General features: G+C 56.7%; 49 protein-coding genes and 4 pseudogenes (2 of these 53 only partly in view). 20 read left to right on the top strand and 33 right to left on the bottom strand.

Going from position 1 to position 57,671, the window contains the following annotated elements; translation table 11 throughout:
- The 15 genes and pseudogenes from iolD to benA all read right to left on the bottom strand — a co-directional run.
- Positions 1-280, bottom strand: partial view of a 3D-(3,5/4)-trihydroxycyclohexane-1,2-dione acylhydrolase (decyclizing) gene (iolD, locus tag AC3ISI_RS13240; protein WP_489337358.1) — the 5' end (the start) only. Its footprint begins 1,586 nt before the window's first position; 280 of the gene's 1,866 nt are visible here — the first part of the coding sequence; it begins with the start codon at positions 278-280; its stop codon lies off the left edge, out of view.
- A complete protein-coding gene (locus tag AC3ISI_RS13235) occupies positions 280-2,211 on the bottom strand; it encodes a bifunctional 5-dehydro-2-deoxygluconokinase/5-dehydro-2-deoxyphosphogluconate aldolase (protein ID WP_489337357.1) in 1,932 nt (643 codons plus the stop codon). The genes iolD and AC3ISI_RS13235 overlap by 1 nt, the downstream gene beginning before the upstream one ends.
- Before the next feature lie 25 nt (positions 2,212-2,236).
- Positions 2,237-3,013, bottom strand: coding sequence for an ATP-binding cassette domain-containing protein (locus AC3ISI_RS13230; protein ID WP_480420789.1), 777 nt, complete (start codon positions 3,011-3,013; stop codon positions 2,237-2,239).
- 20 nt (positions 3,014-3,033) lie between these two features.
- A complete protein-coding gene (locus AC3ISI_RS13225; protein WP_489337356.1) occupies positions 3,034-4,182 on the bottom strand; it encodes an ABC transporter permease in 1,149 nt (382 codons plus the stop codon).
- 134 nt (positions 4,183-4,316) lie between these two features.
- A complete protein-coding gene (locus tag AC3ISI_RS13220; protein ID WP_489337355.1) occupies positions 4,317-5,387 on the bottom strand; it encodes a Gfo/Idh/MocA family oxidoreductase in 1,071 nt (356 codons plus the stop codon).
- Positions 5,388-5,459: 72 nt separating this feature from the next.
- On the bottom strand, positions 5,460-6,425 hold the full coding sequence (locus AC3ISI_RS13215; RefSeq protein ID WP_489337354.1) for a rhizopine catabolism ABC transporter substrate-binding protein: 966 nt from the start codon (positions 6,423-6,425) through the stop codon (positions 5,460-5,462).
- Between the two features lie 55 nt (positions 6,426-6,480).
- Entirely contained in the window at positions 6,481-7,497 is a 1,017-nt protein-coding gene (locus AC3ISI_RS13210) for a Gfo/Idh/MocA family oxidoreductase (protein ID WP_489337353.1), read from the bottom strand.
- 9 nt (positions 7,498-7,506) lie between these two features.
- On the bottom strand, positions 7,507-8,622 hold the full coding sequence (locus tag AC3ISI_RS13205; protein ID WP_489337352.1) for a Gfo/Idh/MocA family oxidoreductase: 1,116 nt from the start codon (positions 8,620-8,622) through the stop codon (positions 7,507-7,509).
- A gap of 40 nt (positions 8,623-8,662) precedes the next feature.
- The gene (gene iolE / locus AC3ISI_RS13200) at positions 8,663-9,565 is read right to left on the bottom strand and encodes a myo-inosose-2 dehydratase (RefSeq protein WP_489337351.1); all 903 of its coding nucleotides are present in this window, start codon (positions 9,563-9,565) and stop codon (positions 8,663-8,665) included.
- A 79-nt stretch (positions 9,566-9,644) separates the two neighbouring features.
- The gene (locus AC3ISI_RS13195) at positions 9,645-10,802 is read right to left on the bottom strand and encodes an ROK family transcriptional regulator (RefSeq protein WP_489337708.1); all 1,158 of its coding nucleotides are present in this window, start codon (positions 10,800-10,802) and stop codon (positions 9,645-9,647) included.
- Positions 10,803-11,231: 429 nt separating this feature from the next.
- A pseudogene (locus AC3ISI_RS13190) lies at positions 11,232-11,405 on the bottom strand (benzoate/H(+) symporter BenE family transporter); the annotation flags it as partial.
- 148 nt (positions 11,406-11,553) lie between these two features.
- Positions 11,554-12,315, bottom strand: coding sequence for a 1,6-dihydroxycyclohexa-2,4-diene-1-carboxylate dehydrogenase (locus AC3ISI_RS13185; protein ID WP_489337350.1), 762 nt, complete (start codon positions 12,313-12,315; stop codon positions 11,554-11,556).
- 63 nt (positions 12,316-12,378) lie between these two features.
- Positions 12,379-13,392 (bottom strand): benzoate 1,2-dioxygenase electron transfer component BenC, encoded by a 1,014-nt coding sequence (gene benC, locus AC3ISI_RS13180; protein WP_489337349.1) that lies wholly within the window; start codon positions 13,390-13,392, stop codon positions 12,379-12,381.
- 67 nt (positions 13,393-13,459) lie between these two features.
- Complete coding sequence (gene benB / locus AC3ISI_RS13175; protein WP_489337348.1) at positions 13,460-13,948, bottom strand: benzoate 1,2-dioxygenase small subunit; 489 nt, start codon at positions 13,946-13,948, stop codon at positions 13,460-13,462.
- A complete protein-coding gene (benA, locus tag AC3ISI_RS13170) occupies positions 13,945-15,303 on the bottom strand; it encodes a benzoate 1,2-dioxygenase large subunit (RefSeq protein ID WP_489337347.1) in 1,359 nt (452 codons plus the stop codon). Before benA ends, benB begins: the two co-directional genes overlap by 4 nt.
- Before the next feature lie 409 nt (positions 15,304-15,712).
- On the opposite strand from benA, the gene mexE reads away from it, so the two are divergent.
- Genes mexE through AC3ISI_RS13155 form a run of 3 tightly spaced genes read left to right on the top strand, consistent with a single transcriptional unit; the run spans position 15,713 to position 21,582 of the window.
- On the top strand, positions 15,713-16,966 hold the full coding sequence (gene mexE / locus AC3ISI_RS13165; protein WP_489337346.1) for a multidrug efflux RND transporter periplasmic adaptor subunit MexE: 1,254 nt from the start codon (positions 15,713-15,715) through the stop codon (positions 16,964-16,966).
- A gap of 15 nt (positions 16,967-16,981) precedes the next feature.
- Positions 16,982-20,164, top strand: coding sequence for an efflux RND transporter permease subunit (locus AC3ISI_RS13160; RefSeq protein WP_489337345.1), 3,183 nt, complete (start codon positions 16,982-16,984; stop codon positions 20,162-20,164).
- Complete coding sequence (locus AC3ISI_RS13155; RefSeq protein WP_489337344.1) at positions 20,161-21,582, top strand: efflux transporter outer membrane subunit; 1,422 nt, start codon at positions 20,161-20,163, stop codon at positions 21,580-21,582. Before AC3ISI_RS13160 ends, AC3ISI_RS13155 begins: the two co-directional genes overlap by 4 nt.
- 159 nt (positions 21,583-21,741) lie before the next feature.
- Here the strand turns inward: AC3ISI_RS13155 and AC3ISI_RS13150 are convergent, their stop codons facing one another.
- The 3 genes from AC3ISI_RS13150 to AC3ISI_RS13140 are packed head-to-tail and all read right to left on the bottom strand — an operon-like array spanning position 21,742 to position 25,037.
- Entirely contained in the window at positions 21,742-22,707 is a 966-nt protein-coding gene (locus AC3ISI_RS13150) for an HlyD family secretion protein (protein ID WP_489337343.1), read from the bottom strand.
- 4 nt (positions 22,708-22,711) lie between these two features.
- Positions 22,712-22,912 carry a DUF1656 domain-containing protein gene (locus AC3ISI_RS13145; RefSeq protein ID WP_007949274.1) on the bottom strand — a complete coding sequence of 67 codons (201 nt, stop codon included), beginning with the start codon at positions 22,910-22,912 and terminating at the stop codon, positions 22,712-22,714.
- The gene (locus tag AC3ISI_RS13140; protein ID WP_489337342.1) at positions 22,902-25,037 is read right to left on the bottom strand and encodes an FUSC family protein; all 2,136 of its coding nucleotides are present in this window, start codon (positions 25,035-25,037) and stop codon (positions 22,902-22,904) included. Before AC3ISI_RS13140 ends, AC3ISI_RS13145 begins: the two co-directional genes overlap by 11 nt.
- Positions 25,038-25,221: 184 nt before the next feature.
- On the opposite strand from AC3ISI_RS13140, the gene AC3ISI_RS13135 reads away from it, so the two are divergent.
- From AC3ISI_RS13135 to AC3ISI_RS13125, 3 genes are all read left to right on the top strand, one after another.
- Positions 25,222-26,277, top strand: coding sequence for a HEAT repeat domain-containing protein (locus AC3ISI_RS13135; protein ID WP_489337341.1), 1,056 nt, complete (start codon positions 25,222-25,224; stop codon positions 26,275-26,277).
- A gap of 226 nt (positions 26,278-26,503) precedes the next feature.
- A complete protein-coding gene (locus AC3ISI_RS13130; RefSeq protein ID WP_489337340.1) occupies positions 26,504-28,006 on the top strand; it encodes an ATPase domain-containing protein in 1,503 nt (500 codons plus the stop codon).
- 14 nt (positions 28,007-28,020) lie between these two features.
- Positions 28,021-29,673, top strand: coding sequence for an ATP-binding protein (locus AC3ISI_RS13125; RefSeq protein ID WP_489337707.1), 1,653 nt, complete (start codon positions 28,021-28,023; stop codon positions 29,671-29,673).
- Between the two features lie 35 nt (positions 29,674-29,708).
- On the opposite strand, the gene AC3ISI_RS13120 is transcribed toward AC3ISI_RS13125, so the two are convergent.
- The 5 genes from AC3ISI_RS13120 to AC3ISI_RS13100 form a co-directional block, all read right to left on the bottom strand.
- Complete coding sequence (locus AC3ISI_RS13120; RefSeq protein WP_007949268.1) at positions 29,709-30,086, bottom strand: response regulator; 378 nt, start codon at positions 30,084-30,086, stop codon at positions 29,709-29,711.
- Between the two features lie 77 nt (positions 30,087-30,163).
- On the bottom strand, positions 30,164-31,345 hold the full coding sequence (locus tag AC3ISI_RS13115) for a hybrid sensor histidine kinase/response regulator (protein WP_489337339.1): 1,182 nt from the start codon (positions 31,343-31,345) through the stop codon (positions 30,164-30,166).
- Positions 31,339-31,932 carry a chemotaxis protein CheB gene (locus AC3ISI_RS13110; RefSeq protein ID WP_489337338.1) on the bottom strand — a complete coding sequence of 198 codons (594 nt, stop codon included), beginning with the start codon at positions 31,930-31,932 and terminating at the stop codon, positions 31,339-31,341. Before AC3ISI_RS13110 ends, AC3ISI_RS13115 begins: the two co-directional genes overlap by 7 nt.
- Positions 31,929-32,762 carry a CheR family methyltransferase gene (locus AC3ISI_RS13105; RefSeq protein ID WP_489337337.1) on the bottom strand — a complete coding sequence of 278 codons (834 nt, stop codon included), beginning with the start codon at positions 32,760-32,762 and terminating at the stop codon, positions 31,929-31,931. The genes AC3ISI_RS13110 and AC3ISI_RS13105 overlap by 4 nt, the downstream gene beginning before the upstream one ends.
- A complete protein-coding gene (locus tag AC3ISI_RS13100; protein WP_489337336.1) occupies positions 32,762-36,250 on the bottom strand; it encodes a response regulator in 3,489 nt (1,162 codons plus the stop codon). The genes AC3ISI_RS13105 and AC3ISI_RS13100 overlap by 1 nt, the downstream gene beginning before the upstream one ends.
- A gap of 259 nt (positions 36,251-36,509) precedes the next feature.
- Here AC3ISI_RS13100 and AC3ISI_RS13095 point away from each other — a divergent pair, with 259 nt between their 5' ends.
- The 5 genes from AC3ISI_RS13095 (at position 36,510) to AC3ISI_RS13075 (ending at position 41,397) form a co-directional block, all read left to right on the top strand.
- Complete coding sequence (locus AC3ISI_RS13095) at positions 36,510-36,878, top strand: response regulator (protein ID WP_489337335.1); 369 nt, start codon at positions 36,510-36,512, stop codon at positions 36,876-36,878.
- 48 nt (positions 36,879-36,926) lie between these two features.
- Positions 36,927-38,228: a glycosyltransferase gene (locus tag AC3ISI_RS13090; RefSeq protein WP_489337334.1), complete on the top strand. Its 1,302-nt coding sequence runs from the start codon at positions 36,927-36,929 to the stop codon at positions 38,226-38,228.
- A 162-nt stretch (positions 38,229-38,390) separates the two neighbouring features.
- Positions 38,391-39,287 carry a phosphatidylinositol-specific phospholipase C domain-containing protein gene (locus AC3ISI_RS13085; RefSeq protein ID WP_489337333.1) on the top strand — a complete coding sequence of 299 codons (897 nt, stop codon included), beginning with the start codon at positions 38,391-38,393 and terminating at the stop codon, positions 39,285-39,287.
- A gap of 153 nt (positions 39,288-39,440) precedes the next feature.
- Positions 39,441-40,331 carry a phosphatidylinositol-specific phospholipase C domain-containing protein gene (locus tag AC3ISI_RS13080; protein ID WP_489337706.1) on the top strand — a complete coding sequence of 297 codons (891 nt, stop codon included), beginning with the start codon at positions 39,441-39,443 and terminating at the stop codon, positions 40,329-40,331.
- A 121-nt stretch (positions 40,332-40,452) separates the two neighbouring features.
- A complete protein-coding gene (locus tag AC3ISI_RS13075) occupies positions 40,453-41,397 on the top strand; it encodes a carbohydrate kinase family protein (RefSeq protein WP_489337332.1) in 945 nt (314 codons plus the stop codon).
- 61 nt (positions 41,398-41,458) lie between these two features.
- Here AC3ISI_RS13075 and AC3ISI_RS13070 read toward each other — a convergent pair whose 3' ends face one another.
- Positions 41,459-41,755 carry a hypothetical protein gene (locus AC3ISI_RS13070; RefSeq protein WP_489337331.1) on the bottom strand — a complete coding sequence of 99 codons (297 nt, stop codon included), beginning with the start codon at positions 41,753-41,755 and terminating at the stop codon, positions 41,459-41,461.
- Positions 41,756-42,264: 509 nt separating this feature from the next.
- On the opposite strand from AC3ISI_RS13070, the gene AC3ISI_RS13065 reads away from it, so the two are divergent.
- Complete coding sequence (locus AC3ISI_RS13065) at positions 42,265-42,552, top strand: DUF2790 domain-containing protein (protein ID WP_489337330.1); 288 nt, start codon at positions 42,265-42,267, stop codon at positions 42,550-42,552.
- Positions 42,553-42,642: 90 nt separating this feature from the next.
- Positions 42,643-43,038 carry a hypothetical protein gene (locus AC3ISI_RS13060; RefSeq protein WP_489337329.1) on the top strand — a complete coding sequence of 132 codons (396 nt, stop codon included), beginning with the start codon at positions 42,643-42,645 and terminating at the stop codon, positions 43,036-43,038.
- Here AC3ISI_RS13060 and AC3ISI_RS13055 read toward each other — a convergent pair.
- The gene (locus tag AC3ISI_RS13055) at positions 43,035-43,298 is read right to left on the bottom strand and encodes a DUF1652 domain-containing protein (RefSeq protein WP_489337328.1); all 264 of its coding nucleotides are present in this window, start codon (positions 43,296-43,298) and stop codon (positions 43,035-43,037) included. The genes AC3ISI_RS13060 and AC3ISI_RS13055 overlap by 4 nt on opposite strands.
- Positions 43,299-43,568: 270 nt before the next feature.
- Here AC3ISI_RS13055 and eco point away from each other — a divergent pair, with 270 nt between their 5' ends.
- On the top strand, positions 43,569-44,051 hold the full coding sequence (gene eco / locus AC3ISI_RS13050; protein WP_489337327.1) for a serine protease inhibitor ecotin: 483 nt from the start codon (positions 43,569-43,571) through the stop codon (positions 44,049-44,051).
- 30 nt (positions 44,052-44,081) lie between these two features.
- Here eco and ilvA read toward each other — a convergent pair.
- Together ilvA and AC3ISI_RS13040 are read right to left on the bottom strand one after the other, a co-directional pair.
- Positions 44,082-45,077 (bottom strand): annotated as a pseudogene (gene ilvA, locus AC3ISI_RS13045) (threonine ammonia-lyase, biosynthetic); the annotation flags it as partial.
- 224 nt (positions 45,078-45,301) lie between these two features.
- Entirely contained in the window at positions 45,302-46,138 is an 837-nt protein-coding gene (locus tag AC3ISI_RS13040) for a magnesium transporter CorA family protein (RefSeq protein WP_489337704.1), read from the bottom strand.
- On the opposite strand from AC3ISI_RS13040, the pseudogene AC3ISI_RS13035 reads away from it, so the two are divergent.
- Positions 46,136-46,984, top strand: a pseudogene (locus AC3ISI_RS13035) (GNAT family N-acetyltransferase/peptidase C39 family protein); the annotation flags it as partial. The gene AC3ISI_RS13040 and the pseudogene AC3ISI_RS13035 sit on opposite strands and share 3 nt — an antisense overlap.
- A 45-nt stretch (positions 46,985-47,029) precedes the next feature.
- On the opposite strand, the gene AC3ISI_RS13030 reads toward AC3ISI_RS13035, so the two are convergent.
- Positions 47,030-48,181, bottom strand: coding sequence for a PQQ-dependent sugar dehydrogenase (locus tag AC3ISI_RS13030; RefSeq protein WP_489337326.1), 1,152 nt, complete (start codon positions 48,179-48,181; stop codon positions 47,030-47,032).
- A gap of 25 nt (positions 48,182-48,206) precedes the next feature.
- The gene (locus AC3ISI_RS13025; protein WP_489337325.1) at positions 48,207-48,542 is read right to left on the bottom strand and encodes a hypothetical protein; all 336 of its coding nucleotides are present in this window, start codon (positions 48,540-48,542) and stop codon (positions 48,207-48,209) included.
- A 188-nt stretch (positions 48,543-48,730) separates the two neighbouring features.
- Here AC3ISI_RS13025 and ku point away from each other — a divergent pair, with 188 nt between their 5' ends.
- Positions 48,731-49,579: a non-homologous end joining protein Ku gene (gene ku, locus AC3ISI_RS13020; RefSeq protein WP_489337324.1), complete on the top strand. Its 849-nt coding sequence runs from the start codon at positions 48,731-48,733 to the stop codon at positions 49,577-49,579.
- Positions 49,580-49,710: 131 nt separating this feature from the next.
- Here the strand turns inward: ku and lpxO are convergent.
- Positions 49,711-50,615: pseudogene (lpxO, locus tag AC3ISI_RS13015) on the bottom strand (lipid A hydroxylase LpxO).
- Between the two features lie 496 nt (positions 50,616-51,111).
- Here lpxO and AC3ISI_RS13010 point away from each other — a divergent pair.
- Positions 51,112-52,701 (top strand): ABC-F family ATPase, encoded by a 1,590-nt coding sequence (locus tag AC3ISI_RS13010; protein ID WP_080943075.1) that lies wholly within the window; start codon positions 51,112-51,114, stop codon positions 52,699-52,701.
- A 275-nt stretch (positions 52,702-52,976) separates the two neighbouring features.
- Positions 52,977-54,164: an MFS transporter gene (locus tag AC3ISI_RS13005; RefSeq protein ID WP_489337323.1), complete on the top strand. Its 1,188-nt coding sequence runs from the start codon at positions 52,977-52,979 to the stop codon at positions 54,162-54,164.
- Between the two features lie 117 nt (positions 54,165-54,281).
- Here AC3ISI_RS13005 and AC3ISI_RS13000 read toward each other — a convergent pair whose 3' ends face one another.
- Together AC3ISI_RS13000 and AC3ISI_RS12995 are read right to left on the bottom strand one after the other, a co-directional pair.
- Positions 54,282-55,319, bottom strand: a complete 1,038-nt coding sequence (locus AC3ISI_RS13000; RefSeq protein ID WP_489337322.1) for an alpha/beta hydrolase family protein — start codon at positions 55,317-55,319, stop codon at positions 54,282-54,284.
- Between the two features lie 250 nt (positions 55,320-55,569).
- Positions 55,570-56,181, bottom strand: coding sequence for an FMN-dependent NADH-azoreductase (locus tag AC3ISI_RS12995; protein WP_489337321.1), 612 nt, complete (start codon positions 56,179-56,181; stop codon positions 55,570-55,572).
- Positions 56,182-56,310: 129 nt separating this feature from the next.
- Here AC3ISI_RS12995 and AC3ISI_RS12990 point away from each other — a divergent pair, with 129 nt between their 5' ends.
- Positions 56,311-57,219 carry a LysR substrate-binding domain-containing protein gene (locus AC3ISI_RS12990; protein ID WP_489337320.1) on the top strand — a complete coding sequence of 303 codons (909 nt, stop codon included), beginning with the start codon at positions 56,311-56,313 and terminating at the stop codon, positions 57,217-57,219.
- On the top strand, positions 57,216-57,575 hold the full coding sequence (locus AC3ISI_RS12985) for an MmcQ/YjbR family DNA-binding protein (RefSeq protein ID WP_489337319.1): 360 nt from the start codon (positions 57,216-57,218) through the stop codon (positions 57,573-57,575). Before AC3ISI_RS12990 ends, AC3ISI_RS12985 begins: the two co-directional genes overlap by 4 nt.
- Here the strand turns inward: AC3ISI_RS12985 and AC3ISI_RS12980 are convergent.
- Positions 57,572-57,671: the end of a DUF1294 domain-containing protein gene (locus AC3ISI_RS12980; RefSeq protein WP_489337318.1), read on the bottom strand. The gene runs 332 nt beyond the window's last position; the window shows 100 of its 432 coding nt (coding positions 333-432); its start codon lies beyond the right edge, outside the window — the gene reads right to left on this strand; it ends in the stop codon at positions 57,572-57,574. The genes AC3ISI_RS12985 and AC3ISI_RS12980 overlap by 4 nt on opposite strands.

Raw genomic sequence — 57,671 nt, 5'->3', positions numbered from 1 at the left:
CCGGGCCAATACTGGTGGTCACCGCCATCATGCGTTTGCGAAAGTGCGCCTTGGCGTAGGCAATCGCAGCATGCGCCATACCCTGCTCATTGTGCGCACGATAGGTGGGGAAATCCTCGCGCTGTTGGTAGAGTGCTTCGCCGACACCCGCCACGTTGCCGTGGCCGAAGATGGCAAAACAGCCTGCGAATAGCGGCAGTCGATCGCCGTCGATCTCGACCCGTTGCGCGGCAAGATAACGTACCAGTGCCTGGGCCATGGTCAATCGAATAGTGGACATCAGGCAGCCCTCCCGGACTCTTCACGCCAGGCTTGAATCAGCTCCACAAAGTTGGCCGCGATTTCACGCTTGACCCCTTCATCGTCGAGTTCACCCTGGAACCATTTGCGGCTGGGTTCGTAGAAAATGGTTCGGCCAACCGTGAAACCGCGGCAGGTCTTCGAGGCGCGTGCGGCCCGGAAACCCTCACGCAGGGACTCGGCCGGTGCATTGAGCCCCAGTAGCACCACGCCACGGCAGTACGGATCGCGCGCATGAATCAACGCATCAATCTGCTGCCACATCGGCGCAGAGAGTTGCTCCAGCTTCCACCATTCGGGAGCAATACCCAGGTCGTAAAGACGCTGCAATGCGCGGTAGACAGTGTCCGGCCACTGCTGCATTTTCTTGGGAGGAATCACTTCCAGCAACAATTCGTGACCCGACACCTGAGCCGCCTGGTAGAGCGCCAGCAGCTGTGCCTCCTGTTCCAGGCGGTTTTTAAGCGTGTCATCTGGGTGGTACTGCACCAGGCACTTGATCACATGTTCCTTGGGCCAACTGAGTAGATGTGAGCCGATTGACCGTCCCCACTCGAACTGAAGCGGATTGGACAACGGCAACTCAACCGGGCGACCGATCCACCAGCCGCGACCTGTCGCATCGTTCAGGGCATCCTGGCCATAGAGGTCGTCAGCCAGAATCCCGACCTTGCCGGCCAGGCCGTATTGCTTTTCCACCTCGGCCACTGCCTCGACCAGCAGTTGCTTGAGTTTGCCGATGCTCGACTCGGGCAGACCGCCCTGCCGAGCCAATTCGAGCAGCTGGACGCGGTGATCGAAGGCCAACACAAGAAGCTCGTCCCACTGTGGGCGCGCTACCGTCACACGGTGCAAGTGATTGAGGGTCTTGTCCGCGGCCGGCCGCACCGGTTGAGTTTCGAGGAAATAACTCAGTTCCGCCTGCGTCGGCATGGCCGGCGCACAACCATGGCGGCTCACTACCAGGGCACCGCAGGCATTGGCATTCCGGCAGCAGGCCGTGTAGTCCTCGCCACGCAACCAACCTGACAGGAAGCCCGACAGGAAGGCATCACCGGCACCCAGTACATTGAGCACTTCCACCTGGACGCCCTGCTGTACACCGGCATCTTCTATTCGGGCGGGGATCGCGCCCTCGATCACCACGCACCCGAGTGCACCGAGCTTTACCACCAGCGTGGCGTCCGATACCTGTCGCACCACCCGCAGACAGGCGATCAGATCGTCCATGCCGCCGGCGATACGAAACTCCTCCTCGGTCCCGACGATCAGGTCGAACTTCGGCAGAATGGCTTGCAGATGTTGCGTGACGCTGCTGTCGGCGATAAACCGGGTTTCGCCATCACCCTTTGCAGTAAGCCCCCACAAGACCGGACGGTAGTCGATATCCAGCACCGTGCGCACGTTATTGCGACGAGCAAAGTCGAGGGCAAGGCTGGCAGCGGCGTGCACCCCCGGTTGCGAGAAGTGTGTACCGGTAATGGCCAGCGCTTTGCTGGAGGCGATGAAGGATTCATCAATATCACCGATTGAAAGCGCCATATCAGCGCAATGGTCGCGATAGAACAATAGCGGGAAGCTTTCGCGATCCTTGATACCGAGCAACACCAGGCCAGTCAGGTGTTCTGGGTCGCGCTTGAGTTGCGATACATCACAGCCTTCTGCCGCCAGTGTCTCGATCAGAAACTGCCCCATCTGATCGCTACCCACCCGGCTCAACATCGCCGACTTCAGGCCCAGCCGGGAAGTGCCGAACGCCACGTTACCCGAAGAGCCGCCCAGGTATTTGGCAAAGTGGCTGACATCTTCGAGGCGTGCACCGATGTTGGTGGCATAAAGGTCGACCAGCAAACGCCCAAGGCAAATGAGATCTAAAGGGCGATCATTTGCAAACTTCGTTAAATTTCCCATGTTCAGCCCTCGTAATCTTGATCACTCAAATCACAACGCCCGGCGTCTCCACGAGCGTGTCCAAGTCCTCGCCACCGGCCATCACACGCAAGATTTCTTCGCGAGAAATATCGGTTTTCTTATAGGTACCGTGGTTTGTGCCTCGATTGAGCAGGGTGAAGCGATCGCCAATCGGGTAGGCGTGGTTGATGTTGTGGGTAATAAACACCACGCCGATGCCGTCGTTTCTGGCCTTGGCTATATATTTCAAGACCATGCTGGCCTGATGGACACCCAGCGCTGAAGTCGGCTCATCCAGGATCAAGACTTTGGCGCCGAAATAGGTCGCTCGAGCGATGGCCAACCCTTGCCGCTCGCCACCCGACAGGGTCCCGACGGCCTGCGCCGGATCACGAATATCGATGCCGATCCGTACCATTTCTTCACGAGTCACTTGATCGGCGTACTTCGCATCAAAACGCCGCAGCAAACCTCGGCCCTTGGTCGGTTCACGCCCCAGGAAGAAGTTACGGCTGATGCTCATCAAAGGCAGCATCGCCAAGTCCTGGAACACGGTTGCGACACCGGCTTGATAGGCATCGCGCGGGCTCTTGAACAAGACATCCTTGCCGTTGATACGAATGCCGCCGGCACTGGGCTGATGCACACCAGACAACACCTTAATCAGGGTGGACTTGCCTGCACCGTTATCCCCAAGCAAGCAATGCACTTCGCCTGGACAAACATCAAATGAAACACCCTGAAGGGCAACCACGGAGCCGAAGGTTTTTCTGACATTGGCAAGTTCAATTACTGGAAGCATGTTAAATCTCCTGTAGAAATTTATCGGCTGCTGGTTGCCATCTTGCGGATGTAATCGTTAAACAACACCGCAATCAGAACCATCAGCCCCAGGAAAACCTTGAACCAATCCGTATCGATGCCGGTGTAGAACATGCCAACTTGAACAGTACCAAAAATCAAGGCACCCACCATGGAACCCACCGCGGAACCATATCCCCCCGTCAATAAAGAACCACCAATGACCGCGGCAATAATGGCTTCAAATTCTTTCTGGATACCGCGCATGGTGTCGGCAGACCCTGACTCCAAAACTTGTATGGTGGCAAACAACGTCGCCATCAATGCCGAGAACATGAACAGGTATATTTTTACTCTATCAACTGGCACGCCCATGTTGCGTGCGGCATTGGCATCCCCGCCCGTGGCGAAGATCCAGTTGCCCAGTCGAGTGCGCAGCAATACCCAGGTTGCCAGCGCCGTAACAACTACCCACCACAGGATCGACACCGGAATACCGGGCACTGACGCCAGTCCATCCGGCCGCATCGTGATCACACCGTGTTCCGCGAGGTACTGGAACAGACCGCCAAAGAGGTGCCCCGAAAAAATGGACACTACCCAGGAGTTTTCATTGAGTTCATTCACGACATAAGAAATTTGCGTTTTGCCGGTCAATAAACGCGTTATCGCTACGGCGACACCGCGCAAGATGAACATTGTCGCCAAGGTCACAATAAACGATGGCAATTTGGTGCGAACCACCAAATAACCGTTGAACGCGCCGATCATCAAACTGAATACAAACGCCATCATCACCGCGACCGGTAATGACAACCCCAACTTGGTAACGCCAACGCCGATCATTAGCCCCGAAAGTGCAATCATTGATCCGATCGACAGATCAAATTCACCCGCAATCATCAGCAAGGAAACCGAAACCGCCAAAATCCCAAGCTCGGCGGCCACTTTGAAAATATTCAGCATCCCTTCGGCGCCAAACATTCCACTGCCGTTCGCAAACAAGAGAAAGAAAACATAAACAAACAGCAGACCCGATACCGCACCCGATTCCGGGCGATGCATAACACGTGCAAAAATCGATTGTTTGGTTAACCGTTTTGAATCGCTGCCAACACCCTTCTTTGTTATCTGGATGCTTTTGGGCACTTCAACACTTGTGGCATTCATTTTCTTCTCCATTTGGTCTAGAAATTACTATTTCCAAATAAACTAGGAAGCCATTGATACAAGAATGCCTATCGAGCGCGAGCCAGTGGGCTTGATGCGCTCGACAGTGCGACCAATGAAATCCCGGATACTTATCAGTTATCGAAGTTAACGATCTTTTGTTGTTCCAACGCTTCCCGCATGGCAACGCCAATACGGGTAGCGGCTTGTGCCTCTAACAAGCGGCCTCTCAGGGTGTCGCCACTGCTGACGGCATCAATAAAGGCTTGTGCTTCCAGGACAAAGGCTTGCTCAAAGCGACCAAAGAAATCCACTACCTTATCGGAGTGGTTGGCATTGCCCTTCTGCACACTGACTTCTGAAACCGGGGTTCCACCTACGCCAAGTGTCAGTGAGGCATCAGTCCCCACCAACTGCAACGAGGTTTCATCGCCGTGATGGGAAGTGCGGGAGGCATGAAAAGTCGCGAGAATGTCGTTCTCGAATAGAACGGTGGCGGTGGCGGTATCGACGTCATTGCAGGCGGCCAGGCCGGGGTACATGGCGCGGATACCGGTAGCGGAAACCGACACGGGTTTTGCACCGTCGGTCATCCAAAGGGCCACGTCGATGTCGTGAATGCTGCAGTCCAGGAACAGACCACCGGATGTCGGCGCAAAGTCTACAAAGAAGCCATTGGTATCAATCGCATCCAGCGAAGCGCAATGCAGGCGGAACAGGCGGCCCAGATCGCCATTCTTCAATAGACGCTTGGCATCTACATAAGCCGGATCGTAGCGACGCATGAACCCAATCATGACCGTTTGGGAAGAGTACTTGTCGGCCGCCGCCAGGACCCGTTCGCACTCTGCTTCGGTGAGTGCCAATGGCTTTTCGCAAAATACATGTTTACCGGCTTCGAGTGCCGAAACAATTTGCTCGGCATGCAATGACGTCGGGGTGGCAAGCCACACGGCATCGACGTCCTTATCCGCCAGTAGCGACTCCATGTTTTCATAAAGTCGCGTGATACCCAGCTCTTTCCCGGCCCACTCACGTTCAGCAGCAACCGGACTGGAACCCGCGATCAGCTCTGCACCATGTACCCGCTGTGCCAGATTGCGCGCATGGTTTTTACCAATACGACCCAAGCCTACGATGCCGATTTTTATTGTTGTTTTCATTTCATGCCCCGTATATTTCGGCCACACAAAGAGCGAATTCATGACTTCGGAAGTCGCTGCTTTTTGCGTTTATCCCACTGCAACGCCCGTAATGTGGCCGGGTTAATGGTGAGATTAGCGGTAGCCTAGTTTACTGAGCGTCAATACTTTTTCCGCATCCACTTTGGTACTGACGAACAGCGGACCGGTGTACACATTGTTCAATGGCAGCAGACCATACTTGGCTTGCTTGGCGAGCATGACAACGGGCAAGTAGCCCATCATGTATTGTTGTGCATCCAGCGCAAAAAACACATCGCCTTTCGCCACACCGTCGAGCAACTCAGGGGACACATCAAAGCTGCCAAACTTGTACTTGGTTAACGTTCCTTTCTTGCGCAAGTCGACAATCAACACGTTCGCCACGCTGGAGCTGGTCGCCAGAATGCCGTCGACTTCCGAGTGGCTGGCCAGGTAAGCGCCCACTCGCGAGGTGATATCGGTCGGGTCCAGCGTCATGGCCACAACCGGAGCATTGCCCCCCATGCCGTCCTTGAATCCGCGGCAACGGTCATCGATAGAGACGTTACCGACTTCGTGATTCAGACAGATCGGGTTTTTCACCCCAGCCGCCTTGTAACGCTCACCGGCCATCTTCCCGGCGGAGTACTCGGCAGCGCTACCCACATAAAACTTTGCACCTACCTTTTTTACGTCGTCTTCACCCGAATCCACGACAATCACTGGAATACCGGAAGCATCAGCAGCCTTGATGGACTTTTGCAGTGCGTTGGCATCAGGCACAGACACAACAAGTCCATTGACCTTGGCAGCGACGGCGGCATCGATCATGCGCGACATGGCAATCGGGTCAAAGGATTCAGGGGCCTGGTAGGACACTTTGGCGCCAGTTTCCCTGGCTGCATCCTCCATGCCTTTCTTCAAGGCATTCCAATAAGAGTCACCCGCTTGCCCGTGTGTAACAAAGGCAATGCGCACCGGTTCGTCTGCAGCATTGGAAATTGATGGAATCATCACTGCCGATGTCAAAACAGCAGTTACAACACCGTGCAACAACGTATTCTTAATCCGCGATTTCATGGTGAATCTCCTAAAGTGGACTGTCTTCTTATGCTTATTGTTGACTTCCGAACTTTCAGTTGACTTCCCTAACAAATACCGGGCGTTGCTCCTTGAATGAAATGTCTGCTGCCAATGCAACTCTTTCGGCTTGCAGGGATTCTTTAGCGCCCACCAGCACAGGTTTATTATTCAGTACACTATGGGCAAAGGCAGCAAGTTCGCTGGCATAAGATTGCGGGTAACGATCAAGACAATTGAAATAAGGCTTGTCTGTCTTGACGCCCTCTTCCTTGAAGATTTCTACGGTGGTCGGCGTGAGGTTGTGAATTTTCGCAAGGCCCTTGGAACCCAGTACTTCAGCCAACTGGTCATGACCATATACAGCGCCCAGTGAACAATCAATCACCCCCACGCCGCCGTTGGCGAATTTCAGCGTAATGACGGTCGTGTCGACAAAACCTTCTTCATCCGCGCGCGACGGGTCAGCAATGGCCCCACCCTCCGCATAGACCCGTTCAATGGTGTCGCCCATCAGGTACTGCGCCATATCAAAGTCGTGCACGTGGATGTCGATAAAGACATTGCCTGCCGACTTCAGTGCGCCTCGCGGCGGAAGCTCGGCTTCACGCGAAGTGATTTTCACCACCTGTGGGGTGCCGATTTCACCACCACTGACGACCTGGTGCAATTGACGAAACTGCGCGTCATAGCGTCGATTGAAGCCAACCTGGAACGGCACGCCGGCTTCTTTGACGATGGCCGCAATTTCCTTGCTCTGGCGATAGTCAACATCCAGCGGCTTTTCGCAGAACATCGCCTTACCAAGCCCGGCGACGTATTTGACGATTTCCAGGTGAGCGGTGGTGGCAGAGCAGATGCACACCGCATCAACCTCCACACTCGCCAGCATTTCCTTGTAATCAGCGAATTGATTTCCGACGCCGGTGTTAGTCAGCCATTCTTTGTGCTTGCCGATCGAGGGAGAGGCCACCGCCACCAGTTCTGCGCCGTCCACGCCTTTTATCAGATTCTGAATGTGCATTTTCCCAATGACACCGGCACCGATCACTGCAATTTTCAGCTTGCGCATACTCACCTCTCACATCGAACGTGTTGCGTTATTTAGTGCGGTGCGTCCCATTGCGGACAGCAGACGTGTATCGCGCTCGGCATCTTCGAGGGTGTTGAGCGGCGTGCTCCCGATAACAATGGTTTTCCAGAAATATTTGATCTCCTCGACAAACGCTTCCTTGTAGTTGGCCCGGTGCTCGGTTTTCTGTGAGTGCTGTCCATCGGACTTCCACACGGTCAAGCGAGTGGGGAAGTGGTTCAGATAAGGCGATGGGAATTCCAGGTGGTACACGGCGTCATCAAAATACAGCGAGATGCGCTCGTGATACTCCGCCACCTGTGGAACGGTCAGGTGCATCATTTGCCACAGGCTGGTTTGCGTATTCAGCCGCACCGTGGCCTGCCCGCCGTCGCCGTTGGCAAAGAAGGTGGCCGCTTCAACGCCGACCGTGGAAACATTCATTTTTTGCAGCAGCCCATGAACAACGTTGATGTCATGTACGAGGCTTGAACAGTACGCACCAGTAAAACCACGGAAGCTGTTTTCATCGGGCTGCCCGCCTAGTGCCTGGACCACTTGCTCACGCTGCCGGGTCTTGAACTCGTCTCTGAGCGCTTGGGGAATATCATTGGCGAATACCAGTTCGCCCTGATGCTCACGGAACGGCCAGGAGTCCGGATCGCACACTTCCACACTGACCATGCGCAGTTTTGCGCCGTCTTCGGGCAACATGTCGCGCAGCAGCTGGTAAGAAGGATCAAAGCGCTTCATGTAGCCAACCTGCAGAACCCGACCATTGGCATCACGTGCCTGTTTGATACGGGCGACGTCCTCCAGGCTGTAGCAGATGGGTTTTTCAGTGAAGACATGGCAGCCGGCATTAAGTGCATCGATCACCATGTCTGCGTGGTAGCAATCCGGCGAACATACAAAGATCGCTTCCGGCTCGCCCTGGCTCAGCAATTGTTGATGCGATTCATACACGGGCAAATGTTTGTCGTGGAAGAATTGGCGTACGGTCGCCGAGGCATCCGCGATACCGACCAGTTCAAACAGCCCGCTCAACTTCAGGATATTCGGAATATGTTCGAGTTGAGCAATTAACCCAGCCCCTAAGACACCAACACGCAATTTCTTTTGCATAGACGTATCTCTTTCCTAATGATGAAATCGATTTGGAAATTCAGGATTTAACAGTGAAGCCTGCACGTTCTGCCAACTGCTTGGTATTCTTGTAACCCATCGTTGCATACACCAGCGGATTCGCTTTATTCGGATCCTGCTCGGCTTCGACAACCAGCCAGCCGCTGTAATTATTTTCCGCCAGGACTTTCAAAATGTCCGCGTAATCAATCACACCGTCGCCCGTCACCGTGAAAATGCCATTCATCACCGCGCCCATGAAGCTCAAGTCTTCTTTCAAGGCTTTATCCAGCTCGGCCTTTCGAACATCCTTCAAATGAACATGGTTGATACGTTTGGCATGACGGCGAACCAGTGCGTAAGGATCACCCCCGGCATACAAACAATGCCCCGTATCAAAGAGCAAGCCTACCGCCTCACCAGTGTGTTGCATCAGCTGATCTATCTCATAATCGGTTTGAACGACGGTCCCCATATGGTGGTGGTAGCCCATCTTCACGCCAAAATCAGCCATCTTTTCCGCCAGCTGGGTCACCTTCTTGCCGTAGCTGATCCAGTCGCCATCCGGTAACTCAGGACGAATGGAAGCCGGGTCATGGATAGCGCCGTGGCGGCCATAACTGGTGTCTGCATAGACAACTACTTTGCTGCCCATTTCCTTGAGCAATGTCAGGTGCGGCAAAATAGCGTCGAACTCTTCATCCACCTCGTTCTCTGCAATTCTTCCGTCATACCAGCCTGAAATAATATCCAGCCCGTGCGCCTTAACAATAGGGCGAAGCACTTCCGCTTGACGCGGAAACTTTCCTCCTAATTCCGAACCCGCATAGCCTGCCAACTTTGTTTCACTCAGACAGACTTCCAGCGGCGTATCGCCCCCTAATTCCGGAACATCGTCATTTGTCCAAGTAATCGGGTTAATACCAATTCGTACCGTTGTCATGTTATCTCTCATGTTTGCGGGAGGAATGTCGGCTCACAGACAAGCCGGTTAATGCACTTCTTTTTATTATTAAAACTCTCTACGGGATAGCGGTTCTACTTAGGTACAACTCATTGTCTTGCAGGTGATTCGGAAGTTGCGGGGAAAAGTACCGGCCATTAACTTCTTGCAGTGCAATTGCTATGGCCCCGAGTAGGCCGGCTTTTTTGCCTAAGGCACAGGCTTCCAGCGGCAGCGGATCGTCCATCATTTCCGCCAGCCAATAGCGAACCCGTTCCAGCATTTCGGGGCGCCCGCCAACGCTGCCGCCTAACAGACAGAGTTGCGGATCCAGTACGGTGGCGGTTGCCCCAATCGCCTTGGCGCAGCCTCGCGCTACTTGGTCGATAACCTGTTGGGCAACCTCATCACCTGCGGCGGCGCGGTCAAATACCTCAGGTACTTCGTCAACGCGATGGCCACTGAGCTCTCGGTAAAAACGCAAGATTGCTTGACCACTCGACACCGTTTCCAGTGGGCCGTGCCGCTTCACCTCAGGATCAACATCTTCGTTCAGCACAGGCATGTAGCCAATTTCACCTGCGCCGCCGCGGGCACCACGCCACAGTTTGCCGTCTAGGATGACCCCCATCCCGATGCCGGTTCCCATCGCGACAAAGATGAAACTATCGCTGGCCTGCCCACGGCCACGCCACAATTCCCCAACGGCGGCCAGATTGACTTCGTTTTCCAGCAACACCGGCACACCTAAGGCACGGTAAAGTGCAACTTCAAGGTCTGCCCCTGGCAATGCCGGTAAATTCGGAGAGTGATGCACTCGCCGGGTTTTGCGATCAACGACTCCTGGCACCCCGACGACAACCTGCAGCAATTTGTTGCCTTCGATAGTGTGCTTTTTCAACAAGTTGCTAATGCCTTGCGCCAGCTGCTCTTCCACCTGAGCACCACCGTCCTTCAGCGGCGAACGGGTTTCTTCGATCAGGTGCCCTGAAACATCTGCAATCCCCAGCTTCAAATGGGTTCCACCCAGATCACAGACGGCGACATAGCCTGCTTTGGGATTCAGTTCGTAGGTAATCGCAGTGCGACCCAACTTGCCCTGAACGCTGCCCACTTCGCGTACCCAGCCTGACTCCTCAAGCATTGAAACCAATTCCGATACGGTCTGTTTGGACAGACCCGTCAATTTGGCGACCTGGGCGCGGGACGTCGGACCTTGGCGGACGATGCACTCCATCACAGTCTGGTAATTCACCCGACGCCCAAGTGCCGACTCAGCCAATACCCCATTCATCTGGAATTCCCCTTCCTAGAAAACCTTGTGGTCTCACTGCAGCCCTATTTAGTTCGGGCTGCGAACGAATTAATGCATGCCGCAAAAATAATGTAAAGGGGAATTTTTTGCTTAAGGATTTCATGAGACTCGGCGTGTGGACGGCGCTGGTTACCAGCCTGAAGATTGTTCCCGCCGCGACCCAGCTCGCGACCGTACTGAGTACGCTGCCTTCAAGCTGTTGCTGGTATTTGTGGTCGATACGCTGAACAGTTGGAGGCGTCAACGCCGGGGCAAAGCCTCAATGCATTCGTAGAGTGGATATACCTGCAGACGCCCAATGGCCCTCTAAACGCCATGGCATATGTTTGGTTCTCAACGTCTGGTCGGGCGGATGGCACTGCCGATGGAGATCGCCCATACCCACGATGAAAGCATTTGCGCAGACATCGTGGCGCTTGGGGCGGCATGAAAAATCAGCACCACTGGGCCCGCATAGGAGATCAGCGTAGCGATCATCCCCGCCACCAAGGCGGAAAACCAACAATCTTTGAACACCTTACTCATGTCGGCTCTTGTCCAAGGACAGGGGCGACGACTCAGACGCGGGTGCCTCATACCGCGGACTTCTGAAAGTGGGCAGCGCCATTACCAGCGCTGCAAGGAAGCCGGTGAGGCGAGGACTATAAAGTCCAGTTGCAATGCAAGCTTGGCGTCAGCCGAGGTCGCCGCCCCCCACCGGCAAGGTTATTCCGGTGATATAGGAAGCGTCATCGGAGGCCAGGAACAGGATGGCCCCGACCTGCTCGTCGATCGTCCCATAGCGCTTCATCAAACTACTTTCGACCGTCTGATCGACAATCTCCTGGTACCAGGTCTGCTCCTGCGCTGTCTGTTCTTGCGAATTACGTGGAATGCGTCGAGGCGGCGCTTCGGTGCCACCCGGTGCAGTGGCGTTGATCCGAACGCCACGTGTGGCATTTTCAAAGGCAAGGCAAGCGGTCAGCGCATTTACTCCGCCCTTCGCCGCGCCATAGGGAACGCGGTTGACACCCCGGGTGGCGATCGAAGACACATTGACGATGGCGCCGTGCCCTTGCTCAAGCATGTAGGGCAACGCCGCATGACAGCACCACAATGTCGGAAACAGCGATCGACGCACTTCTGCTTCGATCTGCTCAGCACTGTAATGTTCGAACGGCTTGGCCCAGATGGTGCCGCCAACGTTATTGACCAGCACATCCAGACGGCCAAAAACTTCGACCGCCGCAGCCATCACCCGCGCGCAATCGTCGTGTCTTTCCAGGTCGGCAGTGAGGGTCAGCACGCCCTCACCTTGCAGTTCGTGAACCAGCTCGGAACGATCAACGGCAACCAACCGCGCGCCTTCTTCCAGCAGTCGCTCGCACACCCGACGACCAATGCCTTGTGCCGCGCCGGTGACCAGCGCGACCTTATTGTCGAATCTGTTGTTCATGACAACCTCGGATAAGGAGGGGGAAAGTTGCCTGCACACTGCGTTCCCCCGCGAAAAACAGGATCAAGCGGCAGCGGCAGCGAACTTCTCGTAGTAGAAATTCGCTGGCGTGATGCCCTGCTCGCGGATGTAGTGACTGACCGCCTCAACCATGGGTGGCGGCCCGCACAAGTACACATCGACATCACCTTCATTCAGGTGACGCGGTTCGATGTGTTGAGTAACGTATCCCTTAAGTGGGTACTGACTTTCAGGGTTGGCCACGCAGGCGCTGAAACTGAAATTCGCAATGCTGGCCGCCAAAGCGTCCAGACGTTCAATCTCAACCAGGTCGAAATCATTGGTCACCCCGTAGATGAGGTGCACAGGGTGCGCACTGCCATCTTGAGCGATTTTTTCAAGCATGGCGGTGAAGGGTGCCAGGCCCGTACCACCCGCCAACAGCAGCAATGGCCGATTGATCGTTCGCAGGTAGAAACTGCCCAAAGGACCTGCCAGGTTCATGCTGTCGCCCGCCTTGGCCAGCCCCGTGAGAAAGCTGCTCATCAGGCCACCGGGCACGTTACGGATCAGGAAGCTGACCTCGCCATCCTTTTGCAACGAGCTGAAGGAATAGGCACGCGTCTGTTCGCTGCCCGGCACCTGCAGGTTGACGTACTGGCCCGGCAGAAACGCCAGTTTGCTCAGAGAGTCCCCCTTGATGGACAACGCGATAGTGCTCTCGGACAATTGGCGCACATCACTGATGGTCGCTTCATAGCTCGCCTGCTCGGTCTTACACACTTGCGAAGACGCAGGCACTCGTAAAACGCAGTCGCTCTCGGCGCGCATTTGACAGGTCAGGACGTAGCCCAAGGCGTGTTCTTCTTCACTCAGCGCGTCCTCGATGAAGTTGTCGCCCATGTCGTAATGACCCGCCTCGGCGAAGCATTTGCACGTACCGCAGGCACCGTCGCGACAGTCCAGCGGTAGGTTGATGCCTTGACGATACGCCGCATCGGCGACGGTTTCGTGGCCAGCAGCCTCGATGAAACGGGTCACCCCGTCTTCAAAGTTGAGGGCGATATGGAAGCTCATGATGCACCTCGCTCGCAGTACCGAGTCCGGTGTGCCCATAGGCCCCCGTGACTCGTCACCGCATGGATCAGATATGGTAGATGTCGATGACTTGACGGACGTAATCGTTCTTCAGAACCACTTTCTTGGCTTTGATGAGCGGCTGCTCGCCGCGCATGTCCAGGGTGTAGAAGCTGGTACCGAAGTAACTGTCGGTGGTTTTGTAACGGAAGCTCAGGGTGTGCCAGTTAAAGCGCACGCGGCATAGCCCCTCACCTTCTTCGACGATTTCGATGTTGTTGAGGTTGTGCGAGGTCCGCGTGTCTGGAATCGTCGCGCTGGAGCGCTCGGTTTTGATGCGGAACACGCGATCTTCCAGGCCACCGCGACTGCCATACCAGATCAGCGAAATTTCACTCTGTGGGTCTTCAGTCAGCGTGTCATTGTCGTCCCAGGACGGCATCCAGAAACTCGCGTCGCCAGCGTACAGTTCAAGCCATTGATCCCATTGGCCGTCATCCAGATAACGAGCCTCGCGATAGAGGAAGTCGCGCACGATGTCGTAAGTGCTGCTCATTGCACGGCCTCCACTGGAATAAGTTGCGCCTCGGCCTCGGCAGCCTTGAGCATGGTTTCCTGCCAGTACTTGTGCTGCAGCACGAACAGGCCTTCATCTTCGGTGCGCACCCCGGAGAGCAAGGGTTTGAGGTCAATTTCCTGGGCGGCCGTGTCAGCGCCCTCCACCCAATGGGCAGCGCCTCGGGACATGTCATTCCAGCCGCGGCCGGCACCGTAACCGGTCTGGCAGGAGCGGAACTCTTCAAGGTCATCAGGCGTGGCCATGCCACTGACGTTGAAGAAATCCTCGTACTGACGAATGCGTTTGGTGCGCGCCTCGGCGCTCTCACCTTTAGGTGCGATGCAGTAGATGGTGATCTCGGTTTTGTCGACGGAAATCGGCCGGGCTATACGAATCTGCGAACTGAACTGGTCCATCAGGTACACGTTGGGGTAAAGGCACAGGTTGCGCGAATTTTCGATCATCCAGTCGGCGCGAGCCTGACCAAAATCACGGGCCAACTCGTCACGGCGTTCGTAAGCTGGTCGATCCTCAGGATTCGCCCAACGGGTCCAGAGCAGCAGATGTCCATGATCGAAAGAGTAAAAACCGCCCCCCTTCTTGGCCCAGCTTCCGGCGCTCATGGTTTTGATCTCTTCCCCGGCGTCACGTTGGGTACGCTGGCTCTGAGTGGCGGCGTAGTTCCAGTGCACCGAACTGACGTGGTAACCATCGGCGCCGTTTTCGGCAGTAAGCTTCCAATTGCCCTCGTAGATGTAAGAGCTTGAGCCGCGCAGTACTTCCAGACCGTCTGCGGACTGATCGACGATCATATCGATAATTTTGGCCGACTCACCCAAGTGATCAGCCAGCGACTTCACGTCGGGATTCAGGCTGCCGAACAGGAAGCCGCGATAGGACTCGAAACGCGCGACTTTGGTCAAGTCATGCGAACCTTCGCAGTTGAAGCCTTCTGGATAGCCGGCCTCGCTCGGGTCTTTGACCTTGAGCAACTTGCCAGAGTTGTTGAACGTCCAGCCGTGGAATGGGCAGGTATAGGAACTTTTGTTGCCGGATTTGTGCCGGCACAGCATGGCGCCGCGATGGCTGCAGGCGTTGACGAATGCGTTCAGCACACCGTCCTTGTTGCGCGCGATGAAGATCGGCTGGCGCCCCATGGTGGTGGTCAGGAAATCATTTTTGTTCGGAATCTGGCTTTCGTGGGCCAGGTACAGCCAGTTGCCTTCGAAGATGTGTTCCATCTCAAGATCAAACAGCTGCGGATCGGTGAACATCTCGCGCTTGCAGCGGTAGATGCCCTGCTCTGGATTTTCTTCAAGCAGGGAATGAAGGTATTCGGGTCGCAGGGACATGACTGCCGTCTCCATTGTTTTTGTTCGGGCAGATCAATGCTAGAGCGGGCGGTCAGGTCGTGATATCCGCTCACTGCAGAGCTTTATCCGTTTCCTGCAAAGTGAGTGAATTGACTAACAGGACGCCAGCGCTGGCGAAATGACCCACACTGGATCTGAGGTGTTCCCCCTGTGGGAGCGTGGCTTGCGCGATGGCCTCGACTCGCTTTCATGCCCGACCTTTGCGGTCTCAGCAACACTGAATTGCTATCAATTCAATTGATCACTGATCAGCCAAAGGTGCATGCTAGAGAGCTTGCCCGGTCTTCATATCATTCCGAATGATAGTTACCTTCGCTTCATTCGATTCGTGACATACCCCCTCGCCGCTCATCATCCGTCCATTCTCAATACATTGGCGGATGCATCCATGGAACAATCACTCAAACATTTGCGCTTCCCGTTGGCCCTGCTGGCCGTGCTGGTGATGAGCGCATGCGGCAAGGCTCCGGAGTCTGCCGCGACGATGCCTGCGGCCAAAGTCAGCGTCGCCAAGGTGTTGGAACAACCGATCAACGAGTGGGACGAATTCACCGGGCGCCTGGAAGCGCCGGAAACGGTAGAAATTCGTCCGCGGGTCTCCGGGCAAATTGATGAAGTGGCATTCACTGAAGGCGCACTGGTCAAGAAAGGCGATTTGCTGTTCCAGATCGACCCGCGTCCATTCCAGGCAGAGGTCCGCCGCCTCGAAGCCCTGGTTGCCCAGTCCCGCGCCAACGCAATCCGTAGTGAAAACGAAGCTCAGCGCGGTGAACGCCTGCGTACCAGCAACGCGATCTCCGCCGAACTGGCCGACTCGCGTACCAGTGCGGCTCAAGAAGCCCGCGCCGCCGTAGGTGCCCTTCAGGCGCAACTGGACCTGGCCAAGCTGAACCTGAGCTTTACCCGCGTCACCGCCCCCATCAGCGGTCGCGTCAGCCGTGCGCAAATCACCGCCGGCAACCTGGTGACCGCCGATACCACGCCACTGACCAGCGTCGTGTCCACCGATAAGGTCTACGCCTACTTCGATGCTGACGAACGCGTATTCCTCAAGTACACCCAGCTCGCTCGCCAGGGTAAACGCGGCGCCACCACCCCGGTTTACATGGGTCTGTCCGACGAAGACGGCAATCCGCACCAGGGCGTGATGAACTTCATCGACAACCAGGTCAACCCGAAAACCGGCACCATCCGTGGTCGTGCGGTCTTCGACAACGCGGACGGCAGCTACACCCCTGGCCTTTATGCACGTCTGAAACTGGTGGGCAGCGGCACCTATTCCGCCGTGCTGATCAATGACGAAGCGGTCGGCACTGATCTGGGTAAAAAATTCGTGCTGGTCATGGATGCCGACAACAAAACAGCGTACCGCGCCGTCGAGTTGGGGCCGAAGATTGAAGGTTTGCGCATCGTGCGTAACGGCCTGAACAAGGATGACACCGTCATCGTCAAGGGGCTGCAACGGGTACGCCCTGGCTCTCCGGTCACACCTGAAGTGATCCCCATGGCCAGCGAACAAACCCTCGCGGCTCTGGCCCAACAACGACAAGCGCTGGAAGCCAGCAATCTGCCCCAAGTCGCACCTGCCAAGGTTGCGCCGGGAACGGTTGTGAAACTGGCTGACGCGACTCCACGCGGTTAAGGGATAACGACTCCGATGAATTTTTCCCAATTCTTCATTTCACGGCCGATCTTTGCCGCGGTGCTGTCGCTGCTGATCCTGATCGCCGGCGCCATCTCGCTGTTCCAGTTGCCGATCAGCGAATACCCGGAAGTCGTGCCGCCGACCGTTGTCGTCCGTGCCAACTTCCCGGGTGCCAACCCTAAAGTCATTGGCGAAACCGTGGCAGCTCCTTTGGAGCAAGCCATCACCGGCGTCGAGAACATGCTGTACATGTCCTCGCAGTCCACCGCTGACGGCAAGATCACCCTGACCATCACCTTCGCGCTGGGCACCGACCTGGACAACGCACAGGTGCAGGTACAGAACCGAGTGACTCGTACCGAGCCCAAACTTCCAGAAGAAGTGACGCGCATCGGTATCACCGTCGACAAGGCTTCGCCCGACCTGACCATGGTTGTGCACTTGACCTCGCCGGACAAGCGCTACGACATGCTCTACCTGTCCAACTACGCCCTGCTCAACATCAAGGATGAGCTGGCGCGTCTGGGCGGTGTCGGTGACGTGCAATTGTTCGGCATGGGCGATTACTCGCTGCGGGTCTGGCTTGATCCGAACAAGACCGCTTCACGCAACCTGACCGCCACCGATGTGGTGGGCGCGATTCGTGAACAGAACCGTCAGGTGGCTGCCGGTGCACTGGGCGCGCCGCCTGCGCCGAATGCCACCGCGTTCCAGCTGTCGGTCAACACCCAGGGTCGTCTGGTTTCCGAAGAAGAGTTCGAGAACATCATCATTCGCTCCGGCGATAACGGTGAAATCACGCGCCTGAAAGACATTGCCCGCGTCGAACTGGGTTCCAGCCAATACGCCCTGCGCTCTTTGCTCAACAACCAACCGGCGGTGGCGATCCCGATCTTCCAGCGTCCGGGCTCCAACGCCATCGAAATCTCCAACGAAGTGCGCGGCAAGATGGCCGAGCTGAAGAAGAACTTCCCGGAAGGCATGGATTTCAGCATCGTTTATGACCCGACGATTTTCGTGCGCGGTTCCATCGAGGCGGTGGTTCACACCCTCTTTGAAGCGCTGATTCTCGTGGTTCTGGTAGTGATCCTGTTCCTGCAAACCTGGCGTGCCTCGATCATTCCATTGGTGGCGGTACCGGTTTCGCTGATCGGTACGTTTGCCGTGATGCACTTGTTCGGTTTCTCGCTGAACGCCTTGTCGCTATTTGGTCTGGTACTCGCCATCGGTATCGTGGTGGATGACGCCATCGTGGTGGTGGAGAACGTCGAGCGAAACATTGGACTGGGGCTGACGCCAGTCGAAGCGACCAAGCGTGCCATGCGTGAAGTGACCGGCCCAATTATCGCCACCGCGCTGGTGCTGTGTGCGGTGTTTATCCCGGCGGCGTTCATTTCCGGTCTCACGGGGCAGTTCTACAAGCAGTTCGCGTTGACCATTGCAATTTCGACGGTGATCTCGGCCTTCAATTCGCTGACCCTGTCGCCCGCACTGGCTGCCGTATTGCTGAAAAGCCATGACGCGCCGAAAGACCGTTTCTCCAAAGTCCTCGACAAGATTTTCGGTGGCTGGTTGTTCCGTCCGTTCAACCGCTTCTTTGACAAGGCCAGTCACGGTTACGTCGGCACCGTGGGCCGGGTTATCCGCAGCAGCGGGATCGCCTTGCTCCTGTACGCCGGTTTGATGGTGCTGACCTTCTTCGGTTTCGCCAACACCCCGACCGGTTTTGTTCCCGGCCAGGACAAGCAATACCTGGTGGCCTTCGCTCAACTGCCGGATGCGGCGAGCCTGGACCGTACCGAAGACGTGATCAAACGTATGTCCGACCTGGCCCTGAAACAGCCAGGCGTGGAAAGTGCGGTGGCCTTCCCCGGCCTGTCGATCAACGGCTTCACCAATAGCCCTAACGCCGGCATCGTGTTCGTGACGTTGAAACCGTTCGACGAACGCAAAGACCCGAGCATGTCTGCCGGTGCGATTGCCGGAGCCTTGAACGGTCAGTTCGCCGGGATTCAAGAAGCCTACATGGCGATCTTCCCGCCGCCGCCGGTACAGGGCCTGGGCACCATTGGTGGTTTCCGCCTGCAAATCGAAGACCGGGGCAACCTGGGCTACGACGAGCTGTACAAAGAAACCATGAACATCATCAACAAAAGCCATAGCGTGCCGGAACTGGCAGGCCTGTTTACCAGCTACACCGTGAACGTGCCGCAGGTCGATGCCGCCATCGACCGGGAAAAAGCCAAGACCCACGGCGTGGCCGTCAGTGACATTTTCGACACCCTGCAGATCTACCTGGGTTCGCTGTATGCCAACGACTTCAACCGCTTCGGTCGTACCTACCAGGTCAACGTTCAGGCTGAACAACAGTTCCGTCTTGAACCGGACCAGATCGGTCAGCTGAAAGTGCGCAACAACAAAGGCGAGATGATCCCGCTGGCGACCTTCATCAAGGTCAGCGACACCTCGGGGCCGGACCGCGTGATGCACTACAACGGCTTCATCACCGCTGAAATCAACGGTGCAGCAGCCCCGGGCTACAGTTCTGGCCAGGCCGAAAAAGCCATCGAGAAACTGCTCAAGGCTGAACTGCCGAACGGCATGACCTACGAGTGGACCGACCTGACTTACCAGCAGATTCTGTCTGGCAACACCGCACTGTTCGTGTTCCCGCTCTGCGTGCTGCTGGCGTTCCTGGTACTTGCGGCTCAGTACGAAAGCTGGAGCCTGCCATTGGCGGTGATCCTGATCGTACCGATGACCCTGCTGTCAGCTATTACCGGTGTGATTGCTTCGGGCGGTGACAACAACATCTTCACCCAGATCGGCTTGATCGTACTCGTGGGACTGGCCTGTAAGAACGCGATTTTGATCGTCGAGTTTGCCAAGGACAAACAGCAGGACGAAGGCATGAGCCCGCTGGCTGCTGTGCTTGAAGCTTGCCGCCTGCGTCTGCGTCCGATCCTGATGACATCCTTCGCGTTCATCATGGGTGTCGTGCCACTGGTGTTCTCCAGCGGTGCCGGTGCCGAGATGCGTCACGCCATGGGTGTGGCGGTGTTCTCCGGGATGCTCGGGGTGACCTTCTTCGGTCTGTTGCTGACACCGGTGTTCTACGTATTGATTCGCAACTTTGTCGAGCGCGGTGAAAAGCGCAAAACGGCCAAGGCCCTGAAACTGGAGTCGCAACAATGAGTTTGAAAGCGTTCCTGCCGAGCCTGCTGGTACTGGCCCTGAGTGCCTGTACCGTCGGCCCGGACTTCAAAACCCCAGCGACTGCACCGGCCAAGATCACCACAGCTACCGATGGCGCGGCCGGTCAGAAAAACTTCGACCGCTCGCATTTCGAAGGCATCTGGTGGCAGCAATTCGAGGACCCGACCCTCAACCAGTTGGTGACTCAATCGCTACAAGGCAACCGTGATTTGCGCGTGGCCTTCGCGCGCTGGAAAGCCGCTCGGGCGATTCGTGATGACATCAGCAATGACGCCATGCCGACCATCACCAGCCGGGCCAGTAGTGATCTGGGCAAGGCGCAAATCCCGAGTGAGTCCACAAAACGGGTCAACATCGAACGCTACGACCTGGGCCTGGACATGGCGTGGGAGATCGACCTGTTTGGCCGCATCCAGCGCAACCTGGAATCGGCCAACGCCGAACAGCAAGCCGTCGAAGCCGATCTGTACCAACTGCAAGTCACGATGATTGCCGAATTGGTGGATTCCTACGGTCAACTGCGCGGCGCGCAACTACGGGAGAAAATCGCGCTGGCGAACCTGCAAAACCAACAGGAATCGCGCAAGATCACCATCAGCCTGCGCGATGCCGGCGTCGGCGATCAGCTGGATGTGGAGCGTGCCGATGCACGTCTGGCGTCCGTCGAAGCCAGCGTGCCGCAATTACAGGCTGAACAGGTACGACAGAAAAACCGCATCGCCACCCTATTGGGTCAGCGCCCGGAAAAGCTGACCGTCGATCTGAGTCCCAAGAGCTTGCCGGCAATCGCTAAAGCGTTGCCGATTGGCGATCCGGGTGAACTGCTGCAACGTCGCCCAGACATCCTCAGCGCTGAACGCAAACTGGCTTCTGCCACCGCCCGTATCGGCGTGGCCACGGCAGATTTGTTCCCTCGCGTCAGCCTCAGCGGTTTCCTGGGTTTCACCGCCGGTCGCGGCTCGCAAATCGGTTCTTCGGCGGCCAGCGCTTGGGCACTGGGCCCAAGCATCACCTGGCCTGCGTTTGACCTGGGCAGCGTCAAGGCCCGTATCCGCGCTGCCGATGCGGATGCCGAAGGCGCACTGGCGACTTACGAGCAGCAGGTGCTGTTAGCGCTGGAAGAGTCGGAAAACGCATTTAGCGATTACGGCAAACGGCAGCAACGGTTGATCTCACTGATTCGTCAGAGTGAATCAAGCCGCGCCGCCGCCGACCTGGCCGAAATTCGCTACCGCGAAGGCACGGCGGACTTCCTCGTCCTGCTGGACGCTCAACGCGAGCGACTGGCGGCCGAAGATACCCAGGCTCAGGCCGAAACCGATCTGTATAGCGGCATTGTCGCGATTTACAAAGCCTTGGGCGGTGGCTGGCAACCCGAGACGATCGCCAGCAAGTAAGCTTTTTAAAGCGCTCCTTTGGTTGGCCGCAACCAACCAAAATTTTTTAGCCCTGCGCCTCATTCGGTCGCGGGGCTTTTTTGGTCTGCTGATTCTCCAAACCCACTGCAATCCCCTGTAGGAGTGAGCCTGCTCCGGGCGGCTCACTCCTACAGGGGGTTAGCGGTGATCCTGGGTGTTGTGGTTTTCGAGGACAGTTACGGTGGCCGTTGTCCCGGCGCGCAGGAGGTTTTTGTCGACATAGTCGGCGTCAATCTGAATCCGTACCGGCACCCGTTGTGCGAGTTTGACCCAAGTGTAGCTGGGGTTGATGCTGGCCAGCATGCGCCCACCGGGCAGGTTTTCGCGGTCGGCGATAGCGAAGGCGATGCTTTGCACGGTGCCGCCGAAGGCTTCACCGCTCATCAATTCAATGTTGACCCGGTCGCCCTCTGCGATTCGCGGCAACTTGGTCTCTTCAAAGTATCCGCTGACATAAAACGACTGGCTGTCCACCAGTGCCAACAGTGGGCCTCCGACAGTGGCATAGTCGCCCTGACGGGTCAGCAGGTTGGTGACAAAACCGGTGACGGGCGATTCGACCCGCGTACGCTGCAAGTTCAGTTCGGACTGGCTCAATGCAGCGATGGCCAGTTGCACATTGGCCTGGGCCAAAATCAGATTGGCCTGGTTACGCAGTAGATCGGCCTCAGCCACGGTCACCTCCGTGTTGGCTTTTTCCCACTCTTCACCAGAAATCGCCGAGCGTTCCTTCAGCGTACGCCGCCGATGCTCTTCGCTCTGTCGTTGCCTGAGCAGCGATTCGCTGGCGGTAATCGCCGCTTGCGACTGCCCCAGCGAACCTTTCGCCACTTCTACTGAGCGCTTGGAGTGTTCGACTGCCAGGGTGTAACGAGCCGGGTCGATTTCCAGCAGCAACTGGCCTTTATCAACATGCTGGTTGTCTTGAACCGCCAGCCTGACGATGCGCCCCGAGACATCGGCAGACAACGTCACCACATCAGCGCGCACCCGTGCATCCCGGGTCCAGGGGGCTCTGGTGTAATGCTCCCAGGCGAACCAGCCAAGAATGAAGGCCAGCACTACGACGCCACATGTTGCGAGTCGTGGAAGGATGTTCTTCAAGGCATCAGGCTCCCATTACCAGAATCAGCGTTGCGCACACGCAGGCATACAACGCGCCCTCGAACAAAGCTTCATGCCAGACGAAACGCAGCACGCCGAGACGACGCAAGCCCCAGTCCAGCGCAAGAAAAATCGGCAGCGCCAATAGCAACGCTTGAGCGATTGGCGGCAAGTACACGCCACCGAGTTCAAAATCAATGGGCAAGGGCCGGCACTCCCGCTTCGTCTACAGGTTGAAAGTACTCGCGGTATCGCTGTATGAACGACTCCACGATCAGCAGCGCCACGCGCATCCGGAACACCGACCACAGGTGCTCGTGAACCTCCAGATGCAGATCGTCCAACTCGTCACCCAGGGTGTGCAAATCCCCCAGCAGCCGGTTGACATCTACCCCGGGGCGCCCGGCAACCCATCTCCCGCAGTCCCGGACAGCCGCCAACAACCGGCGCTGTTGCTCTGAACTCAACAGCGTGTTGCCCTGCCCCTGCTGCCTGAGCTGATTCAACGCAACGCCCAGCGCCATGCACCCGAGGCTGACCTGAAAAAACTCGCCAGAAGACTTGTCGCTGGTCGCCGGTAACAATCCCAACATCATGGTCAGGCGATCGACCATGCGGCTTTCAAAGGCAAATTGATGTTCATCGGTGGCCGGCACCTTTATCAAAGCGTAGACCTGCTCAGTGTTTTCCTTGAATAGCCGGCGAATCCGCAAAACCGGCCTGAACGGGAAAATCAAGGCGAAGACACTCAATGCCAGGACCGTTGCGCTGATGTACGCGGCAGCGAACTCGAACCACTGAATCGCACTGTTCTGGCCGATACCAACGTTTTGCGGCCCCAACAACAGAAAGGTTGACAACCCAAGACCGATGCCCGTCCCGGTGGTCGCCGGCGTGGCGAGCCCTACTGCGACCGCGTACAGCAACGGCGCCAACAGCAATGCCAAAAGCTCGAAATTACTGATCATTGGCACCAGCATGAATTGGTAAAGCGCCGACACCAACAACGCCAGGCCCAGGCCCCTTGCATAGCTTTGCGCAGCCAGTAGCGGTCGGGGGAACGTTGCCATGAGCGAACACAGAATCCCAACCAGAACCATACCGCCGCGCGCACCATCCCAGCCCGTCTCGATCCAGATCAGTCCGGCGACCACAAATGCGGTAAAGGCCCGAATGCCGTTCATCGCGGCCAGGGTCAAATCCAGATGCAGCGGATTCTCTTGTCCCCGAAACATGCTGCTGGCTTGGCGTCCTTCCTGAATGGCATCACTCAACTCCAGAATCTGCTCCAGTTGCTGCAATAACCGCGCTTGCTCCCAGCGCAGGGCCCAGGCTAGCGAACGTAGCGTGGCCGGCATGGTTTCGGTCAGTTGTTCAGCCTTGTAAGCCTGATCATCGAAACGCTGCTGCAATGCCGAAAAATGCTGGCGTGCAGCGGCCGATAGCGAGCGGCCTTTTTGGGCCAGCTCATCGAGAAATGCCAGTTCTTCAGCGCGCAAACGCTGTATTTCCAGAGGTAAATCGCCTTTCCAGCGCTCGGTCAGCAGCTCACGCTGATGGCGCAGCGCCATCAGCCGTGATGTCAGCAACACCAATTGGTTTCCCAGCAACTGCACCAGACTGTTGGCATTGCGCAACCGTGGCGCATCGAAGTACAGATGCCGGCGTAGTCCTTCCAGGGCGCTGATTTCGCCCAACAGTTGCATTTGCCTGCGTTGAAAATCGGCGTCGCTTTCTTCGGTTCGAATCACGGCAGCGGCGTGCGTCGCCAGTAACTTGATCACGTGATCAATTTTGGTGAAGTAGCTACGGGCCACGGCTTCTGGACGCGCAGTCAGCACGCTGACCACGCAGACACATGCCACCGCCAGAAGCGTCTCGGTCACGCGCGTAACGGCCAGCAGGAAAGTGCCGTCCTGATCAGGTATGGCCAACAACGCCACCACCACCGCCGTGTAGCCGCTCAGCACAAAAGCCTGGGAACTGGTGTAGCGCAACAAGGTGCCACCGGCGGTGCACAGCGCCAGCCACAGTGCCAGGGTGACAATGAACGGCAGCGGCGCCTGGGGGAAGATCGCCATGATCAACACCGCCGCGGCAGCCCCGAGGGTGGTGCCGATGACCTGGCCGAAACTGCGGGCCAGTGCCATCCCGGCCAGTGGCTGGCTGACGATGACCACCGCCATGATCGACCATTTGGGTTGATCGAGGTCGAACAGGAACGCCAGGTACAGCGTCAGTAGCCCCGCCACAATGGTTCTCAAGGCAAACAGCAACACCCCTTGGCCGGGATTGAGTATCACCTTGAAGTATTGAAGCAGCGGTTGCATGGGAGCACTCTTCGAGTCATCTCTAGCAAGCGTAGTCACTGCTTCACGGCCTCGACAGATTTCAATGTCGACGGGACCTGTAGGCAAAATCGTCGATATAGTGGCACGTCAGGGTTTGACTCACAGCCCGGCCTGACCGAAGCTGACCGCCTTTGCAAAAGCTTGCCAGCTCCTGGATTCCTGCATGCCCCAGTCCCGCCGCTACTTGCTCATCAGCCTCTGTGTGCTGTTTGCCATCGCTATTGCCTGGTTATTGCTGCGCAGCACAACGCCTGAGGTGCCCGAAGCAATCAAACGTGGTTACAGCGAAGCGTTGACTCAGGCCCGTACCGGTCAACCGGGGGCTGCGCGGGTGCTTTACCAGCAATTGAGCCGCCCTGATCTGTCGGCCAAGCGTCGCATCTGGCTGCATGCTGAACTGCCCAACTACCCAAGCCCGCAGGCCCTGAAACTGGCGGACGCGGACCTGCAACATCCCAATGAAGACGTGCGGATCGCCGCGATCAAAAGCATTAGTGGTCTGGTCTCCGCCGGGCAACGCAGCCTATTGATTGGCCCGATGCTCGATGACGACGAAGAAAACGTGCGATTTGCAGCCGTCAACGCTCTGCTGGGGTTGTCGCCGGATGATCTGGGATTGTATTTCGGACCGTTGGAGCAAGCGATCGATGCCTGGGAACTGGCCCTTGACAGTCAACCGCCCAGTGCTCAAAACCAATACCAGTTAGCGCGCCTGCACCTGCACAACGCCCAATTGAAAGAGGCGCAGGAAGCGCTGGAACGCACATTACAGCTGGACCCAGGTAATCTGCCGGCCTTGGTGATGCAGATTGATGTGCTCGACCGGCAAGGCCAGAGCGATGCCGCACGCCAGTTGCTGGCGAAACAATTGAAAGCGCAGCCCGACTCGGCCTACCTGCAACATGCCCTGGGGCTTTGGTTGCTGCACCACGGGCAAAGTGAGTTTGCCTTGCTCGGCCTTTCCAAAGCCGTGGAGCTGGAGCCCGACAACAAAGACTATCGCTACGACCTGGCGACCACCTTGCACCTTGAGCAAGAGCTGGAAGCTGCGCAAAAGCAACTACAGGAGATCGTCCAGCGCCACCCTTCCGACCGCAAAGCGCGTGTGCTGCTGATCAACTACTGGAAGGAAAGCGGGCAGTTGCAGAACGTGCAGATTCTGCTGGCGCAACTGGAACAGCTCAACCCGGATGACCCCGCATTGCAGCAAGGGTTGTAACACTACCCTCTGTAGCTGTTGCCGAAGGCTGCGTCCGGGCGCGTAGCACCCGCCCACCATCCGACAACGAGCGCTACGCACTAAAACGCAGCCTTCGGCAGCGGCTACGCGTCAGGCCAGCAAAAAGGTTGAACCGTCATCACGGCCAGAGGTCAAGTGATCAGGCAGTCCCTACAGGCACCTCAAGCCTGCTGCTTCACTTTCCCTGCTCATGAGAGGGTTTTTTTTGTCTACATCAAACGAGTTTTTCAGTGCAAAAGCCGCAACCGGTATCGAAGGTCTGGATGACATCCTGGCCGGTGGCTTGTCCCGCGGACACGTATTTTTGCTGGAGGGCGAACCTGGAACCGGCAAAACCACCGTCGCGTTGCATTTTCTGTTGGCCGGCGCCCGTGCTGGCGAACGCTCGTTGTACATCACGCTGTCAGAAACCGAGCGAGAACTGCGTCAAGGCGCACTGTCCCACGGCTGGGAGCTGGATGAAAACATCCACATCTTCGAGCTGACACCGCCGGAAAGCCTGCTCAATGCCGAGCACCAGCAAAGCCTGTTGTACTCCTCGGACCTTGAACTGGGCGAGGCCACCAAGCAGATTTTCGAAGTGGTCGAGCGGGTCAAACCCACCCGCGTGGTGCTCGACAGCCTGTCCGAAATCCGCCTGCTGGCCCAGAGTTCACTGCGTTATCGTCGACAGATTCTGGCGATCAAACATTACTTCGTGCGTTACGACGCTACCGTGCTGTTGCTGGATGACCTGACCACCGAATCTCTGGATAAAACCGTACACAGCGTCGCGCACGGCGTGATTCGCCTCGAAGAACTGACGCCCAACTATGGCGCCGAACGCCGCCGCATCCGTGTGGTGAAGTACCGCGGCCAGAAGTACCGTGGCGGTTATCATGACTTCACCATCATCGCCGACGGCGTCCACGTGTTCCCGCGGCTGGTGGCGGCCGAACATCGGGGCGGTTATGTCCGCCAACAGTTGACCAGCAGCATCAAGGAAATGGACGCCCTGCTCGGCGGCGGTATCGAGACGGGTTCCAGCACGTTGATTCTGGGTCCGGCCGGTACCGGTAAATCGCTGATCTCAATGATCTTCGCCGCTGCCGCTGTGACCCGTGGTGAAAAAGCCGCGCTGTTCATCTTCGATGAAGAACTGGGGCTGTTGTTTGAGCGCATGAAAAACATGGGCATCGACCTGCAGGCGCTGCAAGACACCGGCAACCTGCTGATCGAACAAGTCGACGCCGCCGAACTGTCCCCCGGCGAGTTCTCCCACCGGGTTCGCCGTTGTGTCGATGAGCGTGAGATCAAAACCGTGGTGATCGACAGCATCAACGGCTATCAGGCCGCGATGCCCGAGGAAAACGCGCTGGTACTGCACATGCACGAGTTACTGCTGTACCTCAATCGGCGAGGCGCAGCGACGTTCATGACGGTCGCCCAACACGGGCTGGTCGGTGACATGCAAGCGCCGGTCGATATCACTTATTTGGCTGACACAGTGATTCTGTTGCGCTACTTCGAAGCCCTGGGCAAGGTACGCCGGGCGATCTCGATCATCAAGAAACGCACCGGCAGCCACGAATCGACCATCCGCGAATACCGCATCGGTAGCCGGGGCATGACGATTGGTGAGCCCTTGGATGCGTTCCAGGGTGTATTACGCGGCGTGCCAACCTATCTGGGTGCCAGCCAGCCACTACTTCAGGACGATGTCCGGTGAGTATTGTCGAGGCAATGTCCGAGCGCGCGATCATTCTCGCGCCGCTGGGACGCGACAGCCAGATTGCGCTGATGATGCTCAACGAAGCGGGATTCGAAGGCATTGTGACCCGGGACCTTGGGGCGCTGTGCAGTGAGTTGGTGCAAGGTGCCGGACTGCTGGTGATTGCTTCGGAAGCACTGATTGGTTGTGGTCTCGACCCGCTTCTGCATCTGATCGAGCAACAGCCGGCGTGGTCCGACCTGCCGATCGTACTGCTGACCCATCACGGTGGGCCCGAGCAGAACCCGGCTTCGCGATTCGGGCCGCAATTGGGTAATGTGACCTTCCTTGAGCGCCCGTTTCATCCGGTGACCCTGATCAGCCTCGTCACCACCGCATTGCGTGGACGACGACGACAGTATGAGGCGCGGGACCGATTGATCGATCTGAGTCAAAGTGAACTACGCCTGCAAAATACGCTGGAAACCCTCGAACAACAGGTCGAGGAGCGCACCGCCCAGCTGCGACACAACGAAGAAGCCTTGAGGCAGTCGCAGAAAATGGAAGCGGTGGGCCAACTCACCGGCGGAATCGCCCATGACTTCAACAACATGCTGACCGGCATTATCGGCAGTCTGGAGCTGCTGCGTCGACGCTTGGCTCGAGGCCGAACCGAGGACCTCGATGGACTGATTGATTTAGGCGTGACCTCGGCTAACCGTGCAGCGGGCCTGACCCACCGTCTGCTGGCGTTCTCACGGCGCCAATCGCTGGATTCCAAACCAGTGGAGATGAACACGCTGGTGGCGTCCATGGGCGAACTGCTCCAGCGCAGCATCAACGAAAGTATTCAGCTGGACATGCAGTTGAGTGAAGACCTCTGGGTCGCCGAGGCTGACCCCAACCAACTCGAAAGCGCCCTGCTCAACCTTGTGCTTAACGCCCGTGATGCCATGCCCGAAGGCGGCACGCTGATCGTCAATACCTCCAATCAGCAGCTGGATTCTGCATTCGTGGCGGCCCACGGCAATCTGCTGCCCGGTGATTACGTGGTGCTGCGTGTTACCGACACTGGCTGTGGCATGCCCGAAAGCACGATCAACCGCGCATTTGACCCCTTCTTCACCACCAAACCGATCGGTCAGGGCACAGGGTTGGGGTTGTCGATGATTTACGGTTTCAGCAAGCAGTCTCACGGTCACGTCATTATCGATAGCGAAGTGGGTCACGGCACATCGGTGACACTGTTTCTACCGCGTTACAGCGGAGATCTTGCCGAGGAAAACCTGATCGACATCCAGCACGCTCCCCACGCTCAGGACGGTGAAACCGTACTGATTGTCGAAGACGACCCGGCGGTACGCGTGCTGGTCAGCGCGGTATTGAGTGAATTGGGATACGTCTTCGTTGAAGCGGGCGATGCTGACAGCGCTGTGCCGATTCTCGATTCCGACCAACGTATTGACCTTCTAATCAGCGATGTGGGACTACCGGGAATGAATGGCCGGCAACTGGCAGAAATCGGCCGGCAATATCGGCCGGATCTGAAAGTGTTGTTCATCACCGGTTATGCCGAACACGCGGCCGTGCGCGGAGGGTTTCTGGACCCCGGCATGCAGATGATCACCAAACCCTTCACCTTCGACCTGCTGACGGCCAAGGTGCGGGAGATGATCAGCATCTGAAGCGCCCCTCCCCTCGACCTCCGATCGCAATGAGCTCAGGAAAGCATTTGCTGCATGAGCTCTTGCAGTTCATCGAGATCAAACGGCTTGGCCAGGATCGGCGCTGTTTTGGTGATCGGGCTGTCGGTCTCGCGAATTTCCTGCGGGTAACCGCTGATAAAAATCACTTTGAGTTCCGGTCGCAGCTTTACCGCAGGCTCGGCGATCTGCACGCCGGAAATCCCGCCGGGCAAGCGGAAGTCGGTGATCATCATGTCCAGGTGCGGTTTGCTCGCCAGAATTTCAAAGGCCTGCTCGCCGTTTTCGGCCTGCAGTACCCGGTAACCTTCACCCGACAAGTAAGCGGACAACACCATCAAAATCGAGGGGTCATCCTCGACAATGAGTACTACATCTTGCGCATCTTCACTCATGGGAAGCCTTTGTTCGGTCAATAGCTGCTGATACGACCCTAGGGTCGATCAGAGGTTGCGTTTATCTGGCTGTTTTCCTACAGCGGCAGACAAACGCGAAACAATGCGCCTTCGCCAATCCGGCTCTCGACGGTGATAGTGCCGCCATGGGCAGCGACAATCTGTTCCGAAATAAACAGCCCCAGCCCTAACCCCGCCACCACGGTTTTGGCCGAAACCCGTTCAAACTGCTGAAAAATACGTTTCTGGTTCTCTTCGCCGATACCGATACCGCGATCCTGGACTTCGACCCGCGCCTGGCCGTCCTGATTGTACACGCGAACGTCGATCGGACTGTGGGCGCCATAGCGCAATGCATTGGTCAGCAGATTGGAAATGACTTGCTCGATACGGAATTCGTCCCAGCTGCCGACCACCGGGTGCTCGGCCGTCAGCGTAACCGAAGACTCCGCGGCTTCGACCTGCGGCGCAAAGTTTTGCAGCAGGTTGCTGACCAATTGCACCAGATCAAATTGAGTGGGTCGGATCGACAGCTTGCCAGTGCGGATGCGGGACACGTCCAGCATGTCTTCGATCAAGCGGATCAGGCTTTTGATCTGCCGCTCATCGCGGTCGACCATGGCGTGCATCTTGTCTAGCGTGAACGCCGACGCGTTATCCCGGGCCAGGTGCATCTTGCGTAACTGGGTTTCAAGGATCAGGCCATTGAGCGGCGTGCGCACTTCGTGGGCGACGATCGACATGAAGTCATCGCGCATGCGCACCGCTTGTTCCAGTTCCAGCTGAGTGCGCTGCAGCTGTTTAAGTAACGCCTCTTGCTCGCGACGACTCTGCTCCAGCGCTTCAACTTGCTGCTTCATCGCCTTGCTCTGGCGATAAAGATCCACGAACACGTTGACCTTGCTCTTGACCGCCTGGATGTCCAGCGGCTTGTGCAGGAAGTCCACTGCGCCGCTTTCGTAGCCTTTGAATGCATAGTTCAACTCGCGACCGGCCGCACTGACAAACACGATCGGGATGTTCTTGGTTTTTTCCGTGCCGCGCATTAATTCGGCCAACTCGAAACCATTCATGCCCGGCATCTGCACATCGAGAATGGCCATGGCGAATTCGTGCTGCAACAACAGCGACAAGGCTTCGTCGGCAGACAACGCTTTGTAGACCAAACGATCTTCGCTTTTGATCAGCGCTTCAAGCGCCAACAGGTTCTCCGGCAGATCGTCGACGATCAGCAATTTAGCTTGGATGTTACTTAACATGCTATTCGTTCCAGCTCGACAAGCAGACGGCCGATGCCGCGGACGGTGAGGATATGATCAGGTTGCTGAATATCCAGTGCTGCCTGAGGCATGGTTGCGACCTGCGCCTCATTCGGGTCTTGCACAATGGTAAGGCCACCGCGACGTTTAACGTGGGAAAGGCCACGGGCACCGTCGCGATTGGCCCCCGTCAGTAACACGGCGGCCAAGGCTGAACCGTAGGCATCGGCAGCGGACTCGAAGAGGTAATCGATGGCGGGGCGCGAATGATGCACGCGATCTTCCAGGCTCAACGAGAAGCTGTGGTCTTGTTCCACCGACAAGTGATAACCGGGTGTGGCGAAATACAGCGTCCCGGCTTCGACCCGGGTTTTATCGGTCGCTTCGCGAACCGGCATCGAAACCCGGCGTGCAAACACCTCGGCCAACAGGCTGCGGCGCTCGTCGGGCAGGTGCAGCACCACAATGATCGGCAGTGTGAAGCCTTCACGCAGCGGGCCAAGAATAGTAAGCAACGCCTCCACTCCGCCGGCCGAAGCGCCGATCACGATAGCCTCGATTGAAGGAACATCTGCAACGTCGCTCATGATTTGCGGTAGATCCGTTCTTGTTTGACCAGCGGCTCGAACTGGTTGCCGAAGGCCGAAAAATCCGGGGTTTCCTTGCTGCCCAACACCAGGAATCCACGATGACACAGGGATTCATGGAACAACCCGAACGCACGATCTTGAAGATTTTTATTAAAGTAAATCAATACGTTACGACATGAAATTAATTGAGTTTCTGAGAAGACGCTGTCGGTCGCGAGGCTGTGATCGGCGAACGTCACGTTCTCACACAGGCTCTTGTCGAAAATCGCGTAACCATAAGCCGCCGTGTAGTAGTCGGCGAATGAACACTGGCCACCCGCCTGCTGATAGTTAGAAGTGTAGGCCCGGACATTTTCCATGGAGAAAATCCCTTGCTTGGCCTTGTCCAGCGAGCGCGGATTGATGTCAGTGGCATAAATGATGGTGCGGTCGAGCAAGCCTTCTTCGCGCAACAGAATGGCCATCGAATAGACCTCTTCGCCGGTACTGCACCCGGCAATCCAGATCTTGATCGATGGATAGGTCTTGAGCAGCGGCACTACTTCCTTGCGAATTGCCAGGAAGTGCGAAGGGTCGCGAAACATCTCACTGACCGGGATCGTCAGCAATTGCAGCAATTGCATGAACGCAGTCGGGTCGTGCAGCACCTTTTCTTGCAGGGCCGAGATGGTGTTGCACTCGAATTGAACCAGCGCATGATTCACCCGGCGCTTGATCGAAGCGCCGGAATAGTCGCGAAAGTCGTAGCTGTACTTGAGGTAAATCGCCTCAATCAACAAGCGCAGTTCGATTTCGCTGTTTCGCTCCACTGGATACATGCGTTCCACTAAATGCGTTCCATCTTCGGTAACCACACGCGAATCAGCGAGAACAGGCGATCCAGGTCGATGGGCTTGGCCAGGTAATCGTTGGAGCCGGCCTGCAAGCAGCGCTCCTGATCGTCCTTCATGGCCTTGGCCGTCACCGCAATGATCGGCAGCTTGCGCCAGCGCGGGTCCTTGCGGATCTCGATAGTGGCTTCGAAGCCATCCATCTCCGGCATCATCACGTCCATCAACACCAAATCGATGTCCTCGACTTCATTCAACCTTTCAATCGCCTCACGACCGTTTCGGCCGATAACCACGACTGCGCCCTTTTGCTCCAGCGCACTGGTGAGGGCGAAAATGTTCCGAACATCGTCATCCACCAGCAGCACCTTGCGACCCTCAAAGACCCTGTCGCGGCTGCGCGCGGTCTTGAGCATCCTCTGCCGTTCATGGGACAACTTCGATTCGACTTTGTGCAGAAAGAGTGTGACCTCATCCAGCAAACGCTCGGGCGAGCGTGCGCCCTTGATGATGATCGAGCGCGAATACTTGCGCAGTTCGGCCTCTTCATCGCGGGTCAGGTTACGCCCGGTGTAGACAATCACCGGCGGGAACGAGCAAATGTCTTCAGTGGACATGCGCTTGAGCAAGTCATTGCCGAGCATGTCCGGCAATTTCAGGTCGATGATCATGCAATCGAAAATCGTTGTTCGCAGTTGGTCCAGCGCGTCCTGAGCCAGGCCAACGGCGGTAATCTCAATGTCTTCATCGCCGATGAGGCGCGCAATGCTGTCGCGCTGTAGGTCGTCATCTTCCACCAACAGCACCCGTTTGACCTTCTGGGTCAGCTTAGCTTCGAGACGGGCGAACACATCCTTGAGTTCTTCGCGGGTGGTCGGCTTGACCGCGTAACCGATGGCGCCCATGTGCATCGCGGCTTCGAACCGGTCTTCCACCGAAATCACGTGAACCGGAATGTGCCGGGTTTCGGCGTGTTCCTTCAGGCGCTGCAACACGGTCAGTCCGGAATGATCCGGCAGGCGCATATCGAGCAAAATAGCGTCGGGAATAAACTCCTTGGCCAGGTCATAACCTTCGTCGGCACCGTGGGCGACCAGGCACTGATAGCCCAGCTCATGTGCAAGGTCGTAGAGAATGTGCGCAAAGTTGGGTTCATCTTCCACCACCAGAATACAGCGCGTCTTGAACGGCGTTTGGGTGCGGTCGTCGTTGAAGCGAGGAGTGTCCCCCTTGGCAATCAGCGGCACCCGCGCTGCCGGTGCCACGCGGTGAGTTGCCACCGGGGAGGCATTCATGGGTTCTACAAGCTCGTCGTCCGGCTCGACGTATTGCCGGGGCAAGACCAGGGTGAACACACTGCCCCGCCCCGGCTCACTGGTTACGCTGATCGAACCACCGAGCAACGCGGCCAGATCGCGTGAAATCGACAAGCCCAGCCCGGTGCCTCCATAGCGGCGGTTAGTCGTGCCGTCAGCCTGGCGGAAGGCTTCGAAAATGCTGTCCTGCTGATCCTCGGCGATGCCAATTCCGGAGTCGCGGATGATAAAGGCGACCCCCTCACTGGGCTGGGGTACCACGGTCAGGCTGACCGAGCCCCTCTCGGTGAACTTCACCGCGTTCGACAGCAGGTTTTTGATCACTTGTTCCAAGCGCTGGCGGTCAGTGAAGAGCATCTTCGGCGAACCGGGTTGCGACTCGACGTGAAAGGCGAGGTTTTTGTCAGTTGCCATCGGCTCGAACATCCCGCGCAAGCCGTCAACCAGACGTTCGACGCTGACATTTTCGGGATGCATCTCCAGCTTGCCGGCCTCGACCTTGGAAATATCAAGGATGTCGTTGATCAGATTGAGCAAGTCATTGCCGGCCGAATAGATCGACTCGGCAAACTTCACCTGCTCGGCCGTGAGGTTTTCCTGCGGGTTTTCAGCGAGCAATTTGGCCAGGATCAACGAACTGTTCAGCGGCGTGCGCAGCTCGTGGGACATGTTGGCGAGAAACTCGGACTTGTACTTGCTGGAGCGCTGTAATTCCAGGGCACGATCCTCAAGCTGCACTTGAGCCTGGTTCAGCTCGGTATTCTTCAGGTCCATGGCATCGCGTTGATCCGCCAGGATCTGCGCCTGTTCGGCGAGCTGCTCGTTTGTCTGTTCCAACTCGACCTGCTGGGTTTCGAGGTGCGCTTGGGACTCCTTGAGAATTCGCGACTGTTCTTCGAGTTCTTCGTTGGCGGTCTTGAGCTCTTCTTGCTGCACTTGCAGCTCTTCGTTGAGCTGCTGGGTTTCGCCCAATACTTCCTGCAAACGTTGGCGGTAACGCGCGGCTTCGATCGACGTGCCGATGTTGCCGGCAATCAATTCAAGCAACTCGATGTCACGATCACCCAACGGGCGCAGGAAACCCAGTTCGATCACGCCATTGACCCGGCCATCATCACTGGTCGGCACCACGAGCACGCTATGCGGCAGGCCTTCGCCCAGGCCGGAACTGACCTTGAAGTAATCGCTCGGCACGTCATCAAGACGGATCAGGCGAGCCTGGTTCGCGACCTGACCGACGATCCCTTCATCGCTGTAGATCTGCTGGTCGCGTTCTTCCTGCTCACGCGAAAAACCGTAAGAAGCAATACGCTTGAGGCCGCCATGGTCTTCGCGAACATAAATGGCGGCGACGGCAGTGCCCAAATACTGCGCGCAGAACTGCAAAATATTGCGGCCCAGTAGGTTGAGGCTCAGTTGCCCCAATACTTGCCCGGCCAGCTCGGTCTGGCCATTACGCAGCCAGGCTTGTTGTTCCAGACGCCGGGCGCTGGCTTGCTGCGCAGCCAGGTTGGCACTGTAGACTTGCGAAAGATTGAGCAGGTCGCGACGGCCAATGTAGGCCAGCAAGGCGCTGATACCGGCGATGAACAACAGGTACAGGCCGATGCTCCAAATCGTGGTACGGCGCACATCCTCGTTGCGCGTGGCACGCAACTGCTGCTCCATGTCGATCACGTCTTCGAACTGCTTGCGAATTTCATCCGTCAGACGCTTGCCACGTCCGGTCTTGACCGCGGCGCGGTAATCACCGCTGGTACGCTGCAAATCGATCATCGATTGCGCGTAGTTTGTCCAGTCGGTCTGCAACGCTTGCAGACGACGCACACGATCGGTCTGCGCCGGATTGTCGGCGGTGAGTTCGAGCAATGTATTGAGCGCAACCGTTATTCTTGGCTTGGCCGTCTCATAGGGATCAAGAAAGTGTTCGTCACCGGTCAGCAAATAACCGCGCATGCCTGTTTCCAGATCGACAGTCAGCTTGGAAGCCTCATTGGCGTTATTGATCACCCGATCGGTGTGCTCGACCCACTGGATCACCGACAACAAATAAGTGATCAGCGAGACAAAAAACACCGCACTAATGACGCCGACACCCAATGGCAGGCTGACGTTGCGGCTCAGGAGTTTGCGGAATCGTTGCTCGTCAACCGAAGACGCAGTGGTCATGGGAAGGCCTTGTCGAACTGTTCAAATTGAAGGAGTTTGCCCCAAAAAAGCCGGGTTGATCCAATTTTCTGCCGCGTATCACGGTAAATCCCCGCATTTAGCTGCGCGAGCGCAAAGGGAGCGGTTATCCTTGCTGTTTCTTGTAGCTGTTCTTTTTTGCACAGCGTTGGGAACTTGTCGGGATCCGCCACTTACTCATGCAAGAGCCCGGTGATTTTATCGACCGGCACCCTGAATTCATTCTTTGAGAGCTCCCACTATGTCCGCCGACGCATCCATCATATTAGTAGTCGAAGACGATGCCATTGTGCGCATGCTCATCGTTGACGTGCTGGAGGAGCTGGAGTTCAAAGTACTTGAGGCGGATGGCAGCGAAAAGGCGCTGGAATTTCTCAACGACGAGGACCAATACATCGATTTGATGATGACCGATGTCGGTTTACCGGTGATGGACGGTCGCGAACTGGCCGTTCAGGCAAGGATGCTGCGCCCTGAACTGCCGATCCTGTTCGCCAGTGGATATGCCGAAAGCATTGATGTGCCTGCGGGCATGCACGTGATCGGCAAACCGTTCTCGATCGATCAGCTACGCGACAAGGTCAAGTCCATGCTCGACAGCCAGGCCTAGTTCCTCGTTTCACCCTTCTCTACTATCCGCACCAAGGAATACCCATTAATGAGTCAGCCCCGCGCAACCAAAGTCCTGGTTATTGGTTACGTCTGGCCAGAACCGCGTTCTTCAGCGGCCAGTGGTCATGTGATGCAAATCCTTGATACGTTCTTGCAGCAAGGCTGGGACATCACCTTCAGCAGCCCGGCCGGCACCGGAGAACACCGGGCGGACCTGACGGCACTGGGTATTCGTGAAGTGGCAATCGAGTTGAACAACAGCAGCTTCGACACGTTCATCAGTGAGTTGGCGCCGGATATCGTCCTGTTCGATCAGTTCATGATGGAAGAACAATTCGGCTGGCGCGTTGAAAAACACTGTCCCGATGCGTTACGTGTGCTTGAGACGTCGGATTTGCAAAGCCTGCGCCATGCCCGGCATCAACGGCTTAAAGAGCGTTTGAAAGACCGCGATGACGCCAACGACTTCAGCAACTTGTTTGCCCCGGCGTTGCGTGAAGAGTTCGAATTGATGGCTGATACAGACTTGGCCAAACGTGAGATTGCCGCGCTGTATCGCTGCGACTTGAACCTGATGATCTCCGAAGTGGAAATCGAGTTACTGGTCGAGCAGTTCAAACTGCCGCGCAACTTGTTGCATTGGTGTCCCCTGATGGTCGATCTGCCGAGTGCGCCGCCAGTAGCGTTTGCAGACCGCGCGCATTTTTTGAGTATCGGCAACTTTCGCCACGCGCCGAACTGGGATGCAGTGCTCTGGATGAAAACGGCCATCTGGCCGCTGATTCGCGAGCAACTGCCCACGGCGCAGTTGCATATCTACGGCGCATACACGCCACCCAAGGCCACCGCACTTCATAACCCGGCGCAAGGCTTTCATGTGATGAACTGGGCTGAAGACGCCTTGCAAGTGATGTCGGCAGCACGGGTGTGTCTGGCACCGCTGCGGTTCGGGGCAGGCATCAAAGGCAAGATCGTCGACGCCATGATTTGTGGCACTCCGAATGTCACGACGCCGATTGGCGCAGAAGCCATGCACGGCGCACAAGCGTGGCCGGGGGCGGTGGCCATTACGGCCGAGGCATTCGCCGATAATGCGGTACACCTCTATAAAGACGAAACCCGGTGGTTGCAGGCGCAAACGTCAGGGTTTGAATTATTGAGCACTCGTTACCAGTCGGCTACACACGGTCCCGCATTGATTGCCAGACTCAATGATTGCCGGCAACATCTTTGCGCTATCCGAAGAGACAACTTCACCGGCAGCATGCTGCGTCATCACCAGCACAAAAGCACTCAATATATGTCGCAGTGGATCGAAGCCAAGAACAGACATAAAGAAGATACCTGAGTATTAAACAACCGCTTTATACCCATACACTTTTAGCATCAAGCCTTATTTGGATGTCGCCTCTCATTAAGTTATAAGTATTTGCCATCGCTCAGCACGTTACGACCAACAACCTGAGCGACAACCTCCGCAAAATATTTATTACCCATGCAAGGACGCCCTATGAGTAATACCCATCTAAACATCCTGTCAAACCCCATCTATGACAGAGTGGATTTCACACTCAGACGCTGGATGAGCGACACTCCGACTATTGACAACCTGTCGTTTGCCAACTTGGTATTTCCCGGCGCACACAATGCCGGCGTAGATAAAAAAGCGTCCTATGCAGCACCGGGTGTAAGTCACTGGGCAGCCTGTCAAAGCAATAGCTTTTACTATCAATTGACCCAAGGAGCGCGCGCACTCGACTTGAGGCTGGAGTATGAGGTTTCCCCAAAAGGCGTCCCTACGTTCTGGTTCCATCACAACGGCTTTCGCTCGTCCCGTTCGCTGGAAAACCTGGTGACGGGCGTGATCCGCTTTCTTCAGGAGAACCCCGACGAATTCATCTTGCTGGATTTTCACGAGTTGTCATCCGACAAACTACCTTTCAATTTCAAGGAATTGAACAGGTTTCTGCTGACACATTTGGGAAACCGGATAATCCCCTACAGCAACGCTTTCCTGACGCTTGGACAACTTAAGCAAGCCAGCTACGCGCAGAGAGTGCTGGTGGCAACCGAGCGTCATTCGGACATGGACTCCTCGTGGTTTTGTCGAAAAATCGAGCACAAGTGGAGTGGTATTGCGACCACCAGCATTAGTGAACTGACCACGCATATCACGCAGGTCATGAAGTACCCGCCTCGCGGGTTGCCATGGTCGCTTTCCGCCACCAGTTACAGTGCCTTGGGCGGCCCGGTGAACATCAGGCAGCAGCTGGACGACTGGTTTGATCCCGCTGGCCGGGACTGGGTCCTGAAAAGCAGCATTATTAATGCAGATTTTTTTGAGACTTCGAAACTGGTGCAACATTGTCGGACAGCAAATGTGATTAAAGCGAACAACGACGTTTAAAGCGTGCCAATCAGGCATGGTTTGAACGCGCCATACATTCGCCATATTTATAAATTTGTTTCAGGCGCTGGCAACCACGAGATTGTCTTCTATTGTTGTTCTACCGATCGCACTTCCCCCACGGACGGGAAAAAACTACAAACAGGACTGAAAATGACAAGACACACAAAAGGGAATTTGGATAAACATAAATGGATAAGCAACACCCTCGACATCAATCGCCTGAAACTGACCGATATCGTCTGGCCCTGCACTCATAACGCCGGCATGGACAAACAGGCACCCAACTATGACGTGCTTATTGGTAACTGGACTACCTGTCAGAACGACTCGTTCGCCTGGCAACTTGCGAAGGGTGCAAGAGCGTTTGATATCCGTCTCGGTTATACCCAGGGTCACGATCAACCGATTTTCTATTTCCATCATAACGGCTACCAATCGCACCGCGTCCTCGAGGAATTGATCAGTGCCGTCACAACGTTTCTCGATCAAAATCCGGATGAGTTCATCGTTTTAGACTTCCACCAGCTGGGAGACGGAACCAAACCCTTTGACTATCAGAAACTGAATGACCTTCTGGTCAGTCGACTTGGTCAGCGGATCATTGCGCCTGCCCTTGCCACAAGCACAGTGGGTGAACTCAAGCGTCTCAGTGCGAGCCGCAGGATAGTGCTGGCAGCGCCGATGGTTCCGGGGCTGAACGACAACTACTTCTGGCCGCGCATCCCGCACAAGTGGAACGCAGCCCGTTTCACTGACGCCGACGACCTGAAACGCCATATCGTCAGCACACTCGAAAATGCACCTTACGAAACGTTCCTGTGGTCGTTGTCAGCGACTAGCTATGCGTTTCTGGGCGGCCCCCAGGACATCAAGAACTACATCAACGACTGGTTCAACCCGTCCCGGGACTGGGTAACGCGCTGCAGCATTATCAATATCGATTTCTTCGACGAGTCAGAAATCGTGCGCTACTGCTGGATGGCCACGAGCATGAAAGCCGTTTACGGTCGCGCCTTGCATGATCGGGCGGCGACATCTTGATGCCATGGGGCGCATTGCACGCTGGTATTCCAAGCGTGGATAGATGCATGATCGCGCCCCTCGCAGCACGCCGATGAGTGCTATCGACAGCATGTAGCAACCCTTTAAAGAGCGAACAATTATGTATCTGGTGTGTGGCGAAGCGCTGTTCGATTTCTTCAGCGAAGATGATGCCAGCGGACTGGCATCAAAAGTGAATTTCAAGGCCATTGCCGGCGGTTCGCCGTTCAATGTCGCGGTCGGTCTGCGCCGTTTAGGCGTGGACGCGGCGTTGTTTGCCGGGCTGTCCACCGACTACCTCGGCCGGCGCTTACAACAAGTGCTGAACGATGAAGGCGTGCGCACGGATTTTCTGGTGGACTTCGCCGCCCCCACCACATTGGCGATGGTTGCAGTGGGCGCCAATGGTTCGCCGCATTACAGCTTTCGCGGTGAAGGCTGCGCGGATCGTCAGTTGAAACCGGAACACCTGCCGGAATTGGGGCCTGAAGTGCGCGGTCTGCACGTTGGTTCGTTCTCGTTGGTAGTGCAACCGATTGCCGATACGTTACTCGCGCTGCTGCAGCGCGAAAGCGGCAAACGCCTGATCAGCCTCGACCCGAATGTGCGACTCAATCCTGAACCGAATATCGACCTATGGCGTTCGCGTATTGCGACGCTGGTGGAATACGCCGACCTGATCAAAGTCAGCGATGAGGATTTGAGCCTGTTGTTTCCCGAGGAAGACCCGCAGCGCGTAATCGAAGGCTGGCTGCAGCATCGCTGTCAGCTGGTATTCCTGACCCGTGGTGGTGAAGGAGCGACAGTGTTTAGCCGAGTTCACGGTTCGTGGTCGGTGCCGGCCAGTTCGGTGAAGATCGCCGACACGGTGGGGGCTGGCGATACGTTTCAAGCGGCGTTGATTACCTGGTTGACCGAACATCAGCTGGATTCGGTGGAAGGTGTGCAATCGCTGAGCCGCGAACACATCGACGGCATGTTGAAGTTTGCGGTGCAAGCGGCGGCGTTGACGTGCAGCAAGACCGGGCCGGATTTGCCTTATCGGCGGCAGTTGGATCTTCGCTAAATGTGAGGCCAAGGCAAAATCCAGCGCCTGCGAGCGCTGGATTTTTTATAAAGGTCAGGCGTCAGACCGGCGCCTTCCACCCCATCATCCGTTGCTGAGCCACCGCCAACAGGTCATACCCATCCTGTGCCAGCAGATAGAGCGCGTGAGTAATGTGCGGAATATCCTGAACATCGCCGTGCTTGAAGCATTGGCAATGAAGGGTTTCAAGTAGTTGGCTGGAGGCGCGTACTCGCTGTAACGCGGCTTCGAGGATGTCGTGGGGATTGGCTTCGGTGTCGATCACTAAAGGACTTGAATCGGTAACGCCGCTGTTGAGTGAACGATAGCGATCTGAAAAAGGTTTAAACGTTGGCATAGTCATTACTCGATGGTTAATAAGTAACGCCAGCACCGTGACCAAACGATGGGAGGCGGCTGTGTACAGGCTTGGTCAACCGAAACCATCAAATCGGTTCGCCCGAGGGCGTCCAGCACACAGCCGCCATTGCAACGCTCTACGAGGACGTGGATGTCCGCAGGGCGAATGATGGCACACAAATGTGAGATGGCATCAGGTGACCAAACCCGATCGCTGATTTTGCAGCGAACCCCAACAGTAATCCCCATCACCCAACAGGCGAAAGTCGACAAGTCACCTGACCCTGTAGGACCAAGCCGAAGATGCCGTAGAGGCTTTCCTAACGAAACATCCGACAGACGTTTCTCCTGTCGCGACAGGCGGCATTCAGCCGGGTTAACCCTCTCTTAATGTTAAGGTCCAAAATTCTACTGGACCGCACGCCTTCAGACGATTCTGACGCCCAGTGCGGCAGGTTCGACGTTTTATCGTCGAACTGATTTTCCGCCTGCACTGGAGATCGTCACATGAACACTCGCCTGTTGCTTATTGCCTCTGCCCTCGCCTGCACCGCGTTTACCGGACTTGCCCAGGCCTACGACAAGTCCGCGTCCACGTCCACATCTACTTCCAATGCCACGCCATACCACTACGGCATGCAGCTGAACGTGGACAAAGTCGTGTCGCTGACAGAACCGGCGACTGATGAATGCAAGGTGGTTGTCGCCGAAATGAAGTACATCGATACGTCCGGCAAGCCTGAAGAAATTAGTTACAGCAAGCTTTCGGACGCCTGCAATTTTTATTACAACTGACTGAAACGTCTGATTCGGAACCGGACGGTTTTACTGTGAGGGTTCTGGCGTTATGCTTGAGCGCCTCCCTCACTGCCGCAAGGATTCGCTATGCAGTTGTCGTTTCGTACGTTGTCGATGTTCACCGCCGCCCTGTGTTTAGCACTGGCACTGGTCTGGGGCTTGATGCCTGACTGGCTGCTGGCGATTTGGGGTATCGAGTTTTCCTCGACGGCAGGTTTTGTTGCGCGCCGCTGCGCTGTGTTGTTCGCGGCGTTGGGATTGATCTTCTATTGGGTTCGAAACGAGCCGCCGTCCGTGATTCGCAATGCACTGAGCAGTGGTTGTATGGTCGGGTGCTTTGGTCTGGCCGCACTGGGTTTCGGCGAATGGCTCAATGGCCATGCCGGACCTGGCATTTTGCTTGCGGTGCTGGCGGAACTGGCGCTGGGCCTGGGTTTTCTTCAGACCCGGCGCGTGTCGGTAGAATTCGAAACCGTTGGTTAAATCGCTTTACGCACCCACGGATGAGATAAGACCACTGGATCCTGTTTGGTGCGTAGACCTGCGATCAATTCGTTGATTTCCCGACAGCCATTCAGTGTCGAGGCATCAATTCCGGACACGTGCAGATCAAGCAGATCGGTTTGACCGTCTGCATACACTTTTACTGTCATTAATAAGTCCGGAGACAGCGTGCATTGGCAGCGTTTAGGCAAAAAACTGCTTTCGATGATGTTGCGAAGTTCCAAGGCAGAAAGAAACATGGCGACCCTCTCCTTTGTGAGATTGCCAATCAATGATCGATGCTGGCTCATATGCAGTCCGGCCAGCTTAAGAACAGACAAAGCATAAAACATGCCTGGAATTTCGCCGTGCAGCTCATCGGAAAATCAATGGCTTAGCGCCTGGACTGAGAAACACTACCGTGCAATCTGCAAGAAGAGCCCAGAACAGCGTTGCAAAGCGCGGGTTTGCATTAGCGCCTGAGCGCAGTAAGAATGGCGCCACGAATTGATTACAAGCAAGGAGGCATCATGGGTTCTTTGAACTTTATTACGACTATTGGATTAACGGTTGCCGGCCTTTCGAGCATCGCTCACGCCGCAACCCTTGAAACCATCGCGCCCTTCCCCAAGCCTGAAAGCGGTTTTACCCGCCAGGTCATCCACCTCGCTGCGCAAACCAAAGAAGATGACTTTCAAGTCGAAATCCTCGCCGGCAAGACCCTGACCGTGGACTGCAATCGCCCACGTCTGGGCGGGATGCTCGAAGAGAAAAACCTGGAAGGCTGGGGCTACCCGTTCTACCGACTGGAAAAAGTCATCGGCCCGATGAGCACACTGATGGCCTGCCCCGATGGCACAAGCAAAAAAGACTTTGTACCCGTGGTCGGCGACGGCTTCTTGCTGCGTTACAACAGCAAGCTGCCGATTGTGCTTTACGTGCCAAAAGACATCGAAGTCCGCTACCGGATCTGGTCGGCGTCGAGCAAGGTCGAGAAGGCCGTTCAGGAATAGCTTCACCCCGTCTTACGCAGGCGCGCAGCTTAACGCCGCGCGTTCGGCCACGTGGCGCAAGCTGTCGAAATTGATGTTAGCCCCGGAGTCGATGGCCACCAGCGTCTGGCCATAGGCACCGGTTTGCGCTACGTATTTTTTGATCCCCGCCACCGCGAGCGCACCCGATGGTTCGGTGATCGAGCGGGTATCGTCGTAGATGTTCTTGATGGCGGCGCAAAGTTCGTCGTTACTGACCGTCAATACGTCATCAACGCAAAACCGGCAGACTTCGAATCCGTAAGCGCCCATCTGCGCCACCGCCACGCCATCGGCGAAGGTGCCAACGTTCGGCAGGACAACGCGCTCACCCGCTTGGAGCGCTGCCGCCAAACACGCCGAATGTTCTGACTCGACGCCGATGATGCGCACTTCAGGTCGCAGGTATTTGACGTACGCGGCGATACCGGCGATCAAACCTCCACCGCCTACCGGCACAAAGATCGCGTCGAGCGGGCCTTGATGCTGGCGCAGGATTTCCATCGCCACGGTGCCCTGCCCGGCAATCACTTCCGGATCGTCGAAGGGAGAAACAAAGGTGCTCCCGGTTTGTTCGGCCAGGCTCAACGCATAGTCGAGGGCGAATGGAAAACTCTCGCCGTGCAGCACCGCCTCCGCCCCGCGACTTCGAACCCCGAGCACTTTCAGTTCCGGCGTGGTACGCGGCATGACGATGGTCGCGACAATCCCTAACGTTTTCGCTGCCAGCGCCACACCCTGGGCATGATTGCCCGCCGACGCGGTGATCACGCCGCGCGCCTTTTGCTCATTACTGAGTTGCACCAGTTTGTTGTAGGCGCCGCGAATCTTGAAGGAGAACGTCGGTTGCAAGTCCTCACGCTTGAGCAGGATCTGATTGCCCAACGCCTCGGAAAGCGCCGGCGCCACTTGCAACGGCGTGCGCACCGCCAGTTCATACACCGGTGCGGCGAGGATCTTTTTTACGTAGTGCCCAAGCAAGGTTTGCTGGGCGAGCGTGCTGGTCATGGTCGTCTCCTGGCTGTGTTCCGGGCGCTGGAGACAGAAAGTAAAAACCCGCCTCTAGGGCGGGTTGGGTGCTGCAGTCGTGAGCTAGCCCGCCAAATAAGGAATGGCGGTAATAATGCTTGGCTGGCAGCGCAATACGGTGGAAGTCATGGCTGGAAATTAGCCTTGAGCGGATGGTAAGTCAATGGCCAATTTTCATTGGCTTGATTGTGTCCTTGTCTACCTTAATGTCTGTGGTTTGCGGGAGCGAAAGTGGTGTTCTTGAGATAGCTATCGCGAGCAGGCTCACTCCTACAGTTGATCCTTGTCATATACATAATCAACGTCAGCTTGCGCAGCAGGTTATTCATGCTGTTGCTCATCAGGTTGCCCCGGGCGTCGATCAGCCCGGAGAACACCGTGGAGTAGATTTCCGCCTGTTTGTAGCACTGGTTGTTTTCAATGATCAGGTCATCGATCAGGCTGATGGCCTCGGCGCTGAAGTGTTCCTTGGCCGCGTGGTTGCGCAGCCGCGTCAGGACCGCGCCGTTGCTGTGAATCGCGTTAATGTAATAGATCAGACTCTCGCTGAGGTTGAACATCTGGATCAAGTGCTGGTTTTGCATCGACGCGTTGCATTTTTGCTGCAATTGCCGGGCAACCAGCTTGATCACTTTCAGGTGACCCAAATAGTGATGGATGTTGTTGAACAGCAAATCCAGCAGTACATCCAGCGGCGGATTCAATCGCTGCCGGGGGCCGAGCCCGTGTAATGGGGAATCGTCGGTGGCGATGACCAGCAGACGGTGCTCGGAAAACAACAAACCACACGACGACACCTCAAACGCCAGGCTGCCGGCGTCGGAATAATTTTCCGAGCGTTTCCAGATCAGGAACAAATTGTCGTAATGAAACTCGATGCGCGATACCTCGTCCGGGTCGAGGGCCGAAGCCAACGCGTGTTCATCGAGTTTGAAATGGCTGTGCAGCAGATCCCGTTCGGCCGCGTCAGGGTTGATGAACAGCATCACTTCGGCGTCCAGCCGTTCGATGGATTGCAAGACGCCGTGGGTCAGTAGCAGTTGCTGCGACGCATCGAATCCTGTGCACGGGAACACGATTGTGCCTACGTGCGACTGGAGGTGCGCATGGATAATCCGGGGGCGATTGCCCTTTATGAGCGCAATGGTTACCGGCGTTTCGAGCTGATTCATGACTATTACCAGGACCAAGCCGATGCGTTGCGTCTGGAGAAACGCATCCTTGAGCACCGTGATTCAAGAAACATCAAAGTGCCGTATTACCCGCAGACCACCGATTTCACCTGCGGTCCGGCCTGCCTGCTGATGGCCATGGGTGCGCTGCAAAATGACCGCAAGCTGGAACGCCGCGAAGAGCTGCAAATCTGGCGCGAGGCGACGACCGTGTTCATGACCTCAGCTCACGGCGGTTGCAGCCCGCAAGGCCTGGCGTTGGCCGCATGGAATCGCGGATTTGGCGTGCGTCTGCAACTGAGCATGACGGGGCCGTTGTTTCTCGATGGGGTGCGTGACGAGCATAAAAAAGACGTCATGCGCCTGGTGCACGAAGAGTTCACCGCGCAGTTGCAACATACCGAAGTCGAACAGGTCATCGGTGGCCCACTGGACCTGCCACGTTTGCTGAACGACGGTGGCCAACCACTGGTGTTGATCAGCAGCTATCGGCTGACCCGCTCAAAATCACCGCACTGGGTTGTCGTCACTGATTGCGATGAGGAGTTCGTTTACCTGCATGACCCGGATGTCGACCACAGCCAGCATCGCCAACCTATGGACTGCCAGCACTTGCCAGTGAGCCACGGGGCGTTCGAGAAGATGAGTAGCTTTGGTCGGGGCAAGTTGCGGGCGGCGGTGATTCTCTATCCCAACGTTGAATCGTCCTTGTAGCAGCTGGCGGAGCCTGCGGCTACAGGGGCCGCGCGGCGACTGAGGTTACTTCAGGCCAACCTTGTACAGTGCGCCGTCGTCTTCATCGGTCAGTACATACAAATACCCATCCGGGCCTTGCCGCACATCGCGAATCCGGGCCTTCAGCTCACCGAGCAAACGTTCTTCGTGAACGACTTTATCGCCATCAAACTGCAAGCGGATCAACTCCTGGCTCACCAGCGCGCCGATAAACACGTTGTGCTGCCAGGCCCTGAATCGATCACCGTCATAGAACGCCATTCCGCTCAGGCCCGGGGACTTTTCCCAGACATGGTGCGGTGCCACAGTGCCTTGGGCGGTCTTGCCCTTGGCTTCGGGGATCGGCTGGCCAGAATAGTTGATGCCATGGGTTGCCAGTGGCCAGCCGTAATTTTTACCGCGCTCGATGATATTCAGCTCATCGCCACCTTGAGGCCCGTGTTCGTTCTCCCAGAGCACACCGGTCCACGGATTGAGCGCAGCGCCTTGCGGGTTACGCTGGCCATAGGACCAGATTTCCGGGCGCACGCCGGCTTGACCGACAAAGGGGTTGTCGTCCGGCACTTTGCCGTCCGGGTAGATCCGTACGACTTTGCCTTGCAGCTTGTCGAGGTCCTGGGCCGTAGGCCGGTCATTGTTTTCGCCGAGGGTGATGAACAGATAACCGTCGCGATCAAACACCAGTCGCGACCCGAAGTGGTTGCCGACAGAGAGCTTCGGTTCCTGGCGGAAGATCACCTGGAAGTCCTTGAGGGTTTTCAGGTCTTCGGACAATTGCCCCCGGCCGACCGCCGTGCCCGCCTTGTCACCCGCGCCGCCGCCTTCGGCATACGACAGATACACCGTACGGTCTTGCCTGAAGTCCGGGGACAGCACCACGTCCAGCAAGCCGCCCTGCCCTTTGGCCCAGACCTTCGGCACACCATCAATCGGGGCGGACAGTGTGCCGTCAACACCGACGACACGCAGGTTTCCCGCCCGCTCGGTGACCAACATGCCCTTGCGGTCCGGCAGGAACGCGAGCGACCACGGGTGCTCCAGCCCCTTGGTGATCGTAGCGACCTCGAGAGTACCCTGTTCGCTATTCAGTTCCTGGACCGGCGCGGCGAAAACGGGCGTTGCAGCGGTGATCAGTGCGCAAGCACACAAGGTAACGAACACGGTTTTACGAAACATGCGTGATTCCTTTTGTCGCTCCGGCTCAACGGGTGCCGGCATCTCGCGGAGGTGGATTGGGAATGAATGTCGGTGAGCTGGCGGGAGCCGATTGGCCTTGGGGATAACGATTGCCGATGCCGCCGTTTTCCAAGGTCGGAGGGCGCGGTACCGGCACGGTATTTGGCCCGCGCATGGCCGGGGCGCTGGATTGCGTGCCTTGCATGCTGTTCGGGTTGGCGCGGTGAATAGGGCTGTTGTAAGGATTGCTCGAAGCCCCCGTCGGGCTTTGGGCCAGCAGCAACAATGGCGATGCGTGCGCCAGACTGCCCAGCAACCCACTCAGCGCCAGTACGGTGCAGACGAGCACATATCTGTTCATGGGAGAGCCTCTCTACGTGGATAGAGTCTTCTATAGCACGCTACGCCCGGGGTTCGGATTTGTTAACTAAAACCTCTTTCATAAGGTGTAACACGAGACGACCACCCCGCTAGACAGTGGCCCACAACCGGCTGAAACTTTTGCGCCGGGGCACAGGTCACTTGATCATCACTTGCGAGAAGACGACCATGGCACGGGCAATCTGGAAAGGCGCAATCAGTTTCGGGCTGGTGCATATCCCTGTGGCGCTGGTGTCGGCGACGTCTTCCCAAGGGGTGGATTTCGACTGGCTCGACAGCCGCAGCATGGAGCCGGTCGGGTACAAACGCGTCAACAAGGTCACCGGCAAGGAAGTCACCAAGGAGCATATCGTCAAAGGTGTGCAGTACGAAAAGGGTCGGTACGTGGTCCTCAGCGAAGACGAAATCAAGTCGGCGCACCCGTTGTCCACGCAAACCATCGACATTTTTTCGTTTGTCGACAGTGAGCAAATCCCCTTGCAAAACATTGACACGCCCTACTACCTAGCCCCGGATAAACGGGGCGGCAAGGTATACGCGCTATTGCGCGAAACGTTGAGCAAAACCAATAAAGTCGCACTCGCCCATGTTGTGTTGCACACACGCCAGCACCTGGCAGCGTTGATGCCGCTGGAATCGGCGATGGTGTTGGTGATGTTGCGCTGGCCGGCGGAAGTGCGCAGCCTCGATACGCTTGAGTTGGGCAGCGAAGTGACCAAGCCCGAACTGGCCAAAGGCGAACTCGACATGGCCAAGCGTCTGGTGCAAGACATGAGCGCCGACTGGAAACCCGAAGACTACCGCGACAGTTTTGAAGACAAGATCATGGCGCTGGTCGAGAAAAAGGCCAATGAAGGCAAGATTGAGGACGTCGAGACGGCGACAGGTGAAGAGGAACGCAAAACGGCGGACGTGATCGACTTGACCGAGTTGCTCAAACGCAGCCTGGGCAACAAAGGCGCCGGGAAAGCCAAACCGGCAGCACAGAAAAAAGCCACGAAGACTTCTCGGGGCTAGTTGATGTTTTTGTGGTGAGTGTAAGGGCCCTATCGCGAGCAAGCTCACTCCTGCATTTGATTTGCGGCGTACACAAATTAAATGCAGGAGTGAGCCTGCTCGCGATCGCTTAATCCGCCACAACGCATCATTCAGATCAGCACAAACACCGCCAGTAACCCACCCAAAATCGCCCACTTCTGAAAATAGTAAAGTTGACGATTACGCTTCTTCAGCGCTTTGCCCCGCAGGCGAATTTTGTAGACTCTGGCGAACAAACGGTTAATGCCACCCGTCCTGTCAACCTTTTCGTTCGGCGCCCCTGCCGCCGACATCACGTTACGGCTGAACCAGTGATTGAACGCCGCCGCCCAGCGGTATTTCATCGGACGCTCGACGTCACAGAACAGAACAGAATGAGTCGGTTCTGTTGCGTGGTATTTTGCGCGTAATGAATGAAAGTTTCGTCGAACATCACCGCTTCGCCATCGCGCCAGTGGTAGTGCTCGCCGTCGACATTGATGTAGCAACCAACTTCGTTTGGTGTTTCCAGGCCCAAGTGATAACGGTAGGAGCCGGCATAAGGATCACGGTGCCGGACCAGTCTGGAACCAGGCGGCAGTTCGGCGAACATCGCCGCCTTGATCGAGCCGATGCCTTGCACCAATTCAGTGGTGCGCGGGCAGAGCTTCATCGCAGAAGGATGACTGTCGCCGTACCACTTCAGGTAAAACCGCTTCCAGCCCGTTTTGAAGAACGAGTTGAAGCCGACGTCGTTATATTGATCCGAACGTTTGATGTCCCCCGCCTTCAGCAGATTCTGGCCTTCGGCACGGATTTCTTCCCAATGTTTCTGCAACGGGCTCAGATCAGGGAAGTCCGCAGGATTGAGATAGGGCTTGTTGGGGATTTTCGAAAACAAATAAAGGAAGCAATTGAGCGGTGCCAGAAACGTCGAGTGATCACTCAATTGGCGGCCCAGCTTGTGGCGCACCTGACCGCGCAGGTGGACGTACGCAATAGAGACAACGTAAATAAAGGCAATGATCAGTTTCACAGAAATCGTCACACGTCAGTAGTGAACACACTGCCTTCCCTGCCAGCCTGTCGGCCAATGGTTTTGTGCAGCGTCTGATAACAAAACAGCCGGCCAGGTAGCGCGCTCGTTGAGCCTGCACCGACTGTCGGCATCGTGTTGAAAAATCGCATTTTAGCCACTGCTTGTAACAAATAGTTAGCTTCAAGATGTGAAAATCTGTTCGCGGATACCGTCAATGCGATCGCGTGGTCTCAATGCCCTATCGTTTAAAGAGCCAGACCAGTACAATCGCCGCCAAACATTACGCGCCCCCCTTGGTTGATGACGGGATTGAACCCTGTCTCAGCGCACTTCGACTCGGGCCAAGCGCTCCATATGCTGCTGTCCACTTATTGCCAGATGGACCTTCCGCTTCTGACCGGGATGCATTTCCCGTGGTTTGAATACCGGAAACGGGTACTGAATCGGTACTGCCGCAACCCTAGCTACTCTGAATGCTTCGCAGGAAAAACCTTTGATCTCTACAGCTAACATCACGATGCAGTTCGGCGCCAAGCCGCTATTCGAAAACGTTTCGGTCAAATTCGGCGCGGGCAACCGCTACGGCCTGATCGGCGCCAACGGTTGCGGCAAGTCGACTTTCATGAAAATCCTCGGTGGCGACCTTGAGCCTTCCGGTGGCCAGGTCATGCTCGAGCCGAACGTACGTCTGGGTAAATTGCGCCAGGACCAGTTCGCCTACGAAGAATTCACCGTAATCGATACCGTGATCATGGGTCACGAAGAGCTGTGGAAGGTCAAGGCTGAGCGGGATCGCATCTACTCGCTGCCGGAAATGACCGAAGAAGACGGCATGGCCGTGGCCGAGCTGGAAACCGAATTCGCTGAAATGGACGGCTACACCGCCGAATCCCGTGCCGGTGAATTGCTGCTGGGCCTGGGTATTGGCATCGAGCAACACTTTGGCCCGATGAGCGAAGTGTCTCCAGGCTGGAAACTGCGCGTATTGCTGGCGCAGGCGCTGTTCTCCGACCCTGAAGTGCTGTTGCTTGACGAACCGACCAACCACCTGGACATCAACACCATTCGCTGGCTGGAAAACATTCTGACCCAGCGCTCCAGCCTGATGATCATCATCTCTCACGACCGTCACTTCCTGAACAGCGTGTGCACCCACATGGCTGACCTGGATTACGGCGAACTGCGTCTGTTCCCGGGCAACTACGACGAATACATGACCGTGGCGACCCAGTCCCGCGAGCAACTGCTGTCGGACAACGCCAAGAAGAAGGCGCAAATCTCGGAATTGCAATCGTTCGTCAGCCGTTTCTCGGCCAACGCCTCGAAAGCCAAGCAGGCCACGTCCCGCGCCAAGGCGATCGACAAGATCCAGCTGGCCGAGGTCAAGCCTTCGAGCCGTGTGAGCCCGTTCATCCGTTTCGAACAAACCAAGAAGCTGCACCGTCAAGCCGTCATCGTCGAGCGCATGGCCAAAGGCTTCGACGGCAAGACTCTGTTCAAGGACTTCAGCTTCCAGGTTGAAGCCGGCGAGCGCGTTGCGATCATCGGCCCGAACGGTATCGGTAAAACCACCCTGCTGCGCACCCTGGTCAACGAACTGACCCCGGATGCCGGTACTGTGAAGTGGACCGACGCCGCCGAACTGGGCTACTACGCCCAGGACCACGCGCACGACTTCGAAGACGACTGCAACCTGTTCGACTGGATGGGTCAGTGGACTCAGGGTGGCGAGCAAATCGTTCGCGGCACCCTCGGGCGCATGCTGTTCTCCAACGACGAGATCCTCAAGTCGGTCAAGGTCATCTCCGGTGGTGAGCAAGGCCGCATGCTGTTCGGCAAGCTGATCTTGCAAAAGCCGAACGTGCTGATCATGGATGAACCGACCAACCACTTGGACATGGAATCCATCGAGGCGCTGAACCTGGCGCTGGAGAACTACCCGGGCACGCTAATCTTCGTCAGCCACGACCGTGAGTTCGTATCGTCGTTGGCTACCCGCATTATCGAACTCAGCCCTAGCGGCGTGATCGACTTCAGCGGCACCTATGATGATTACCTGCGTAGCCAGGGCGTAGTGTTCTAAGCGTTCGCAATAAATGAAAAGCCCTGTCCTGGTGACGGGGCTTTTTGCATTTCAGGGCTGAATATTTTTCGGTGCAGAGGGCCTCTTCGCGGGCAAGCCTCGCCCCTACAGGATTTGCGTCGTGCGCAATTGTTGTGGACGACTTTGATCCCGTAGGAGCGAGGCTTGCCCGCGAAGGAGCCCTCAGACACAACAAATATAGTTAGCCTGCTTTCTTTTATTTCACACCCAAGCCATGATGCAGCTCTTCCACCGCCGCCCGCGAACGAGCCCTCATGTCTGCGCAGCAACACCCTCCACAAAGCTCCCTGGCGATCACCCTGCAGATCGTCTCCATCGTTTTTTATACCTTTATTGCCTTCCTTTGCATCGGCCTGCCGATTGCAGTGTTGCCGGGCTATGTTCATGAGCAACTGGGCTTCAGCGCGATCATCGCGGGGCTGACCATTGGCTCGCAATACCTGGCCACCCTGCTCAGCCGCCCCATGGCCGGGCGCATGTCGGACAGCATCGGTACCAAGCGGGCGATTATTTACGGGTTGACAGGGATTGTGCTGAGCGGCGTATTGACGTTGCTTTCGACGTTGTTGCAAAGCGTACCGCTATTCAGTCTATTGGTCCTGATAGCCGGTCGCTTGTTGCTTGGGATCGCCCAGGGACTGATCGGTGTCGGCACCATCAGTTGGTGCATGGGCCAGGTCGGCGCGGAGCACACCGCCCGCTCCATCTCCTGGAACGGCATTGCGTCTTACGGTGCCATCGCCATCGGTGCGCCGCTGGGCGTGGTGATGGTCTCCGAGTATGGCTTCGCCAGCTTGGGCATAGCATTGTCGCTGTTGGCGCTTGTCGCGCTGCTGCTGATCCGCAACAAACCTTCAGTGCCGGTGGTTCGGGGCGAGCGGCTGCCATTTTGGGCAGTATTCGGGCGCATTGCACCGTTTGGGGCCAGCCTGAGCCTGGCCTCCATCGGTTATGGCACGCTGACCACCTTTATTACCCTGTATTACGTTAGCCGTGGCTGGGCCGGCGCCGCGTATTGCCTGACCGTTTTCGGCGTCTGCTTTATTTTGGCGCGACTGCTGTTCATCTCCAGTATCCGCCGTTTCGGCGGATTTACTTCGGCCATTGCCTGCATGAGCATCGAAACCGCGGGCCTGGTGCTGCTATGGCTGGCCCCATCGACCGGCTATGCGTTGATCGGCGCAGGCCTGACCGGTTTTGGCTTGTCGCTCGTCTATCCGGCTCTGGGTGTTGAAGCGATCAAACAGATACCCAATTCCAGTCGCGGTGCAGGCTTGAGTGCCTATGCGGTGTTTTTTGATTTGGCACTGGCAATTGCCGGGCCGTTGATGGGCGCGGTGGCGTTGAACCTGGGGTATACGTGGATCTTCTTTAGTGCGGCGTTGTTGTCGGTGGCTGGGTTAGCGCTGACCCTGTTACTCAAACGCCGCGCGATGGCCTGATAACCCCCGCTGCTGTAGGAATAAGCCTGCTCGCGATAGCGGACTGACATTCAACATTTATGTACGCTGTTACACCGCTATCGCGAGCAGGCTCACTCCTACAAAGGGATGTGGCGACTACTGATCAGCGGTTTGCAGACCTGCGCGGGTTGCGATGCCCAAGGTGCGAGAGAAAAAACGTCCGGCCTCGGAAATCAAGTCACGATGAATGCCTTCGCGGTCGACACCATCGGCGTCGGTACACAGCCCCGGGGTGTTGACGATTTGCTCGTCGTTGCACGGCGCCATGAACACAAAATGCCCAGCGCCTGCCAATAATTTGAAGTCCGGTGCAATGGGCAGTTTGCGCGCAAGCGCCACAGCATTTTTATCGATTGCAACCAATTTGTCGCCATCGCCGCTATACAGCAGTACCGGAACATGTACGTCGGCCAGTGTTTGACGTCCGAACTTCAAACTTAACGGTGCCATCAACAGCAAGGCATGCACACGCGGGTCGGCCACGGGTTGCAGGTCATCACGGTCGGCGATCAACTCGCCTTTGGTGTTGCAGGCATCGTGGTCGTCCGGACGCTCCTGGCAATAGCGGCGCAGCCGATCCAGGTCCGGCGTGGCACCGGACAGAATCAATGCCGTCTCACCGCCCGCCGAATAGCCAATCACCCCGACCTGATTGGCATTGACGAACGGTGCAAGCATTCGATCACCCAGCGTAGCGGTAATGGCCTCGGAAATCTGGATGGGCCGGCCGTAGAGGTTACTCAACGTACCGAGACGGCTGTGGTCTTTGGAGTTGTCGCCGGGATGGATCACCGCCACCACCACAAAGCCTTTGCGCGCCAGCGAGGTGGCGAGGTAATGCAGGGCCAGCGGGGTTCCGGTGTTGCCGTGGGACAGCATCAGCATCGGGAAGCGCCCGATTGCCACAGGACTATCTTCTCCGGCTTCGACCGTGTAGCCCTCGATATTACTGGTGTGTTCTCTGGCGTTGGAGGGATAGAACGCGATGGCGTGCATCGGTTGCAAATCGAGGGGGTCGAGAAAACTCATCTCATGGAAGCCGACGCTCCAGTGAGGATGCGGCGCAGGCGCGGCGTGCACTGAATTCAGGCTGCTGAGCAGGCAAAACAGTAACGCTGCACAAAGACGCACCATAAGGATGCCCCACCATTTGTTACTTGACCGGAAAGCCCGTTCTCCTCGGTTTATCGAGGCAGCGGCCTTGCACCAGCAATTTGCGGCCACCAAGGTCGTTGCAGAACGGGGACGTTAACCCCGTGATGCATAACCTGGGCCACAACCTGAAACAGACAGAAACAAAAAACTCCGTATCTGACACTTGCGTGATCAGAATACAGAGTTTTTTTAGGTATTGCCTGAGCAGTTTGACGTCTTTACGCAAGCCTTACGCGGCGGCGAACAATTGCTCGCTGATTTGCGCTTGAGCGTCGCTCATGGCTTTAGTCCGGAATTCGTCGCCGTAGGCCAAACCATGGGCGCGGACGAACTCGATGTCGGTGATGCCGATGAAGCCAAACAGCACTTTCAAGTACTCTTCGTGAGCCACGCCTGTGGCTTGACCGGCATGCAGGCCACCGGAAGTCGAAACGATCACAACTTTCTTGCCGCCGCACAGGCCTTCAGGGCCGGCTTCGGTATAACGGAAAGTCTGGCCAGCAACGGCGATGCGATCGATCCAGGCCTTGAGTTGGGTCGGGATGGTGAAGTTGTACATTGGTGCGGCAATCACCACGGCATCGGCGGCGAGGAACTCGGCCAGGGTGGTGGCGCTCAGCTCGGCTTCGTGCTGTTGGGCAGCGTTGCGCAGTTCAGCGGTGGTGCCAGCAGCAACCAGTGTGGTGGCGGAGAAATGGCTGATGGCATCGGCAGCCAGGTCGCGGTAAGTGACCACAGCGTTCGGCTCTGCGGTTTGCCAGGCTTTAACGACTTCGCTACTCAGCAGACGGGAAGCCGAGTTGTCACCAAGAATGCTCGAATCGATATGCAACAGTTTCATGTGGGATCTCCAGGTGAGGACCGCCACGGGGCGATCTGATGGAAAGAATCCTACAGGCGAAACCAATAGCTGATTAGATCGCAACAATGCGATAGTTCGTCCCATTGATAGAACAATCGGACTGCTGCTATGCAAGACCTCAATGATCTCTACTATTTCGCCAAGGTGGTTGAAGCTGGCGGTTTCGCTGCTGCCGGACGATTGCTCGGGATTCCAAAGTCGCGCCTGTCACGCCGAATTGCCGAACTGGAAGAACGCCTCGGCGCGCGCCTGCTGCAACGTACCACCCGACAACTCAAGCTGACCGCCGTGGGCGAGCGCTACTTGCGGCACTGTCAGGCGATGTTGCTGGAAGCGGAAATGGCCGATGAAGCGGTGGCCAGCATGTCCAGTGAACCGCGCGGACGATTGCGGGTATCTTGTCCCGTCGGCCTGGCGCATGAGAGGTTGCCGACGGTTATCGCCCGGTTTCTTGAAAAACACCCCCAAGTACAACTGGAAGTCATGTTGGTCAACCGCCGGGTCGACCTGGTGACCGAAGGCGTCGACGTCGCCCTTCGGGTGCGCGAGTTGGGCGACGAAGATCCATTGTTGGTCACCCGACGCTTGCGTCAGGCGCAAATGGTCATGGTAGCCGCCCCCGATTTTTTGCACGGACGGGAAATCAACCACCCCGATGACCTGAAGAACCTGCCAACACTCGGCGCCCTCGAAGCCGACCGCATGGTGCATATCCGCCTGTTGGATCTGCAGGGCAAAAGTATTGAATTGAGCCTGGAAGCGCGGCTGGGCATCGACGACTTCATCGTGCGCAAGGCCTGCACCCTCGCCGGTCAGGGCTTTACCTTGCTGCCTATGATGTATTGCGAACAGGAGCTTGAATCGGGCTCGCTGGTACAACTGCTACCCGAATGGTCATTGCCGGGCGGCTGGCTGCAAGCGGTCTACCCTCACCGGCGCGGGGTGATGCCAGCCGTTCGTGCCTGGCTCGACCATTTGATCGAATCATTCAACGCCGGTGGGGACCGACTGATATGAAAGCGGCACGCATGAACGAAGAGGACGTCGCGCAGTTCTGTCTCGCGCTGCCAGGTGCGCGGGAGGACTATAAGTGGGGCGGTGTACGGGTGTTTTCGATTGCCGGAAACAAGATGTTCGCGCTGCAGAACCTGCGCGGTGAATCCCTGGCCTTCAAAGTCGACAAAGACCTCTTTCTGGGACATTGCGACCGGCCGGGCATCCACCCGGCTCCCTATTTGGCGAGAGCCCAGTGGATCATCATGCAAACGCCCTACCCGCTAGGCGCCGATGAGCTGCAAGGCTTGTTGCAACGTTCCCACCAACTGGTGGTGAGCAAGTTGCCCAAACGCACCCAGGTGGGATTGCTGCTTTAAAACAATGCCAGCAGGTTCGCACCGAGGAATAACTGATCGATCCAGAACACCTCGTGCAGCAACACAATCAGCCAGAACAGCAGCTGATAGGAGACT

The organism is Pseudomonas sp. GL_139_B, from assembly GCF_057834475.1.
The sequence above is the reverse complement of the archived record's forward strand: the minus strand, read 5'-3'. Positions and strand labels throughout refer to the sequence as shown.

Excerpts from the sequence above, each read along its gene's own strand:
- AC3ISI_RS13120 (WP_007949268.1), bottom strand. The coding sequence starts at position 30,086 with ATGAGTGAAGATGCGCAAGATGTAGTACTCATTGTCGAGGATGACCCC.
- AC3ISI_RS13090 (WP_489337334.1), top strand. The coding sequence starts at position 36,927 with ATGAGTCAGCCCCGCGCAACCAAAGTCCTGGTTATTGGTTACGTCTGG.
- AC3ISI_RS13110 (WP_489337338.1), bottom strand. The coding sequence starts at position 31,932 with ATGAGCGACGTTGCAGATGTTCCTTCAATCGAGGCTATCGTGATCGGC.
- ku (WP_489337324.1), top strand. The coding sequence starts at position 48,731 with ATGGCACGGGCAATCTGGAAAGGCGCAATCAGTTTCGGGCTGGTGCAT.
- AC3ISI_RS13115 (WP_489337339.1), bottom strand. The coding sequence starts at position 31,345 with ATGTTAAGTAACATCCAAGCTAAATTGCTGATCGTCGACGATCTGCCG.
- AC3ISI_RS12995 (WP_489337321.1), bottom strand. The coding sequence starts at position 56,181 with ATGAAACTGTTGCATATCGATTCGAGCATTCTTGGTGACAACTCGGCT.
- AC3ISI_RS13210 (WP_489337353.1), bottom strand. The coding sequence starts at position 7,497 with ATGCGCAAGCTGAAAATTGCAGTGATCGGTGCCGGTGTCATTGGGAAA.
- AC3ISI_RS13100 (WP_489337336.1), bottom strand. The coding sequence starts at position 36,250 with ATGACCACTGCGTCTTCGGTTGACGAGCAACGATTCCGCAAACTCCTG.
- mexE (WP_489337346.1), top strand. The coding sequence starts at position 15,713 with ATGGAACAATCACTCAAACATTTGCGCTTCCCGTTGGCCCTGCTGGCC.
- AC3ISI_RS13075 (WP_489337332.1), top strand. The coding sequence starts at position 40,453 with ATGTATCTGGTGTGTGGCGAAGCGCTGTTCGATTTCTTCAGCGAAGAT.
- AC3ISI_RS13000 (WP_489337322.1), bottom strand. The coding sequence starts at position 55,319 with ATGGTGCGTCTTTGTGCAGCGTTACTGTTTTGCCTGCTCAGCAGCCTG.
- AC3ISI_RS13160 (WP_489337345.1), top strand. The coding sequence starts at position 16,982 with ATGAATTTTTCCCAATTCTTCATTTCACGGCCGATCTTTGCCGCGGTG.
- benC (WP_489337349.1), bottom strand. The coding sequence starts at position 13,392 with ATGAGCTTCCATATCGCCCTCAACTTTGAAGACGGGGTGACCCGTTTC.
- AC3ISI_RS13185 (WP_489337350.1), bottom strand. The coding sequence starts at position 12,315 with ATGAACAACAGATTCGACAATAAGGTCGCGCTGGTCACCGGCGCGGCA.
- AC3ISI_RS13195 (WP_489337708.1), bottom strand. The coding sequence starts at position 10,802 with ATGGAGTGCATCGTCCGCCAAGGTCCGACGTCCCGCGCCCAGGTCGCC.
- AC3ISI_RS13225 (WP_489337356.1), bottom strand. The coding sequence starts at position 4,182 with ATGAATGCCACAAGTGTTGAAGTGCCCAAAAGCATCCAGATAACAAAG.
- AC3ISI_RS13235 (WP_489337357.1), bottom strand. The coding sequence starts at position 2,211 with ATGGGAAATTTAACGAAGTTTGCAAATGATCGCCCTTTAGATCTCATT.
- AC3ISI_RS13060 (WP_489337329.1), top strand. The coding sequence starts at position 42,643 with ATGCAGTTGTCGTTTCGTACGTTGTCGATGTTCACCGCCGCCCTGTGT.
- AC3ISI_RS13140 (WP_489337342.1), bottom strand. The coding sequence starts at position 25,037 with ATGCAACCGCTGCTTCAATACTTCAAGGTGATACTCAATCCCGGCCAA.
- iolE (WP_489337351.1), bottom strand. The coding sequence starts at position 9,565 with ATGACAACGGTACGAATTGGTATTAACCCGATTACTTGGACAAATGAC.
- AC3ISI_RS13155 (WP_489337344.1), top strand. The coding sequence starts at position 20,161 with ATGAGTTTGAAAGCGTTCCTGCCGAGCCTGCTGGTACTGGCCCTGAGT.
- AC3ISI_RS13205 (WP_489337352.1), bottom strand. The coding sequence starts at position 8,622 with ATGCAAAAGAAATTGCGTGTTGGTGTCTTAGGGGCTGGGTTAATTGCT.
- AC3ISI_RS13025 (WP_489337325.1), bottom strand. The coding sequence starts at position 48,542 with ATGAACAGATATGTGCTCGTCTGCACCGTACTGGCGCTGAGTGGGTTG.
- AC3ISI_RS13065 (WP_489337330.1), top strand. The coding sequence starts at position 42,265 with ATGAACACTCGCCTGTTGCTTATTGCCTCTGCCCTCGCCTGCACCGCG.
- AC3ISI_RS13135 (WP_489337341.1), top strand. The coding sequence starts at position 25,222 with ATGCCCCAGTCCCGCCGCTACTTGCTCATCAGCCTCTGTGTGCTGTTT.
- AC3ISI_RS13070 (WP_489337331.1), bottom strand. The coding sequence starts at position 41,755 with ATGCCAACGTTTAAACCTTTTTCAGATCGCTATCGTTCACTCAACAGC.
- eco (WP_489337327.1), top strand. The coding sequence starts at position 43,569 with ATGGGTTCTTTGAACTTTATTACGACTATTGGATTAACGGTTGCCGGC.
- benA (WP_489337347.1), bottom strand. The coding sequence starts at position 15,303 with ATGTCCCTGCGACCCGAATACCTTCATTCCCTGCTTGAAGAAAATCCA.
- AC3ISI_RS13080 (WP_489337706.1), top strand. The coding sequence starts at position 39,441 with ATGACAAGACACACAAAAGGGAATTTGGATAAACATAAATGGATAAGC.
- AC3ISI_RS12990 (WP_489337320.1), top strand. The coding sequence starts at position 56,311 with ATGCAAGACCTCAATGATCTCTACTATTTCGCCAAGGTGGTTGAAGCT.
- AC3ISI_RS13005 (WP_489337323.1), top strand. The coding sequence starts at position 52,977 with ATGTCTGCGCAGCAACACCCTCCACAAAGCTCCCTGGCGATCACCCTG.
- AC3ISI_RS12985 (WP_489337319.1), top strand. The coding sequence starts at position 57,216 with ATGAAAGCGGCACGCATGAACGAAGAGGACGTCGCGCAGTTCTGTCTC.
- AC3ISI_RS13085 (WP_489337333.1), top strand. The coding sequence starts at position 38,391 with ATGAGTAATACCCATCTAAACATCCTGTCAAACCCCATCTATGACAGA.
- AC3ISI_RS13095 (WP_489337335.1), top strand. The coding sequence starts at position 36,510 with ATGTCCGCCGACGCATCCATCATATTAGTAGTCGAAGACGATGCCATT.
- AC3ISI_RS13230 (WP_480420789.1), bottom strand. The coding sequence starts at position 3,013 with ATGCTTCCAGTAATTGAACTTGCCAATGTCAGAAAAACCTTCGGCTCC.
- AC3ISI_RS13220 (WP_489337355.1), bottom strand. The coding sequence starts at position 5,387 with ATGAATTCGCTCTTTGTGTGGCCGAAATATACGGGGCATGAAATGAAA.
- AC3ISI_RS13055 (WP_489337328.1), bottom strand. The coding sequence starts at position 43,298 with ATGTTTCTTTCTGCCTTGGAACTTCGCAACATCATCGAAAGCAGTTTT.
- AC3ISI_RS13125 (WP_489337707.1), top strand. The coding sequence starts at position 28,021 with ATGTCCGAGCGCGCGATCATTCTCGCGCCGCTGGGACGCGACAGCCAG.
- AC3ISI_RS13215 (WP_489337354.1), bottom strand. The coding sequence starts at position 6,425 with ATGAAATCGCGGATTAAGAATACGTTGTTGCACGGTGTTGTAACTGCT.
- benB (WP_489337348.1), bottom strand. The coding sequence starts at position 13,948 with ATGAGCAGCACTTACGACATCGTGCGCGACTTCCTCTATCGCGAGGCT.
- AC3ISI_RS13030 (WP_489337326.1), bottom strand. The coding sequence starts at position 48,181 with ATGTTTCGTAAAACCGTGTTCGTTACCTTGTGTGCTTGCGCACTGATC.